At 60.3% G+C, this 57,671-nt stretch carries 42 protein-coding genes, 1 tRNA gene, 1 other RNA gene and 1 pseudogene; 33 read left to right on the top strand and 12 right to left on the bottom strand.

All coding sequences use genetic code 11. The features are described 5' to 3' along the window. Nucleotides 1–64: 64 nt before the first annotated feature. The gene (locus ACEG18_RS08940) at nucleotides 65–532 is read right to left on the bottom strand and encodes a hypothetical protein (RefSeq protein WP_372542394.1); all 468 of its coding nucleotides are present in this window, start codon (nucleotides 530–532) and stop codon (nucleotides 65–67) included. Nucleotides 533–807: 275 nt separating this feature from the next. Between ACEG18_RS08940 and ACEG18_RS08945 the strand changes: the two genes are divergently transcribed. Continuing rightward, nucleotides 808–1,239 carry an Hsp20/alpha crystallin family protein gene (locus ACEG18_RS08945; RefSeq protein WP_099432389.1) on the top strand — a complete coding sequence of 144 codons (432 nt, stop codon included), beginning with the start codon at nucleotides 808–810 and terminating at the stop codon, nucleotides 1,237–1,239. Between the two features lie 81 nt (nucleotides 1,240–1,320). Here the strand turns inward: ACEG18_RS08945 and ACEG18_RS08950 are convergent, their stop codons facing one another. Next, complete coding sequence (locus ACEG18_RS08950) at nucleotides 1,321–2,130, bottom strand: MBL fold metallo-hydrolase (protein WP_372542395.1); 810 nt, start codon at nucleotides 2,128–2,130, stop codon at nucleotides 1,321–1,323. Between the two features lie 48 nt (nucleotides 2,131–2,178). On the opposite strand from ACEG18_RS08950, the gene tilS reads away from it, so the two are divergent. From tilS to ACEG18_RS08975, 5 genes are all read left to right on the top strand, one after another. Further along, nucleotides 2,179–3,720 carry a tRNA lysidine(34) synthetase TilS gene (gene tilS, locus ACEG18_RS08955; protein WP_372542397.1) on the top strand — a complete coding sequence of 514 codons (1,542 nt, stop codon included), beginning with the start codon at nucleotides 2,179–2,181 and terminating at the stop codon, nucleotides 3,718–3,720. A 147-nt stretch (nucleotides 3,721–3,867) separates the two neighbouring features. After that, nucleotides 3,868–4,416, top strand: coding sequence for a hypoxanthine phosphoribosyltransferase (gene hpt / locus ACEG18_RS08960; RefSeq protein WP_117774133.1), 549 nt, complete (start codon nucleotides 3,868–3,870; stop codon nucleotides 4,414–4,416). A 61-nt stretch (nucleotides 4,417–4,477) separates the two neighbouring features. Beyond that, nucleotides 4,478–6,556, top strand: coding sequence for an ATP-dependent zinc metalloprotease FtsH (gene ftsH, locus ACEG18_RS08965; RefSeq protein ID WP_372542399.1), 2,079 nt, complete (start codon nucleotides 4,478–4,480; stop codon nucleotides 6,554–6,556). 169 nt (nucleotides 6,557–6,725) lie between these two features. Next, complete coding sequence (locus ACEG18_RS08970; protein WP_372542401.1) at nucleotides 6,726–7,910, top strand: pyridoxal phosphate-dependent aminotransferase; 1,185 nt, start codon at nucleotides 6,726–6,728, stop codon at nucleotides 7,908–7,910. A gap of 165 nt (nucleotides 7,911–8,075) precedes the next feature. Beyond that, nucleotides 8,076–8,897 carry a phosphatase gene (locus ACEG18_RS08975; protein WP_372542403.1) on the top strand — a complete coding sequence of 274 codons (822 nt, stop codon included), beginning with the start codon at nucleotides 8,076–8,078 and terminating at the stop codon, nucleotides 8,895–8,897. 78 nt (nucleotides 8,898–8,975) lie between these two features. Here ACEG18_RS08975 and rlmD read toward each other — a convergent pair whose 3' ends face one another. Then, nucleotides 8,976–10,190 carry a 23S rRNA (uracil(1939)-C(5))-methyltransferase RlmD gene (rlmD, locus tag ACEG18_RS08980; protein WP_372542405.1) on the bottom strand — a complete coding sequence of 405 codons (1,215 nt, stop codon included), beginning with the start codon at nucleotides 10,188–10,190 and terminating at the stop codon, nucleotides 8,976–8,978. 581 nt (nucleotides 10,191–10,771) lie between these two features. Between rlmD and ACEG18_RS08985 the strand changes: the two genes are divergently transcribed. The 4 genes from ACEG18_RS08985 (at nucleotide 10,772) to ACEG18_RS09000 (ending at nucleotide 15,609) form a co-directional block, all read left to right on the top strand. Next, nucleotides 10,772–11,632 (top strand): transporter substrate-binding domain-containing protein, encoded by an 861-nt coding sequence (locus ACEG18_RS08985; protein WP_117877165.1) that lies wholly within the window; start codon nucleotides 10,772–10,774, stop codon nucleotides 11,630–11,632. Beyond that, nucleotides 11,632–12,285 carry an amino acid ABC transporter permease gene (locus tag ACEG18_RS08990; RefSeq protein WP_099432382.1) on the top strand — a complete coding sequence of 218 codons (654 nt, stop codon included), beginning with the start codon at nucleotides 11,632–11,634 and terminating at the stop codon, nucleotides 12,283–12,285. Before ACEG18_RS08985 ends, ACEG18_RS08990 begins: the two co-directional genes overlap by 1 nt. Before the next feature lie 173 nt (nucleotides 12,286–12,458). Next, the gene (locus ACEG18_RS08995) at nucleotides 12,459–13,223 is read left to right on the top strand and encodes an amino acid ABC transporter ATP-binding protein (RefSeq protein WP_443803743.1); all 765 of its coding nucleotides are present in this window, start codon (nucleotides 12,459–12,461) and stop codon (nucleotides 13,221–13,223) included. A gap of 310 nt (nucleotides 13,224–13,533) precedes the next feature. Beyond that, on the top strand, nucleotides 13,534–15,609 hold the full coding sequence (locus ACEG18_RS09000; RefSeq protein WP_372542407.1) for an elongation factor G: 2,076 nt from the start codon (nucleotides 13,534–13,536) through the stop codon (nucleotides 15,607–15,609). A 129-nt stretch (nucleotides 15,610–15,738) separates the two neighbouring features. On the opposite strand, the gene ACEG18_RS09005 is transcribed toward ACEG18_RS09000, so the two are convergent. Continuing rightward, the gene (locus tag ACEG18_RS09005; protein WP_372542409.1) at nucleotides 15,739–16,722 is read right to left on the bottom strand and encodes a DNA/RNA non-specific endonuclease; all 984 of its coding nucleotides are present in this window, start codon (nucleotides 16,720–16,722) and stop codon (nucleotides 15,739–15,741) included. 382 nt (nucleotides 16,723–17,104) lie between these two features. Then, nucleotides 17,105–17,983: an ATP-dependent sacrificial sulfur transferase LarE gene (gene larE / locus ACEG18_RS09010; protein WP_372542410.1), complete on the bottom strand. Its 879-nt coding sequence runs from the start codon at nucleotides 17,981–17,983 to the stop codon at nucleotides 17,105–17,107. Between the two features lie 173 nt (nucleotides 17,984–18,156). Between larE and ACEG18_RS09015 the strand changes: the two genes are divergently transcribed. Next, nucleotides 18,157–18,807, top strand: coding sequence for an HAD family hydrolase (locus ACEG18_RS09015; RefSeq protein ID WP_372542411.1), 651 nt, complete (start codon nucleotides 18,157–18,159; stop codon nucleotides 18,805–18,807). A gap of 113 nt (nucleotides 18,808–18,920) precedes the next feature. Here the strand turns inward: ACEG18_RS09015 and ACEG18_RS09020 are convergent, their stop codons facing one another. Continuing rightward, the gene (locus tag ACEG18_RS09020) at nucleotides 18,921–20,033 is read right to left on the bottom strand and encodes a LacI family DNA-binding transcriptional regulator (RefSeq protein WP_372542413.1); all 1,113 of its coding nucleotides are present in this window, start codon (nucleotides 20,031–20,033) and stop codon (nucleotides 18,921–18,923) included. Between the two features lie 312 nt (nucleotides 20,034–20,345). Between ACEG18_RS09020 and glmS the strand changes: the two genes are divergently transcribed. Continuing rightward, nucleotides 20,346–22,193 carry a glutamine--fructose-6-phosphate transaminase (isomerizing) gene (gene glmS, locus ACEG18_RS09025; RefSeq protein ID WP_372542414.1) on the top strand — a complete coding sequence of 616 codons (1,848 nt, stop codon included), beginning with the start codon at nucleotides 20,346–20,348 and terminating at the stop codon, nucleotides 22,191–22,193. Between the two features lie 114 nt (nucleotides 22,194–22,307). Here glmS and ACEG18_RS09030 read toward each other — a convergent pair whose 3' ends face one another. After that, entirely contained in the window at nucleotides 22,308–23,009 is a 702-nt protein-coding gene (locus ACEG18_RS09030; protein WP_372542415.1) for a GntR family transcriptional regulator, read from the bottom strand. A gap of 193 nt (nucleotides 23,010–23,202) precedes the next feature. On the opposite strand from ACEG18_RS09030, the gene ACEG18_RS09035 reads away from it, so the two are divergent. The 3 genes from ACEG18_RS09035 to ACEG18_RS09045 all read left to right on the top strand — a co-directional run bounded on the left by ACEG18_RS09035 (nucleotide 23,203) and on the right by ACEG18_RS09045 (nucleotide 26,381). Further along, nucleotides 23,203–24,237 carry a YeiH family protein gene (locus tag ACEG18_RS09035; RefSeq protein WP_372542417.1) on the top strand — a complete coding sequence of 345 codons (1,035 nt, stop codon included), beginning with the start codon at nucleotides 23,203–23,205 and terminating at the stop codon, nucleotides 24,235–24,237. Between the two features lie 266 nt (nucleotides 24,238–24,503). Next, nucleotides 24,504–25,721: a helix-turn-helix domain-containing protein gene (locus ACEG18_RS09040; RefSeq protein ID WP_372542419.1), complete on the top strand. Its 1,218-nt coding sequence runs from the start codon at nucleotides 24,504–24,506 to the stop codon at nucleotides 25,719–25,721. Nucleotides 25,722–25,805: 84 nt separating this feature from the next. Beyond that, on the top strand, nucleotides 25,806–26,381 hold the full coding sequence (locus ACEG18_RS09045) for a hypothetical protein (protein WP_372542421.1): 576 nt from the start codon (nucleotides 25,806–25,808) through the stop codon (nucleotides 26,379–26,381). 128 nt (nucleotides 26,382–26,509) lie between these two features. Here ACEG18_RS09045 and ACEG18_RS09050 read toward each other — a convergent pair whose 3' ends face one another. Further along, a complete protein-coding gene (locus tag ACEG18_RS09050) occupies nucleotides 26,510–27,031 on the bottom strand; it encodes a nitroreductase family protein (protein ID WP_372542423.1) in 522 nt (173 codons plus the stop codon). 294 nt (nucleotides 27,032–27,325) lie between these two features. Between ACEG18_RS09050 and ACEG18_RS09055 the strand changes: the two genes are divergently transcribed. The 4 genes from ACEG18_RS09055 (at nucleotide 27,326) to ACEG18_RS09070 (ending at nucleotide 32,022) form a co-directional block, all read left to right on the top strand. Beyond that, nucleotides 27,326–27,616: a CDP-alcohol phosphatidyltransferase gene (locus ACEG18_RS09055; protein ID WP_372542425.1), complete on the top strand. Its 291-nt coding sequence runs from the start codon at nucleotides 27,326–27,328 to the stop codon at nucleotides 27,614–27,616. Between the two features lie 179 nt (nucleotides 27,617–27,795). Continuing rightward, on the top strand, nucleotides 27,796–28,296 hold the full coding sequence (locus ACEG18_RS09060) for a MarR family winged helix-turn-helix transcriptional regulator (RefSeq protein ID WP_271738282.1): 501 nt from the start codon (nucleotides 27,796–27,798) through the stop codon (nucleotides 28,294–28,296). Beyond that, on the top strand, nucleotides 28,296–30,020 hold the full coding sequence (locus ACEG18_RS09065) for an ABC transporter ATP-binding protein (protein ID WP_372542450.1): 1,725 nt from the start codon (nucleotides 28,296–28,298) through the stop codon (nucleotides 30,018–30,020). The genes ACEG18_RS09060 and ACEG18_RS09065 overlap by 1 nt, the downstream gene beginning before the upstream one ends. Before the next feature lies 1 nt (nucleotide 30,021). Beyond that, nucleotides 30,022–32,022 carry an ABC transporter ATP-binding protein gene (locus tag ACEG18_RS09070; RefSeq protein WP_372542427.1) on the top strand — a complete coding sequence of 667 codons (2,001 nt, stop codon included), beginning with the start codon at nucleotides 30,022–30,024 and terminating at the stop codon, nucleotides 32,020–32,022. Between the two features lie 108 nt (nucleotides 32,023–32,130). On the opposite strand, the gene cysE is transcribed toward ACEG18_RS09070, so the two are convergent. Continuing rightward, complete coding sequence (gene cysE, locus ACEG18_RS09075; protein ID WP_124786624.1) at nucleotides 32,131–32,835, bottom strand: serine O-acetyltransferase; 705 nt, start codon at nucleotides 32,833–32,835, stop codon at nucleotides 32,131–32,133. A 223-nt stretch (nucleotides 32,836–33,058) separates the two neighbouring features. Between cysE and ACEG18_RS09080 the strand changes: the two genes are divergently transcribed. Beyond that, complete coding sequence (locus tag ACEG18_RS09080; RefSeq protein ID WP_117779374.1) at nucleotides 33,059–33,706, top strand: DedA family protein; 648 nt, start codon at nucleotides 33,059–33,061, stop codon at nucleotides 33,704–33,706. Between the two features lie 288 nt (nucleotides 33,707–33,994). After that, on the top strand, nucleotides 33,995–35,047 hold the full coding sequence (locus ACEG18_RS09085) for a branched-chain amino acid aminotransferase (protein WP_035138743.1): 1,053 nt from the start codon (nucleotides 33,995–33,997) through the stop codon (nucleotides 35,045–35,047). Between the two features lie 560 nt (nucleotides 35,048–35,607). Here the strand turns inward: ACEG18_RS09085 and ACEG18_RS09090 are convergent. Then, nucleotides 35,608–36,159, bottom strand: a complete 552-nt coding sequence (locus ACEG18_RS09090) for a LemA family protein (RefSeq protein ID WP_082421874.1) — start codon at nucleotides 36,157–36,159, stop codon at nucleotides 35,608–35,610. 211 nt (nucleotides 36,160–36,370) lie between these two features. Here ACEG18_RS09090 and ACEG18_RS09095 point away from each other — a divergent pair, with 211 nt between their 5' ends. Beyond that, the gene (locus ACEG18_RS09095) at nucleotides 36,371–36,955 is read left to right on the top strand and encodes a TetR/AcrR family transcriptional regulator (RefSeq protein WP_158551589.1); all 585 of its coding nucleotides are present in this window, start codon (nucleotides 36,371–36,373) and stop codon (nucleotides 36,953–36,955) included. Between the two features lie 3 nt (nucleotides 36,956–36,958). On the opposite strand, the gene ACEG18_RS09100 is transcribed toward ACEG18_RS09095, so the two are convergent. Beyond that, a tRNA-Ser gene (locus ACEG18_RS09100) sits at nucleotides 36,959–37,048 on the bottom strand. A gap of 51 nt (nucleotides 37,049–37,099) precedes the next feature. Here ACEG18_RS09100 and tadA point away from each other — a divergent pair. The 3 genes from tadA to ffs all read left to right on the top strand — a co-directional run bounded on the left by tadA (nucleotide 37,100) and on the right by ffs (nucleotide 47,915). Further along, nucleotides 37,100–38,881: a tRNA adenosine(34) deaminase TadA gene (tadA, locus tag ACEG18_RS09105; protein ID WP_372542430.1), complete on the top strand. Its 1,782-nt coding sequence runs from the start codon at nucleotides 37,100–37,102 to the stop codon at nucleotides 38,879–38,881. 786 nt (nucleotides 38,882–39,667) lie between these two features. Further along, nucleotides 39,668–47,725 (top strand): Spy0128 family protein, encoded by an 8,058-nt coding sequence (locus tag ACEG18_RS09110; RefSeq protein WP_372542432.1) that lies wholly within the window; start codon nucleotides 39,668–39,670, stop codon nucleotides 47,723–47,725. A gap of 94 nt (nucleotides 47,726–47,819) precedes the next feature. Further along, nucleotides 47,820–47,915, top strand: an RNA gene (gene ffs / locus ACEG18_RS09115) — signal recognition particle sRNA small type. Nucleotides 47,916–48,261: 346 nt separating this feature from the next. On the opposite strand, the gene ACEG18_RS09120 is transcribed toward ffs, so the two are convergent. Then, a complete protein-coding gene (locus tag ACEG18_RS09120; RefSeq protein WP_372542434.1) occupies nucleotides 48,262–49,311 on the bottom strand; it encodes a hypothetical protein in 1,050 nt (349 codons plus the stop codon). A 213-nt stretch (nucleotides 49,312–49,524) separates the two neighbouring features. Here ACEG18_RS09120 and ACEG18_RS09125 point away from each other — a divergent pair, with 213 nt between their 5' ends. The 8 genes and pseudogenes from ACEG18_RS09125 to ACEG18_RS09160 all read left to right on the top strand — a co-directional run bounded on the left by ACEG18_RS09125 (nucleotide 49,525) and on the right by ACEG18_RS09160 (nucleotide 57,602). Continuing rightward, the gene (locus ACEG18_RS09125) at nucleotides 49,525–51,381 is read left to right on the top strand and encodes an ABC transporter ATP-binding protein (protein ID WP_372542436.1); all 1,857 of its coding nucleotides are present in this window, start codon (nucleotides 49,525–49,527) and stop codon (nucleotides 51,379–51,381) included. Continuing rightward, nucleotides 51,382–53,241, top strand: coding sequence for an ABC transporter ATP-binding protein (locus ACEG18_RS09130; protein WP_372542437.1), 1,860 nt, complete (start codon nucleotides 51,382–51,384; stop codon nucleotides 53,239–53,241). It abuts the gene before it with no gap. Between the two features lie 127 nt (nucleotides 53,242–53,368). Continuing rightward, a complete protein-coding gene (bilS, locus tag ACEG18_RS09135; RefSeq protein ID WP_372542439.1) occupies nucleotides 53,369–53,920 on the top strand; it encodes a flavodoxin family protein BilS in 552 nt (183 codons plus the stop codon). 125 nt (nucleotides 53,921–54,045) lie between these two features. Beyond that, complete coding sequence (locus ACEG18_RS09140) at nucleotides 54,046–54,603, top strand: TetR/AcrR family transcriptional regulator (RefSeq protein WP_372542441.1); 558 nt, start codon at nucleotides 54,046–54,048, stop codon at nucleotides 54,601–54,603. Nucleotides 54,604–54,728: 125 nt separating this feature from the next. Next, nucleotides 54,729–55,391, top strand: a complete 663-nt coding sequence (locus tag ACEG18_RS09145; protein ID WP_372542443.1) for a hypothetical protein — start codon at nucleotides 54,729–54,731, stop codon at nucleotides 55,389–55,391. Between the two features lie 869 nt (nucleotides 55,392–56,260). After that, complete coding sequence (locus ACEG18_RS09150) at nucleotides 56,261–56,818, top strand: signal peptidase I (protein WP_372542445.1); 558 nt, start codon at nucleotides 56,261–56,263, stop codon at nucleotides 56,816–56,818. Between the two features lie 71 nt (nucleotides 56,819–56,889). Beyond that, nucleotides 56,890–56,973: pseudogene (locus tag ACEG18_RS09155) on the top strand (hypothetical protein); the annotation flags it as partial. Then, nucleotides 56,973–57,602 (top strand): hypothetical protein, encoded by a 630-nt coding sequence (locus ACEG18_RS09160; RefSeq protein WP_372542452.1) that lies wholly within the window; start codon nucleotides 56,973–56,975, stop codon nucleotides 57,600–57,602. The pseudogene ACEG18_RS09155 and the gene ACEG18_RS09160, both read left to right, overlap by 1 nt. Nucleotides 57,603–57,671 lie beyond the last annotated feature (69 nt).

Consider the following 57,671-nt stretch of genomic DNA (forward strand, 5'->3'; position numbering starts at 1 on the left):
GCGTTTGCGGGGCGTAATTGACTCACTTACACGAGACGATCTTGTTGTTTTTGGTATTGAGCCTTTATTTAAAGAAAATAAATCGTATAACAAGGGCAACTGCTATGGCCGCAATGATCAAAAGCAGGATTGTCAGTTGATGCTGCTTGCGTCGTTTACTTGACGAAACGAAGATTGATTTTCCCTGTTTTGGCGTTTCGAGATAGCGAGCCGAATGCGTCAAGGTTTGCTTGGGTCGAGGCCCTCTTTGTCGATGAGCGGCGGATGCTTTCATCGGCTCATCACTAGCTACGCTGTTTTTAGATAATGGTGCGTCTTTCAGATATACAGGGTCTCCCGAGGCGACGCCCATATGTTTGCGCCCCGTTTGCGCTTCTTCGAGTGTTTGATATCGGTTTCTTGTCACATATTTGGGCTCTGGGTCATTGATGGGCTCTTGCGAGATGTGGGGACGATGGAATCGAATCGGTTGCGGGCTGGATGCTTCGTCCTGCTCCGGCATAAACGTGTTGTCCTGTTTTTGATCGTCCATGATGCCCTTAGTTCGTCATCAATATCGTGTATGCGCCCATTGTAAGCCAGCCGTCTAGTTTTGATGGGATTGCATACATTATTTAAGCCTTCGTTCAAATTCCGTTTATTAGACAAAACCTTAGTCAACCAGACTTAGATATGCTTATATCAATAGACTCAAAAAACTTTATAGTCGATGTATATATAAGAAGCGGCTGGGCATATATAACAGCGTCAAAAGAAGTCCCAGTCACCTAGAAGATGGCTCGGCAGTCCTTACAAGGAGTGGTAAACATGGCAAGCATGGTTCCTTATCGTTCGGTTTTTGGCGTCCGTCCTTCTGCAAGTTCGCTGTTCGATTTGTTTGATGACATGACCGACCTGGCGAATAGCTCGATTGCCTCCAAGGCGTTCCCCGTTGACGTTGAGGACAAGGGCGATGGCTACGAGGTCAAGGCGTATCTGACCGGTGTCGCCAAGGATGACATCGACGTCGAGCTCAATGAGGGTCGCCTGTCGATCAGTGTGAACGTCGAGGAGAGCGCCGAAAACGAGGGCAAGAACTTCCTCCAGAAGGAGTTCGGCTCGTACAGCGCGACGCGCGGCGTGTATCTGAAGGACGCTTCGAGCGAGGGCCTTTCGGCTAAGTATGCTGACGGCATCCTGACCGTTACGGTTCCCAAGATTGTCGAGAAGAAGAACGTCACGAAGATTTCTATCGACTAACGATGGCTCTGCTTCAATCGAGAGTATGAATTAAGGGGGCTGGGAAGTGATTCCCAGCCCCCTTTTGTTGTCTTGAGTGGGCTATTGAATAGTTGTCGGTTGATACTGACTTGCAGGGCGTATCGAGAGCTTCCGTGGCCCTTGAAGACAGGTGGCTGAGCTGCCGAGTTCATCATCGAGACTCGCATCAAGCGCGTTGGCATAGCTTTTGACGGTAAGACTTGGACGATTATTGTCCTGGCTGATATGCATGGCGATGAGCTGTTCGGTGCGATCGGTAACAAGTTCGCGCGCGGCTTCGGCGGCCTGGTTGTTGGAGAGATGTCCCTTTGTGGACAGGATGCGCTCCTGAAGAAAGCGTGGGTACGGTCCTTCGCGCAACATAGTTACATCGTGGTTGCTTTCGAGCGCGAGAACTCGACAGTCTTTGAGGATGCCTATGGCCTTGCTCGACAACTCTCCGGTGTCGGTGGCAAACCCAATGGAATCATCGAGAGCATTGAATCGATAGCCGACAGGATTGATGACATCGTGCGATGTTGAGTAGGTTTGTACCTGGATGCCGGCAATGGGGAGCGTGTCGCCGGGGTCAAATTCCTCCACGGGCAGGTGCGCGAGGTTTTCTTTGCATGAAAGGGTGTCCCTACTGGCAAAGAGGGGACCATGCCAGTGCTTGCACCATACATCGAGCCCCTTGATATGGTCTCCATGCTCATGAGTGATTACAAGAGCGGCGACGTCGTCTGCCGAGAGGCCAAGCTCCGCCATGCGTTTAAGTGTCTCGCGGCGGGACAGGCCGTTATCGATCATGATGAGCCCCTGAGGCCCCTCGACGAGTGCGCAGTTGCCTTTTGAGCCGCTGCCGAGGATATGAAGGTGCAGGCGAGACATAAGATTCCAAAGGATACAATGGGTGCGGACGAATAGAGGAGGAAGCGAATGCCAACGGTATCTCAGCACTATGGACATCATGCCGCGTCGAGGACGGATAAGAACGTTCTGGCAACGCGGCAGACCGCTGCCCCCGTAGTGCTCATGGTATCAGGCGGTGCGGACTCGACGGCGCTGCTCCTTATGGCTTGCACATCAAAGCTGGATATCCAGGACGGGCGCGGCATCGCTTCCATTGCACGCGAGCGTTTGCACGTGCTGCATGTGAACCATCATCTGCGCGGGGAGGCATCCGATGGCGACGAGGCCTTTGTACGTGATTTGTGCGTGCAATACGGCTTGCCGCTGTGCGTTGAGCATGCCTATTTTGATGACGAATCGGGCAATATCGAGGCTGCGGCCCGCGAGGTGCGCTATGCCGCGGCACGGAGATATGTTCGCGAACTTTGTGCCGAATCGGGCGCACCGCGGACGGCGGCTCGTATCTGTACCGCGCATACCTCGTCGGACCGCGCGGAAACATTTTTGATGAATGCCATTAAAGGGTCGGGTCCCGCGGGTCTATCAAGCATTCCACGCCGTCGGAACATTGTGGTGCGCCCCTTGCTCGACCTCACGCATGATGAGCTCGTGAGCTATCTGCAGGTGCACGGTCAGCCATGGCGGGAAGATGAAAGCAACGAGGACGTTTCGTACCTGCGTAACTATGTGCGCCATCGGGTGATGCCGGTGGTGGCGCAGCGCAACACGAACGTCTGTAAGACGATTGGCGCCGCTTGCGAAATTCTGGGCGACGAAGACGCCTTTCTTTCCCAGCTTTCGGCACAGGCGTTTCGAAGCTGCCTGCGTAAGGAGGCGGCGGGCGCGCTGGTGCTCGATGCCAGGCGCCTTGCTGCGGCCGAGGTGGTAATCGCGCGGCGCATCGTGCGACTGGCGATTAAGCGCATCGATCCGGACGCTCGTCCAGAGATGCGACATGTGGAGCGAGTCCTTTCCTGCGTTGCCGAGGGCGCCGGCTCGGTCACGCTTCCGGCGGGGATTGACGCACGCATTGAGTTTGGCATGCTGGCGTTTAAGGCGCCGGCGGCTCGCGAGGGCCTGGTCGCGGACTGGATTACCATACCCGGCCGTTTGCCGCTGGGCGGGGGACGTATGCTGGTTGCAGAGCCGATGGCCGTTGAGCCGGGATGCGATATCGTGCGCCGCGCCCGTGAGCTTGCGGCTGCCGGGGAAGTGACAGCTTTGGTAGACGCGGCTGCCCTGGGTTTTGCCGACAGCGATAGTGAGCGGATCCTGGCGGGCTCGCGTGGCGAGATCCCTGCCGAGGCGCGATTGGCGCGCCTGTGGGTGGACGGTCCCGCACCGGGAGATGTGATGTGCCCGTTGGGGATGAACGGCCGAAGCAAGAAAGTGTCAGACCTGCTGAACGAGGCTCGTATTCCCGTTTCTGAGCGCGCAGGCGTTCCTGTGGTGAGAACGGCTCCGGGAGGTGCCGTGGTATGGGTCGCCGGAGTTCGCGCGGACGAGCGTTTTAAGTGCACGGCCGCAACGCGCGTGGCATATCTGCTCCGCGTGGTCGATGCGGAATAGCGTCCCACGCCAGCTATTCTGTGCGACGTTGACGGTATTCCCGCGCTGATGGTGCGCGGGCTGGAAAATATACCCCGTGCGCTGCTAGAATGTGTAGTTCGCGTCCATACGGCGGTGTGTGGGCGATAAGCACAAGAAAGGGTTGTCATGGCTTCTCAACATCCGGATATCGAGAAGGTTCTGTTTACGCAGGAGGATATCGACGGTATCGTCTCTCGCCTAGGCGAGCAGATTACGCGCGACTACGCGGGTAAGGATCTGGTGCTGATTGCGGTCCTGCGCGGCGCCGTGGTCTTTATGGGCGACCTGATGCGCAAGATCGAGCTGCCGACCAACATCGATTTCATGGCTGTTTCGAGCTATGGCGACGGTGTGAAGTCTTCGGGCATCGTGCGTATCATTAAAGACCTGGATATCGACATCCGCGGTCGCGACGTGCTGATCGTCGAGGACATTCTGGACTCGGGCCTGACCCTCAAGTATCTGATGAAGAACCTCGAGAGCCGCAAGCCCGCTTCGCTGGAGGTCGCTGCCTTCCTGTGGAAGGACGTTGAGGACCGCACCTCGGCCATCACGCCCAAGTATGTTGGAACCCATTGCCCCGATGCCTTTGTGGTGGGCTACGGCCTCGACTATGCCGAGCGCTATCGTAACCTGCCGTATCTGGGCATTTTGAAACCGGAGGTTTATTCGTAAGATGCCCGACGACCGTAACGACAACAATTCCCAGACTCCCCGGGACCCAAAGATCCCGGGGATGCCCGGAGGCAAGAAGCCCACGCGTACGGGCTGGCTGTATTTTATTTTGGCTTGCGCGCTTCTGGGCTACGCCTTCTTTAACATGGGCTCCGGCTTTGCCAATTCCAGCAATACCGTAAAGCTCGCGACGAGCGAGATGGTCAACGCCATCAAGCAGGATCGCGTCGAAGATTTGACCTATACGGTTCAAGACGGAAGCGTGGCGGGTCATTACTGGAAGACGAAGAAGGACAAGGGCGATACGAGCGAGCTCAAGAGCTTTTCCTCGACCTATGTCGGCTCCGATTCGCTTGCCGAGCTCATGGCGGAGCACCCCGATACCAAGTACATCGTCAACACCAATGACCCCGATTTTTGGGGCGACTTGGCGATGAGCGTGCTTCCGACGATCGTCCTGATCGCCATCATGTTCTACTTTATGCGCCAGATGATGGGCGCCAACAACAGGAACATGCAGTTCGGCAAGACCAACGCCAAGACCAACGAGGCCACGCGCCCCAAGGTCAAGTTCGAGGACGTTGCCGGCGTGGACGAGGCAGTCGAGGAGCTCGAGGAGATCCGTGACTTTTTGAGCGATCCGGACCGCTATCGCAAGCTGGGCGCCAAGATTCCGCGTGGCGTGTTGCTGGTTGGCCCTCCGGGTACCGGTAAGACCCTGCTGGCTAAGGCCGTTGCCGGCGAGGCGGGCGTGCCGTTTTTTAGCATCTCGGGTTCCGACTTTGTCGAGATGTTCGTGGGCGTTGGCGCCAGCCGCGTGCGCGACCTTTTTAAGGAGGCCAAGTCTCAGGCTCCGTCGATCATCTTTATTGACGAGATCGATGCCGTGGGACGTCAGCGCGGAGCCGGCTTGGGCGGCGGTCACGACGAGCGCGAGCAGACGCTCAACCAGCTGCTGGTCGAGATGGACGGTTTTGAGGAGAGCGAGTCGGTCATCCTGATCGCCGCGACCAACCGCCCCGATATTCTGGATCCGGCATTGCTGCGCCCCGGTCGTTTTGACCGTCAGGTTACGGTCGACCGTCCGGATGTGAAGGGCCGCGAGCAGATCTTGCGCGTGCATGCCGAGAACAAGCCGATGGACGAGGACGTAAAGTTTGAGAAGCTCGCCCAGATGACCGTTGGCTTCACCGGCGCCGATCTGGCAAATCTGCTCAACGAGTCTGCGCTGCTGGCTGCCCGCCGCCATCGTTCCGTGATCTCGATGGACGAGGTCGAGGAGTCGATGGAGCGCGTGATTGCCGGTCCGCAGCGCAAGGGTCGTGTGATGACCGAAGCCGAGCGCACCACGATTGCCTACCACGAGAGCGGTCACGCCCTGGTGGGCCACATCCTGGAGCATTCCGATCCGGTTCACAAGATCTCGATCGTCAGCCGCGGCCAGGCGCTGGGATACACACTGCAGCTTCCGCAGGAGGACCACTTCCTCAAGACCAAGAACGAGATGCTCGACGAGCTTGCCGTGTTCTTGGGCGGTCGCGTTGCCGAGGAGCTCATGTGCGACGACATCACGTCGGGCGCGAGCAACGATCTGGAGCGCGCGACCAAGATGGCGCGCGAGATGGTCACGCGTTTGGGCATGAGCGAGGAGCTTGGAACGCAGGTGTTTGGTGAGGCACAGCATCAGGTATTCCTGGGCCGCGATTATGCCGATCACCAGGATTACTCCGAGGAGACGGCGCGCCGCATCGATATTGAGGTTCAACGCATCATGCGCGAGGCCCATCGCCGTGCGGTCGAGATTTTGGATGCCCGCCGCGATCAGCTGGATCTGATGGCCAAGGTGCTGCTTGAGCGCGAGACCGTCGAAGGCGACGCCGTGAACGCCCTGCTCGACAATGAGTGGGATGCCTACCTTGAGCGCGAGGGTGATATCCTGGCGGCCAAGGAGGAGCGCAATGCCAAGGCGGCCGGCGAGCCGACCAAGAAGCGTGCGCCTCGTATGAGCGAGGAGGAGCTCGCGGCAGACGCCGCGGCATTTGCTCAGGCGGCTATGCAGGAAGATGCGGAAGCCGCATCCGATGATGCCGGCGATGACTGTGCCGTCAATGCCGGTGCCGATACCGACGACGACAAATAGTCTTTGTGGCGAAAGCCTCCGCGGGGAAACCTACGGAGGCTTTTTCTTTGTTGATTGGGGACAGACTTAAATGAGCGTTTTCACGCATTTAAGTCTGTCCCCAATCAACATTGCTGCGGCGCTTTGCCCGACTAAAGCGTACAATAGCGCCTATGCGAAAGGGGAACAGATGATCAACGAAACCATGTATGCTCGCGGTGCGGAGAGCTCCATCATCCGTGAGATTTTTAGCTATGGCCTTGAGCGCAAGGCGCAAATCGGCGCGGAAAACGTGTTCGATTTCTCGCTGGGCAACCCGAGCGTTCCTGCTCCCGCTGCCGTCGCGGAGTCCATCAAAAAGGCGCTTGAACTGCCGAGTGACCAGCTGCACGGTTATACGCCCGCTCCGGGCCTGCCGCAGTGCCGTACCGCCGTCGCCGACTCGCTCAACCGTCGCTTTGGCACGAGCTATGAAGGCAAGGACGTCTTTATGACGGTGGGTGCGGCGGCTTCGCTCACCTGCACGCTCAATGCCGTTACGAACCCGGGTGACGAGGTCATTGTTATCGCCCCGTACTTCCCGGAGTATCGCGTGTGGATTGAGAAGGCCGGCTGTACGTGTGTCGAGGCGCTCGCCGATGAAGATACGTTCCAGCTGAGCGTGGATAACGTGCTCAAGGCGATTACCGATAAGACCGCTGCCGTCATTATCGACTCACCCAACAATCCGACCGGTGCCGTATATACACGCGACACGCTGACGCGACTGGCCGATGTTTTGTGCGAGGTCAATGCCAAGCGCGATCCTGAGAACCCGATCATGCTTATCTCGGATGAGCCGTATCGCGAGATTGTCTATGGCGCCGAGGTACCTTGGGTGCCTTCGATCTACGAGCACACCATCGTGTGTTACTCGTATTCCAAGTCGCTTTCGCTACCGGGCGAGCGCGTCGGGTGGATCCTGGTTCCCAATACGAATCCTCAGGCAGCTCGTCTAATGCCCGCCGTTGCCGGTGCCGCCCGTACGCTGGGCTTCGTGTGCGCACCGGCGCTCTTCCAGCGCGTGATTATCGATTGCATCGATGAACCGAGTGACGTTGAGGCCTATGCGCGCAACCGCACCGCGCTTACCGATGCACTGGCGGAGTACGGCTACACCTATGTTGAGCCGGATGGCGCGTTCTACCTGTGGGTGAAAGCGCTGGAGCCCGATGCAAACGCCTTCTGCGAGCGCGCAAAGAAGTATGAGCTGCTCGCGGTGCCTTCGGATAGCTTTGGCATGCCGGGCTGGTTCCGCCTGGGCTACTGTGTGAGCTACGAGACTATCGTCAACTCACTGCCTGCCTGGAAGCAACTGGCCGACGAATATCGTTAAAAGTAAAGCGCTCTGCCTACAATGTTTTACGTGAAACGGGGTTTGGTGTTAAGCCGGACCCCGTTGTCATGGACGTTGTGTCTTTGGGATGGAGTGGTTTTACGACTATCGAAGGCTATGCGTACAATGAATATAAGCGACGGCCGTGCCAGATAAGGAGACCTGATGCCCTACCTGCTTTCTTGTGACATTCATACCCATACGATGTTCTCTGCGCATGCATATTCGACCATTGAGGAGAATGTGTACTGGGCGGCAGAGCGTGGCCTGCAGGTGCTCGGATCTGCCGACCATCTGAGCTCTATGGTTACGGCTTGCCCCAATGACCTGCGCAGTTATCAGTTCTTTATCAACCAGGATATCTGGCCGCGCATTTGGAGCGGCGTGCTGGTGCTGCGTGGTGCCGAGGCCGATATCGTTTCGCTGGACGGAAGCCTGTTTGGCGAGGACACTCCTGTCACACTCGATATCGCCGGCGATTCGTACAGCCGTCAGCATTCACTGTTCGATTTGGTTACGCGTAATTTGGATTATTTGGTTGCAAGCGTGCATAATCCGCAGATTGCTGAGGGCGCGACGCTGGCCCAGACGACCGAGATGTATATCAATGCCTTGGAACACCCCAAGGTGTTCATGCTGGGCCACGCGGGTCGCTCGGGCGTGCCGTTCGATATCGACGAGGTGCTGTTGGCAGCTAAGGCCAAGCACAAGATTATCGAGATCAACAACCATAGTCTTGAACACGGTGTCGACACTGAGCATTGGGCCGTATGCCGCAAGATCGCCGAGCGCTGCGCTGAGCTGGGCGTGGGCATTGGCGTTTCGACCGATGCGCACATTGGCATGGCAATTGGTAGGCTCGATTACGCTCGCAAGATGCTCGACGAGATTCACTTCCCGTTGGATCTGATCGTGACGCGCGATCGCGAGACGCTGCTGCGCGAGATGGCGGCAGCCGGCGTGTGCGACCTGCGCAAGGGGATGTAGCGGAATTTATAAACCAAGCGAAGGGGGCGGCCCAGACGGGTCGCCCCCTTTCTTGTCCCAAAAATCTACTGAGGTTGGTTAGCGGCGTTCGAGGACCGCTACGGTTTCGGTGTGGTCGGTGTGAGGGAACATGTCGACGGGCGTGATCTTGAGCAGGCGATAGCCTCCGTCGAGGAGCTGATGCAGGTCGCGCTCTTGAGTCACGGGGTTGCAGCTGATATAGGTGATGCGGCGCGGCTTAAGTGCGCAGGCAGCTTCGAGGAACTTGGGCGTGGAGCCGGCGCGCGGCGGGTCGATGGAAAGAACGTCGACGCGTTCGTTGTTGTCGGCGGCATCCAGGATGTAATCGGTCGCATCGTCGGCCATAAACCAGGCGCTGCGGGTGAGGCCGTTGAGCTCGGCATTGCGGCGTGCGTCGGCAACGCCCGCCGGGTTGCGCTCCACGCCGAGCAGCATAATGCCGACGCCTCTGTCCTGGGCATCCTTCGCGGCGCACAGACCGATGGTGCCGCTGCCGCAGTAAGCGTCCATAAGAATGTCGCCCTGCTGCGGGTCCATGCCGTCAATCGCGAGCTGATAGAGCAGCTCGGTCTGCTGCGGATTGGTCTGATAGAACGCGGTAGGGGAGATATCGAATTCGCAACCGAGTAGCTGGTCGCGCATGCATTCGGCGCCATAGACGATACGGGTCTCCTCGCCCAAGATGGCATTTCCAGGGCGTCCGTTGATGTTCTGAGCGACGGTGACGATATGCGGATCAAGCGCCGCGACGGCTTCAAAGAACTCCTGCGCATGCGGCAGGTCGCGCTGAGCGGTCACGAGCGTAACCATGACCTGGTCGGTACGCCAGCCGCAGCGAACGACGGCATAGCGAAGCAGCCCCAGATGCTTGTCTTCGTTAAAGGCGGGAATGTGCAGACGTTCGGCCTCGCGAGCGATGCCGTTGAGAATCTGACGAGCGCCCGGCGCCTCGACAGGACACTCGGGTACGGCAACGATCTTGTGCGTGCCGCGCTCAAAGAAGCCGCAGCGGACAGCACCCTCCTTACCAGGAGCAAACGGAGTGGCAGCCTTATGACGAAAACCACGCGGCGCAGGATACTTGCCCGGGTCGCCCAAGGTGACGCCCATACCGCGAATGGGGTCGACGCTAATACCCTCGCGCTCGCAAAGAGCAGCAAAAAGCTCCTCCATAGCAGCCTGCTTAGCTGCCAACTGCTTTTTATAAGGACGATTGAGCGCCGTGCACCCACCGCAAGCTTTCATGATGGAACAAGGAGACTTGGGGTCCACAGCCTTACGCGCAGACGAAACCGAATCATTATGCGGGCGCTTGGAACGAGTCCGAGGCGCTTTGTCCCCGCCTCGGCGAGAGTCAGAACGCTTGGTCTTAGCCCTGTTCTTGGTCGATTTGCTTTTTGCAGCTTTAGAAGACTTGGATTTCGTAGAAGATTTCTCCTTCTTCGATCCCTCAGCCGCCTCCACCAAAGCACGACGAGCCCTACGTTCCGCACGAGATTCTGCCATCAATAACTCCACTAATTCATGAATTAAAGCTGCAAGTATTGTACCGTGCCAAGCCAGCAGACGATATACAAGCGGTTTAATCGTGTCAGCGATAAGTCCAACGACGTTTGCCCGGCGTGGGCGGGGAGCGGCGCGTAATTAAGTTTATCGCGAGTTCCGCACGCAAAGGAAAGCACTTAATGTGCTTTCCGTCTTGCGCAGGACTGTAGAGCAGGAAACTTAATTACGCGCCGCTCCCCGCCCACGCCGGGCAAACCCTCCCTTGTACTCTATCAAGGTAAAGTGTATGATTCTGAACGTTACATGACTCACTTTACCTAACTAAAGTGCCATCGAGGGGGAATACCATGAATACCGATATGTCTCGCCGTCAGTTTGTTGGTCTAGCTGGTTCGCTTGCCACGGTGCTTGGCCTTGGTCTTGTCGGCTGCGGCGGTGGTGCCGGCAAGGGCTCCGCTGCTGGTTCTGCCGCGGCCAAGGATGTGAAGGGCGCTGCGGAGTCCAAGAAGCTCGTGGTGGGCTTTGATAAGTCCTATCCTCCGTATGGCTTTGTGGGCGACGACGGCGAGTACACTGGTTTTGACCTCGACCTTGCCAAGGCCGTTGCCGACAAGCAGGGCTGGGAGGTCAAGTACGAGGCCATCGACTGGGACGCCAAGGATACGCTGCTTAACTCGGGCGCCATCAACTGCATCTGGAACGGCTTTACCATGGAGGGTCGCGAGGACGACTACACGTTCTCCGAGCCGTACATGCTCAACGAGCAGGTGCTCGTGGTCAAGAAGGACGCGGGTATCAAGAGCTGGGACGATCTTGCCGGCAAGACGGTGATTACCCAGACTGATTCCGCTGCGCAGGACGTGCTCGAGGGTGACCAGAAGGATCTGGCGGCGACGTTTGCCACGCTCGATACCATCGGCGAGTACAACACGGCCTTTATGCAGCTCGAGAGCGGTGCGGTCGATGCCGTGGCGTGCGACCTTTCGATTGCCCAGTATCAGCTTGCCGCCAAGCCCGATGCCTATACGCAGCTCGACAAGCCGCTGTCCAGCGAGCACTACGCCGTTGGCTTTAAGAAGGGCGACACCAAGTCTGCCGATGCCGTGACCGAGTCGCTCAAGGCACTCTACGAGGATGGCACGGTCAAGGACCTGTGCGACAAGTATTCAAGCTATGGTCTATCTTTCGATAATTGGGTGCTCAAGTAATGTCTATTCAGGTCATGATGCAGATGCTTGGCCAGGGATTCTTGGTCAGCTTGCAGCTGTTTGTGCTGACGCTGCTCGGGTCGATTCCGCTGGGAATCCCCGTGGCGTTCATGCGCATGAGCAAAATTGCGCCGCTTCGCTGGATCGCGCGCATCTATATTTCGGTGATGCGCGGCACGCCGCTCATGCTACAGATGTTTGCCATCTACTTTGCCCCGTACTACGTGTTCGGCATCTCGCTCACACCCGATTCCAAATGGACGGCGTGCGTTGTGGCATTCATCATCAACTACGCCGGCTACTTTGCCGAGATCTATCGCTCGGGCCTGCAGTCGATTCCGCGTGGTCAATATGAGGCCGCCGAGGTGTTGGGCTACTCGCGTCTGCAGACGTTTTTGTACATTGTGATGCCGCAGGTCGCCAAGCGTATTCTGCCGGCGATGGGCAACGAGATCATCACGCTGGTCAAGGACACGTCGCTGGCGTTTGCCATTGGCGTGGGTGAGATGTTCTCGACCGCCAAGGCGCTGGTTGCCTCGCAGGTGAGCATGGTGCCGTTTGCGATCGCGGCGTTGATCTACTGGGTCTTTAACTTCGTCGTCGAGATGCTGCTGGGCGCTGCCGAAAAGAAGCTGGACTATTATCATGACTAGATCGTTCCGCCGTTCTAACGAACGGCGGACTGCTCGACGCTGCGCGCGTGTCTGACGGCCAATCTGCTTCTCAAGCCGTCGCTTGCGTACAGAAGTACGCGGCGCTCCTCTTTCGAAGCACATTGTCTCGTCATCCACACGCTCGCTGACTTCTCAAACACATGGAGGTTCCCGTGTCCGGAACGGTAATGAATATATCGAACGCGCGTAAGGCGTTTGGCGGCAATGAGGTGCTCAAGGATATCTCACTCGAGGTCAAGCGCGGTGAGGTCGTGGCGATTATCGGACCTTCGGGCGGCGGTAAGTCCACGCTGCTGCGCTGCGCCACGCTGCTCGAGACACTCGACGGAGGCTCGCTCTCGTTTGGCGACCTTGCCGTTGCGACGGATGCGGGTTCGGGCGCGGTCTATGCGAAGGGCGATGTGCCCAAGCAGGCGCGCTCGCGATTCGGCCTGGTGTTCCAAAATTACAACCTGTTCCCGCACTATACGGTGATGAAAAACATCACCGATGCGCCGATTCGCGTGCTTAAGCGTCCGCGCGAGCAGGCGGAAGCACGTGCGCGTGAGCTGATCGCGCAGATGGGGCTTACGGGAAACGAGAACAAGGTGCCATGCGAGCTTTCGGGCGGTCAGCAACAGCGTGTGAGTATTGCCCGCGCCCTGGCGCTCGATCCGGAAATCTTATTCTTTGACGAGCCGACTTCGGCGCTCGATCCCGAGCTAACGGCCGAGGTGCTGCGTGTCATTAAGGACCTGGCGGCGCAGAATATGACGATGGTAATCGTGACCCACGCGATGCAGTTTGCGCGCGATGTTGCCGACCGCGTGGTCTTTATGGACGGCGGCCGTATTGTCGAGGAGGGTCCTGCCGAGCAGGTCATAGACCATCCTCGCGAGCAGCGTACCCGCGAGTTCTTGAGCCGTATCGAGGGGTAGGCTCAGCTATTTACTCAACTTTTAATTGAGGCGAAGTCGCCGCAGGTCTTATGGCCTGCGGCGACATTTTATTTGCATCGGCGGGGTCCAATAATCGCCTCGCATGCGTTCTCCTTCCTCTCGCCGCTTGTATTCATACGTGCGCCGAAAGGTATGCATGGACAGTCGCCCGTGAGGGTAGGGTGGTGGCATAGGACATTTGGAGGGTGAGTCGGCTCGGCTGCCGACCATGCTGCTCCCGGGATGGCACCGACCGCGAACTCTCCCCGTTGGCGTCGCGCATTGCGCGCGGCCCTGCAAGGAGGTCATCATGGGTGCTCCCAAGACCGGTAACGTAAGGAACGTGGTGCTCGTAGGCCAAGGCGGGGTGGGCAAGACTTCACTCGCCGAGGCCATGCTCCACCTTTCCGGTAAGACCGCCCGTCTGGGCGGCCACGACGGCACCAAGCCTACGCTCGACTATGACCCCGAAGAGGTCAAGCGTGCATTTTCCATTTCGACGACCATTGCGCCGATCGACTGGAAGGGTGCGCGCATCAACGTGCTCGATGCCCCGTGCTACCCCGATTTTATCGGCGACGCCTTTGCCGCGATGAGCGTCTGCGAGACGGCTCTGTTTGTGGTCGACGCCGAGGCCGGTCCGCAGCCTACGACGGTTAAGCTTTGGTACGCCGCCGAGGACCTGCGTCTGGCGCGTGCGGTGTTCGTAAACCGCCTGTCGCGCTCCGAGGCCAGCTTTGCGACCACCATGGACCTGCTGCAGGAGCGCTTTGGTACGCGCCTGGGCGCCGTGACCCTTCCCTGGGGCGAGGGCGAGGACTTTGACGGCATCATCGACCTGGTGCGCATGAAGGCGCGCCATTGCAACGGCGCCGAAGCCGTTGAGTCGGAGATCCCCGAGGAGTATCGTACCCAGGCCGAGGAGGCCCATGACCATCTGTGCGAGCTGGTGGCCGAGGCTGACGACGAACTGATGATGAAATACCTGGAAGGCGAGGAGACGCTGACGCAGGAGGAGCTTGAAGGCCTGCTGTCTAAGGCGATCGCCGAGCGCATCTTTGTGCCGGTCTTTGCGGGCGATTGCATTAAGGAGCAGGGCGTCAATTCGCTGATGGACGACATCGCCACGTACTTCCCGGCGCCGACCGACTACGGCGAGATGCCGCTCATCGACGGTGATTCGCTTAAGATTTCGAGTGACGATGACCGTCCGGTGGCGTTTGTGTTTAAGACGCTGGCCGATCCGCAGCAGGGCCGCATCAGCTTTATCAAGGTGCTGACGGGCACGCTTGAGCCGGGTCTTGAGTTGGTCAACGCGCGTACCCGCAAGAGCGATCGTTTGGCTCACCTGTATGTGATGTGCGGCCGCGATATGACCGAGGTTGGCCATGCCTATGCCGGCGACATCATCGTGGCGCCCAAGCTGGCTGCCGAGACGGGCGATACGCTCTCCATTACCGGTAAGGTCGAGGCGGCGGCGTTTAAGTTTCCCAACTCGCAGTACCGCATTGCCATCGAGGCCGAGAATCGCGGCGACGAAGAGAAGCTCTACACGTTTATCGAGAAGGCCTGCAAGGCAGACCCGACCATGAGCATCGACCGCGACGAGGAGACTGGCCAGACCATTATCTCCGCCGTTGGTGAGGCGCAGGTTTCGGTGCTGCTCAACCGTCTGGAGGACCGCACCAAGGTTGCGGCAAAGAGCGTGCCGATCCGCATTCCGTATCGCGAGACCATCCGCCGCACGGCGAGTGCCCAGGGCCGCCACAAGAAGCAGACTGGCGGTGCCGGTCAGTATGGCGACTGCTGGCTGCGCGTGGAGCCGCTCATTGGGCCCGACGGCACGAGCGACGGCTATGAGTTTGTTGACGAGGTCGTGGGTGGTCGCATCCCGCGCTCGCTCATCCCCGCCGTGGACAAGGGCGTCCAGGAGACCATGAAGGACGGTATTATTGCCGGTTACCCGCTTACGGGCATTCGCGTGGCTGTGTACGACGGTTCGTATCACAGCGTCGACTCCAACGAGATGGCGTTCCGCGCGGCGGCTCGCATCGGCCTGCGCAAGGCGTGCGCCGATGCCGACCCGGTGGTGCTGGAGCCCATCGAGGAAATCACGGTGACTATCCCCGAGAGCTACGCCGGCGCCGTGATGGGCGACATCTCGGCATCGCGCGGTCGCGTGACGGGCATGGAGACCGATGAGCGCGGCGATACCGTGGTCATTGCCCAGGCGCCGCTGGCCGAGCTGACGGATTACTCGACGCGTCTGCGCTCTATCACGCGCGGCACGGGCGACTTTACCATGAAGCCCGCCGGCTACGAGCAGGTTCCCTATGACGTTCAGGCCAAGCTGGTCGAGCGCTATGAGGAGGGTCGCGCCAAGTAGCGTGTGGCGTTGCCTGTAACATACGTGCCGATGCAAGGGCCGCTCTGCGTAATCCGGGGCGGCCCTTTTTGATCCCTGGGGGGCGGAGGAAAACGGATCATTTTAGGTTTTGGGGCAGCTTGGTCGGCGCTAGTCTCCGGATGCCTGGTTGCGGCCGGTGGCGTAGTCGATCTGCACGTGCGGCTGCAGGTTGTAGCAGTACACATGGAAGCATAGGGTCTTGCCGTGGTCCTCGACCGATTGCGCCTCAAGTCGCACGCCACGGCAGACAAGTTCCTCTTCGTTGTACATGGGCGTGACGCGGTAGAGCACATGGTTGCCTGTGTCGTGGATGTAGTCGAGGATCTGCTCTTCAAACGGCAGCATGCCCGTTTCGTTGAGATAGCGCGTGCCGGTGAGGAGATTCTTGCGATTGGCGTTTTCGCCGCAGAGCGACCAGGCGATGAGGTGGCAACGGTTGTAGAGGCTTTGACCCGGAATAAAGTCGTAGCGCTGCTGGTGCCATCCGGCGGGGTGGATACGCGAGATATCCCCGCGCTTGCCTTGACCGAGCGACTCGGGACCCACACAGGCGAGCGCTTTGCGGGTGCGGCCCAAGCTGTCGAGCTTAGAGAACTTCTTAAAGCAGCCCTCTTCGGTAGCGCGCTCGTATTCATCGAGCGTGAACGACGGCGTGCCGAGCGGGTGCGTGCTGTCGGCGCGAAGGGCAACGTAGGGGTTGCCGGCGTAGTCGGGAATGCTGCTGAGGTATACGCCGCGGGCGCGGTTAAGATCGGGGTTTTCGACCTCGTCGATGGGGGTGGCGGCGCCATCTTCGGAGGCACCGTCGCCGGTGCCGGTCGCGGCGGAATCGGAGCCAACGCCAGAGTCCTGGCTGTTTTGGGAGTCCGAGGAGCTCGCCGTTCCCGATTCGAGGCGGGCGACCAGGTCCGCCTCGTCGTCGGTGCGGCTGGGGCTCTCGTTTTGCTTTTCGGCAAGAGTTGCCGCCTGCTCATCACTTTGCGGGGACAGCAGCTTGGGTGCCCCGTCGAGCGATCCCGTAAACAGCGCAAACCCCAGCACCACGGCGGTGCCGATGGAAAGTACTTGCTTGTAGGAGGATTTGCGCGGCATTGAGGCTCCTGGATGGACGGTTCGGAATCTACCAGTCTAGCAGGAGCCGGCTGAGGCCGCTCCGCCGAACAAATACTCAAGATTTGGGACAAATGCCGCCGGTTCATTTGCCTCATATGGAGCTGCGGCGGTTGTGAATGTGGGGCTATTCGGCGTTTCCCCAGATAAAACCTGCCAAAATAAACCTGTCCCTTTTTGGAAGATGGCAATTTATGTGGTTCAGGTTGAGCATACGCGAGCGAGCAGGTTCCGGGTGCGGCAAGGTGACGTGAAACAAGCGGGCGCTGACCTTTTGGTCGCGCCCGTGCAGTTGAACGTCAGATTGCCGCACCCGGAACCTGCGCAGCGCCGAGCGGTTACGCCGTTTGTAAAACGGCGTAACCTAAAGATTCATGTTGCCGTGAATGTAGGGGGTGACCTCGGGGGAGATATGGTCGCAGCCCAGCTCGCGCAGCGCGGACTCGATAGCGGCGGGCAGCGGGGTCTTGCCCTTGTCGTCGACGGCGGCACCGCCGAGGGCGGCAATCTTGGCAACATCTGCGGGTGCGGCCTCGATATGCATGCAGCCGCCGACCAAGCGCGCGCGTACCTGTGCCAGATCAAGATCGTGCAGGTAATCCTCGCAGGCGCGAATCAGGGAGACCTTCTCGCGCGTAAGCTCCTCGCCCGTGGGGACGCGCGTGGCAAGACAGGCTCCCGCCGGCAGGCTCCAAACGGGATAGCCCCATGTGCGCAGCAGCTCGCGCTCTTCGTCCTTGGTAAAGCCGACCTCCATAAGCGGCGAGCGCACACCGAGCTCTTCTGCCGCACGCATGCCGGGGCGGTAGTCACCGCGATCGCTTGCATTGCTGCCATCGATGACGGTGGGAAAGCCGAGCGACTTGGCGTGGTTGACGATGGCGGTAAAGCCGGCGTGCTTGCAGTGGTAGCAGCGATTGGCATCGTTGCAGGCTACTTGGGGGAGCTGCAGCTGATCGACCGAAAGATTGAGCACGGGGAGCTTAAAATGCGCCCCTTCATTGGCTTGTCCATCAACGGACCGCTCAAACGAAGCCTGTTCGGGCGTGCCGATGAGCGGCGTGGTGAGATGGACGAGGAGGGTATTGGTAGGCATGATGCGGGCGCATACGGCGGCCAAAAAGCTGCTGTCAACGCCGCCGGAAAACCCGATAGCCACGCGCCCGTATGCCAAAAGCAGCTGCTCGAGCGCCGATAGCTTGTCTTGAAGCTCCTCTGCGGGTGCCGCGGTGTCTAAAATCATGAAACGTTCCTTATCGTTGAGTACTCGATCGAAAACTATAATCCTAATGCGTTACTTGCCATAAGACTTCTATCTGTGTAACGAAAGTGCAATATGGTATATACGTTATATACAAGTTGCCAAATGCGGTAGAGTTGCAGCAACGCGACAGCGAGAGTCGATGGGGGACCGATATGATCAAGGCTGTTATTTTTGACATGGATGGAACGCTGGTTGATACCGAGCGCCTGGGGATTAGGGCCTGGAAGGCAGGCGCCGCCGAACTGGGGCTCGCGATTGATGATGCGCTGATCCATCAGTTTATCGGTCGCACGCTACCCGATGTCATGGACATCCTCGATAAGCATTACGGAAGCCACGAAACCACCGAGGCGGTCTATGTCCGCCACAAGGAGATTCGCGACGAGATGGTCAAGACCGAGCTGGAGCTTAAGGCCGGCGCCGCCGAGTGCCTAGACGAGCTGCTGGCTGCGGGCTATCACGTGGGTCTAGCGACGTCGTCGCGCCTCGTTACGGCCGAGCGCAACCTTAAGATGGTCGGTCTTTTTGACAAGTTTGAAACGGTAACGTGTGGCGAGGACGTCGTGCACGGCAAGCCCGACCCCGAGATGTATCTGCTCGCCTGCGAGCGCGCGGGCTTTGCTCCCGAGGAATGTGCCGTGGTCGAGGATTCGCGCAACGGCTGCGTCTCGGGCATTACGGCCGGATGTCATGTCTTTGCCGTTCCCGATATCGTGCCGCTGCCGCAGGACGTGGTGGATGGCTGCGAGGCCGTGCTCGATACGCTGTTCGATCTGGCGGCGGCGGTCAAGGCCGTGCGCTAGACAATTGCGGCGTTGAAACGAGCAATTGCTCACGTTTGCGCTTAAACAAAAGGGGTCCGGCAATGGTCGGGCCTCTTTTGCTTGAGCGGCGACTTAGCATACTTGCGGTCGTGCTATAGATACGCACCGAGGTTGATGGCCGTGGCGTCGGTCTGGCTGCTTGCCTGGGTGCTGGCGCGTTCCAGCAGGAACGGACGTACCAGTTCTTGGCGGTTGATATCCTCGGCGGCGGTGACTGCGGTGACGGTGCGCGCTGCAGAGCCGACGCGGATATGCTTGGTCTTTGCCGGGGCCTTGTTCTCGATTTGCTCCATCAGCAGTTGGACACCCTTGCGGCCAATCTCGTAGCCCGGGGGCGCTACCGTAGTGAGCGGGACCGATCCGCTCCAAGCGAGCGGGTTGCCATCGCAACCTGCTACGCGTACTTGCCCGGGTACAGAGATGCCCTTGTCGACCAGCGCCGAGATAACGCCCGAGGCCAACACGTCGGTCAGGCCGACGACAAAATCGGGGCGTTCGTTCGCGGGGCGCTCGGCGATCTGGGTGCCGATGCCGTAGCCGTCGGCGGCGGTATTCCATTCGCCGGCGTCGATGACTTCGATCTTGATATCGGGGTGTAGGGCGAGCGCCTTATGAATGCCAAGGACGCGCAGGGTGAGTTGCATAAATGCTGCTCTACCCACAACGGTGATGTGGCGTGCACCGCGGGCGATGGCGAGTTCGGCAATGATGCGCCCCTGGGCCTCGTTATCGGCCGCTACGTAGTAGCCGGGCTCGGAGCAATGGATGTCCAGGTGGACGATCGGCACGGGCATCTTGGCCATGGCGGGGTGCCAATCGGGGGATGCCATGGGCTGAACCATGACGCCGGACATTTGGGTGCCCATAAAGTAACGCAGGTAATGGTCCTGGAGAATGCCGTCGTTATCGGCGTTGGCGATGAGCAGGTCGTAGCCGTGCTTACGGGCCTCGTTGTGGGCGCCGCTGGCGATTTGGAGCGAAAAGCCGTGATCGAGACGGGGGAGCACCAGGCCAAAAGACTTGGTGGCGCCGCCCGCGAGCTGACGAGCGCTTTGGTTGGGCAGGTAGCCAAGGCGATTGATGGTCTCGTTGATGAGCTTGAGGGTCTCGGGGCGTAGCTTTTCGGGGTGGTTGAGCGCGTTGGAAACCGTGCCCAGCGAAACCCCGGCCTCGCGCGCGACGTCGCTGATTTTTACCTTTGCCATAGCGGCCCCTTTGATGCGTTTCAAGTACAAGCCAGATTGTAGCATCCCAAACCTACCAAAAAGGGATAGGTTTATTTTGGCAGGTTTTATCTGGGGAAACGCTGTTGCCAACGCGACCACTACGAAGGGGGCAGGCACCTTTGTGGTGGTTTGGACCGGCTGGACGTGTGTGCATCGGGTGGTATCTAAGTTGAGATACCACATCTGGTATATCAGCTTGCGCCTGCGTGAGTACAATACTCGAACGTTATGCGTCTCAGCGCCCTTTGTGCGTGGACGTCTTGCAGTCACGCGAACGAAGGGATTTATCTTATGTGCGGAATCGTCGGCTACACCGGCTCTGATATTGCAAAGAACATCCTGGTCACGGGCCTCAAGCGTATGGAGTATCGCGGCTATGACTCCTCGGGCGTCGCGCTCGAGGTGGGCGAGGGCGCCGCGGCGCACCTCGACGTCATCCGCCGCGTGGGCAAGGTCGCGGGCCTAGAGAGCGAGCTTTCCAACATCGACAGCGACGCTACCTGCGGTATCGGCCACACCCGTTGGGCCACCCACGGCAAGCCCTCCGTCGTTAACGCTCACCCCCACACCAGCTGCGACGGTCGTATCGCCATCGTCCACAACGGCATCATCGAGAACTTCGCCGAGCTGCGCGAAGAGCTGGAGGGCCGCGGCCATCACTTTAAGAGCGAGACCGATACCGAGGTCTTCGCGCATCTGATCGAAGAGGCTTATGTCGAGACGCACGACCTGATGGCCTCCGTGCGCGAGGCTTGCACCCACGTGGTCGGTGCCTATGGTCTGGCCGCCGTGTGCGCTGACGAGCCCGGCGTGATCGCCGTGGCCCGCAAGGATTCCCCGATCGTAGTCGGCGTGGGCGAAACCGGTTCCTATGTTGCTTCCGATGTCATCGCGCTCATCGACGCCACCCGCGATGTCGTGGTGCTCGAGGACGGTCAGTTTGCCAAGCTCACGCCCGCAGGCGTCGAGTACACCGACGAGGCTGGCAACGTTATCGAGCCCAAGGTCACCCACATCGACTGGGACCTGGACATGGCAGAAAAGGGCGGTTATCCCGACTTTATGCTCAAGGAAATCCACGAGCAGCCGCGCGTCGTGCGCGACACGCTGGTCGGTCGTATGACGCCGGCCGGCGAGCTTGACATCGACGAACTGGGCCTTTCGCTCGAGGAGCTCAACGATATCGATCGCGTCTACGTGATCGCCTGCGGCACCAGCTACCATGCTGGACTCATTGCTAAGAATCTCATTGAGGGCTGGGCTCGCATCCCCACCGAGGTTGAGGCGGCCAGCGAGTTCCGCTATCGCAATCCCATCATCACGCCGACGACGCTTGTCGTGGCCGTGTCCCAGTCGGGCGAGACGGCCGACACCCTTGCCGCCATTCGCGACGCGCGCATCAAGGGCGCCAAGGTCTTCGGCATCACCAACGTGGTGGGCAGCCCCGTGGCGCGTGAGAGCGACGGCGTCATCTACACCAAGGCCAACAAGGAGATCGCGGTCGCCTCGACCAAGAGCTTCATCGGCCAGGTCGTGAGCCTTACGCTGCTGGCTTTGCTGTTGGCGCAGGTTAAGTACCGTCTGACCACAAAGCAGGCGCGCATGCTGTTCCGCGAGCTTTCCGATACGGCCGAGCAGATCCAGTGGATTTTGGATACCCAGACCGAGGCCGTTCATGAGGCCGCCCTGCTGTGCAAGGACGCGCAGTCGGCGCTGTTCGTGGGCCGCGGCATGGGTGCCGCTATTTCCTACGAGGGCGCGCTCAAGCTCAAAGAGGTCAGCTACTTGCACGCCGAGGCCTACGCCGCCGGCGAGATGAAGCACGGCCCCATTGCCCTGATTGACCCGGGTTTCCCTGTCATCGCTGTGGCCACCAAGAGTGCCACCTACGACAAGACCGTGTCGAACCTTATGGAGTGCAAGGCGCGCGGCGCCAAGGTCATCGTCGTTGCCACCGAGGGCGACGAGGAGATCAACAAGATCGCCGACTGCATCATCCGCGTGCCGGTAGTCCGCGACGTGTTCAGCCCCATCACGGCGAGCGTCCCGCTGCAGTTGCTCGCTCGCGAGGTGGCCATCCTGCGAGGTTGCGACGTCGACCAGCCCCGTAACCTGGCCAAGAGCGTCACGGTAGAGTAGTTGGTTCCGCCGTTCTAGCGACTAAGGCCCGGCTCCGCATCAAGACGGAGCCGAGCCTTTTTTGCATTTGACCAGATAAAACCTGCCAAAATGAACCTGTCCCTTTTTGGCAGGTTAGCGGAGCTTGCTGGTCTCGAAGTACTCGGGGAACTGGTCCAGAACCTCGGTTTGGTTGCGGAACATCATGTGCAGGTGCTTGCTGACCAAAAAGCTCGCTTCGATGGGGTCGCGACCGGCGATAGCGCGGCGAATCTGCTTGTGCTCGTTCACGATGTCCTGATTGTCGAGAACTTGCGTGGCGGCGCGCAGCCAGCGGAAGCGCTCCAGGTCGGCATTGGTCTCTTCGAGCCACGACCACACGGTGCTGCGACATGCGATGCTAAAAATCATGTGATGCATGAGGTTGTCGCTCAAAAAGAAGCCGATGCGATCCTCTTCGGCCATGGCCTTTTCCTGCAGCACGATGGCGCGGTCGAGCTGCTCGATGCCGGCCGACGTGGCGCGCGCACAGCACTCCACAATCACCTGCTTTTCCAGATGCTCGCGGATGTAACAAGCACTCTCGGCAAGGGTGAGGTTGATGGGTGAGACGTAGGTGCCGCTTTGGGGCACGGTGCGCACCAGGCCTTCCTGCGCCAAGCGAACCAAAGCCTCGCGCACGGGCGTGCGCCCCATATCCAGGTCGTCGCAAAGTTGCTTGACGCCCAGCTTTTCGCCCGGCTTGTAGTCCAGGTAGACGATTTTGCGTCGAATGGTGCGGTAGGACTGGTCCTGTAGGCTCGTTTCCTGCTCGCCGACGTGCATCGATTCTTCCATAGCGCCTCGCAACTGTTCTATCAAACTCATATGTCAGTTGTTAATTATGCCGCGAATCAGCTCTCCGCGGTGGGTAATTCGGCTGTCGTCCGAGAACTATTGCGGCATCTTAGTCTGTGTTTGCGCAAGGCTGCGCTCAATGTTGCCGTATCATAAGCCGTCGCAAACGTGAAAGAGAAAGAAGGAATCCCATATGCACCTGGCAAATATCGTACGCGAGCGCTGGAAGGGTGTCTTGTTCTGCCTGATCATCGCTATCCCCGCAACGCTGCTCGGCAAACAGATTGAGGTGGTCGGTGGGCCGGTATTCGCCATCCTCTTTGGCATGGTCCTGGCGCTTGTCTTTCCCAAGAATCGTCGCGAACAGCTCGCCGCCGGTGTTACCTATACGTCCAAAAAAGTTTTGCAGTACGCGGTTATCCTGCTTGGCTTTGGCATGAACCTCTCCCAGATTCTGTCCAAGGGCGCCCAGTCGCTGCCGATTATCGTGGCGACGATCTCGACCTCGCTTGTCATCGCCTTTGTGCTCTGCCGCGTCATGAACGTGCCGGGCAAGATCGCGACGCTTGTGGGCGTGGGCTCGTCGATTTGCGGCGGTTCTGCCATCGCCGCGACCGCACCCGTCATCGATGCCGACGATCGCGAGATCGCCCAGGCCATTTCGGTCATCTTCCTGTTTAACGTTATCGCGGCGCTCGTGTTTCCAACGCTCGGCGGCATGCTCGGACTGACCAACGAGGGCTTTGGCCTGTTTGCCGGCACCGCCATCAACGACACCTCGTCAGTAACGGCTGCGGCGAGCGCTTGGGACAGCATGCATCCCGGCGCCAATGTGCTCGAGAGCGCCACGGTGGTTAAGCTCACTAGGACGCTGGCCATTATTCCCATCACGTTGGTCCTCGCATGCTGGCAGATGCATCTGGCGCGCAAGGCCGGCGGCGACGCCAAAAGCACGTTCTCGCTTAAACGCGCGTTTCCCATGTTTGTGCTGTTCTTTGTGCTGGCGAGCGTAATCACCACGGTGCTTCAGCTTCCCGTGTCCATCACGGCGCCCATCAAGGAGCTGTCGAAGTTCTTTATCGTGATGGCCATGGCGGCTATTGGCTTTAATACCGATATCGTCGAGCTGGTCAAAAAGGGCGGCAAGCCCATCGCGCTGGGCTTTTGCTGCTGGATTGGCATTGCGTGCATGAGTCTGGGAATGCAGCACGTGCTGGGAATCTGGTAGAGGAGTAGCTTATTTGCGTGCTGGTTGCTGGTGGGCGCAAGCCTGCGGTGGAGCGATAGGAGCTCTTGCGGGTATGGCTTGTCCGCAGGTTTATAAGTCCCGAAGAGCTCTTATCGCCCCGCCAGGATGGCGATGCGGGGCAACACCTATACTCGCAGGATGTCGCTTTCTGCCCTATAGTGTTTGGTGAACAATATCGTTCAATTTTGAAACACTCGGTCGTGCGACCGTCGGCGGTTGCACGACGCCGCGGACAGGGGCAAATCATGGATAGCGATGCCAAGCTGAACATCTTGACCGAGGCCCTGGCTGCTGCCGGGGCCTCGGCATTGGCAATCGATGCGCATGGGGACGTCGCGATCTCGACCATGAATGACGCGGCGCTTGAGCGGGATGTGGCGGCTTTTGTTGCCGAACGCCTCGACCGTATAGGAGACGGCGCGCGTCTTGTTATGGGGCGTGCGGGTACGCGCCTGAGCCTGACTGTTCGCCCCGCCGACAAAGAGGGCGGGGGCCTTTGGGTCGTCGTGGTCCGCGAGGTGCGCGGCGCCGCGGCACATGCGGGCATCGAGTGGCTCAATGCCGACGAAGTTGAGGCCCGCTACGAATCGAGCGCGTACGGCATCGTTGAGGGGGCAGCTTCGGTGGCTGCGCCGGTCGCCGAGAGCTATGCGCGCGGTGTGCCCCTCATGCTCGAGGGCGAGCTGGGAGCGGGTCAGGTCGAGATTGCCATGCGTCTCTATCTGGACGGTCCTTTTGTCGACCAGCCCTTTGTTGCCGTTGCGCTCGATGAGCTTACCGAGCGCGGTTGGCGCCACGTGCTCAAAAGCGCCGAATCGCCGCTGTTCCAAACGGGGCTGACCCTTTGCATTGCGGGCTGGAATGCGGTTGGCCCCCAGCGCCTTCGCGAGCTCGTTTCCACGATGGCCGACACCGCGTTGGCGACGCGCTGCCATGTGGTGCTGACGGCGAATGACATGCCGGGTGGCAGCGAAAGTGATCAAGCCGCCTTTGTGACCGAGCGCTTCGCCTGTGCGGTGAGCGTGGCGCCGGCAATCGCCGAGCAGGGAGCCGCGTCGACGAAGGTTGCGCGCTATTTGGAATATCTCGCTGATGCATTTGGGACGGCAACGCCCACGCTGTCTGCCGCGGCGACGAAGGCGCTCGATGCTTACCGCTGGCCGCGCAATTATCTGCAGCTCCGCGAGGTCTCGGAACGACTGTATATATTGGTGGGGGCGGGCACGGTGGATCGCGCTGTGGCGGAGGAAGTGCTCGCCCAAGAGGACGTGATTAAGACCGCAACCTTTGGCGCCCCGACACTCGAAAGCGACCTGTATATCCTGCGACCGTTGATCGATACCGAGCGAGATATCGCGCATCTGGTTGTAGACCATCTCCATGGCAACCGAACCCGTGCGGCGGAGGTGCTGGGCATAAGCCGAACAACGCTGTGGCGCTTGCTGAAGGACGATGACCGTTGAGCGAGGCGCCCGTGACCGCGCGCGACGCGTGTGCTACAGTCCAAAGCGTTATTGTTTCGATTTGGTTACGGCGTGCGGGGGCGTATGGCTGAGACTACAAAACCGAGCCGCAGAAGGCGGAGTGCCGCGCCGGTCAACCGACGCACGACATCGGTGACGTGGGGCAAACACGCCTCGGGGTTTGATGGCTCGTTCAAGCGCACTAAATACGGCTATCCTTCGGCAAGCGCTCGCTTGGCCATGCAGGCAGAGTCCTCGTTGTGGGGCCGCAAACGCGTGGTGGGCTCAAAGCTCAAGCACGACGGAACGCTCGGTTACATCAGCCGCGGGGCGGCTCGTCGCAGCGGACTCAATCCGGCTGGTTGGCATCGTTATGTTCCGATCGTGGCCGTCGTTGCAGTGATCGTCATCGCACTCGCTGCGCTTGGCTACGCCGGCGGCGGCGCCAACTTGGACGCAGTGTTTAAATCGCCCGAGCTTGCGCATGCAGGCACAGAAGTTGTCGAGGGCGCTCAGACCCAGACGGGCGTCGCGCCCCAACGCGGTATCGTTGCGGCAGCCTCCACCATCGTCGACGCTCAAAAGGACGAGGGTGAACAGGGCGACGGCGCCGAAACGACCCACACGAACGAAACGACGACAACTCCATCGGCAAGATAAGTTGCGAGCGGGACAGCAAATTTGGGATTGGGCCTTTTAGCTACTCAAGTGCCAGATGTCACCAGTGGTGCACCCGATGTCAGTCACCAACAGCGAGCGACCGCCGTTCGGTAGAACGGCGGACCTTCCTACTTTACGTACACCACGTTGTCGCGGCGCGGCTTTGCCTCGGGTAGCGTGTCCTCGGCATAGCCCAGAATGCAGTGACCGACGCCGCGCAGGCTGCCGTCGGCGGGCAGGCCCCAGCTGGCCAGCAGCTCCAAGCCCTCGGGCGAGTCAAAGACCTCATGCGCGCGGTGAATCCAGCACGAATCGACACCCAGTGCATAGGCGGCGTTGAGCAAATTGCCCATGGCGAGCGAGCCGTCTTCCAGATGCGTGGGCACGCTGCGGTCGACCAGTACCACCACAACGGTCTTGGCGCCATAGAAGGGGTCACTGTTGCCGCCCATGACCTGGGCGTTGAGCTGTGAGAGACGCTCGACGGTCGCGGGGTCGGTGACGGCGACAAACGTCACCGGTTGGCGGCCCATGCCGCTCGGTGCATATTGGCCAGCTTCGATAATACGTGCAAGCTTTTCGGCCTCGACGGGACGATCGCTGTATTTGCGGCAGCTGCGGCGGTGGATGAGTGCTTCGATAGTCTCCATGGTGTCTCCTTGCGGTGGCGTTGCAGATGCCCCGTTCATACCCGTCGGGCTCAAACGATAGACGGTCAATTGCCCGGCCAAAAGGGTAGATTCCAATTGGGAAAGTAGGTTTGCATAAAAGTACCTTCAGAATGTGACAAACAAATGGGATGGTTAAACGTTTTATCCCGTCTACCCTGCGGTTTTTTACCACTTGCCTAAATGACGAACGCATAACCTCTGATAAAGGTTTTACTAAAGGAGTACCAACGTTTATCAATGCGCCGTGGTGGCGCCGGGCCAGGAGGTAACATCATGTTCCAGGCTGGAGATGTCGTCGAGACCGACTTCGAAGGATTTCTGAAGCTGCTGCGTTCCAAGACGCGCGCTTTTGTGAAGATTGACGATCACGAGTACTACATCACGCACACCGATGGCTATTGGCGTGTTCAGGATTGCGAGGCCCTCAACGACAAGGGCCACTTTACTGACTGCTCCGAGCTGGTCAACACGGTCTGCGAGGTCGTCGAGCTGCCGTGGATTGCCGGCAAGAGCCTGCATGACAGCTTCTCGGGCGCTACGGTCTATGAGGCCGTCGCTGCGTAACAGCCAACAATCGATATTCTCTCGCAACCGCCGGCGCCGCCCCCGCGCCGGCGGTCTTTTTTGTCGATATGCTTATGTAGGGACGACCATAAACAACGAGCTTATTGACGATAGTCAAAACTCGGACTAATGTAGAGATATAAATTGGTCAAAACTCGGACTATCGAATGGTGGGAGAGATGAATAGTGCAGTTAGCCTGGTCGATTTCGACCGGATGCTCAACGGGCTTGACCGTGTCTATTCGGAGTTCGCGCGCGCCTGCGGTCTTTCGGACTGCGCCTACTGGATGCTCGTCGACACGAGTGCGGCGGGCGGAAGCGTTGCCGTGAGTCGGCTGACGAGTGAATGGTTCTACAGCAAACAGACCATCAATTCGGCGATTAAGACGCTTAGGGCGCGAGGGCTTGCGACGTTGGAGTTTGCCGAGGGCAGTCGTAAGAACAAGGTTGTGCGACTGACCGAAGAAGGCGTGCGGTTTGCCAAGCGCTACGCGTTGCCGGCGCAAAAAGCCGAGCAACAGGCATTCGAGGCGCTCGAGCTGTGGGAGCAGCGCGAGATTATGCGCTTGGTCGGTAAGTTCTCCCATGTTCTTAACGAAGAGTGCGAGGCATTTAAACGGCAAGTGGCCGCCGAGAACGAGGCTGACGATAAGGGCGAGGGGGACACATGCGACTCTTAATGAGGTTTATGAGGCCGTACCGCGGTCTGATTGCGGTGACGCTGTTTGCGGTGCTGATAGATAACGTCGGTACGCTGTTGGTTCCCACGATGCTGGCGAACATGGTCAACACCGGTATTACCACGGGCGATGTCGACTATATTTTACGCAACGGCCTGTATATGCTTATCGCGACCGGCATGGCCAGCGGCGGCACGGTGTTGGGCTGCTATCTTTCGGCGCGCCTGGCCGCCAACGTAGCCTGCGATATCCGCAATGCCGTGTACGACAAGTCGCTCGAACTCGCGGCCAGCGACTTTGAGCGCTTTGGCACGGGTTCGATGATCACGCGCTCGCTCAACGACATCAACGTGATTCAGCAAGCGATCCTGCAGACGATTCAGTTGGTGCTGCCGGTGCCGTTCTTGGCCGTGGCAGGCATCATTTTTGCTTGGTTCATCGATCCCGCCATGGGCACGCTGCTGGGCGTGGTGGTTGCGATCGTGCTGGTGGCGGCGGTCTTTACGGTGGCTAACGCCGCGCCGATTTTTATGCGCCTGCAGAGCTTTATCGACCGCATGAACGTGGTGCTGCGCGAGAACATCGTGGGCGTGCGCGTCATCCGCGCATTTAACAAGGAGCGCCACGAGGAGCAGCGCCTGGACGAGGTGTTTAGCGATTACGCGGCCAACGCCATCAAGGTCAACCACCTGTTTGTGGGTCTCGACAGTTCCAGCTTCTTTTTGATGAACATCGCCGAGGTGGCGGTGCTGTGGGTGGGCGGCAACCGCGTGGGCGTCCACGCCATGCAAATCGGTAGCATCTCGGCCGTGCTGGAGTACGCGATCCTGATCCTGTTCTTTGTGATGATGGCGCAGATGGTGATTCTGACGCTCCCGCGCGCCGCCGCATGCCTGAACCGTGCACAGCAGGTGCTCGAAATCAAGCCGAGCATTGTAGACGGCAAGGCTACGCTGGGCGACGGGGCGCCTGAGTCCGCAGATGGGGCCGACGTGGTGGCTGTGTTCGACCACATGTCGTTCCGTTTTGACGATGCCGACGAGGACACCCTGTGCAACCTGAGTTTTACCTGCCGCCGCGGACAGACGACCGCGATCGTGGGCTCAACGGGCTCGGGCAAGTCAACGGTGGCCAAGCTCTTGTTGCGTTTCCACGATGCCACGAAGGGCACCATTCGCCTGAACGGCGTCGATCTGCGCGACCTTTCGCAAGGTGAGATTCGCGGGCATATCGCTTACGTGCCGCAGAAGGCGTGGCTGTTCTCGGGTACGGTGGCGAGCAACCTGCGCTTTGGTAACGAGGGTGCGACCGAGGCTGACATGCTCCATGCGCTGGAGGTTGCCCAGAGCACCTTTGTGCTCGACCAGCCCCAGGGGCTCGATACGCCGGTGGCCCAGGGCGGCACGAACTTCTCGGGTGGTCAGCGCCAGCGCCTGGCGATTGCCCGCGCACTCATGAAGCATGCCGATCTGTATATCTTCGACGACAGTTTTTCGGCTCTGGACTTTAAGACCGATGCGGCACTGCGCCATGCGCTGCAGGACGAGACGCGCGATGCCGCGGTGCTCATCATCGCCCAGCGCATCTCGACGATCTTGCATGCCGACCAGATCGTGGTGCTCAAGGATGGCGAGGTCGTGGGCTTGGGCGCGCACGACGAGTTGATGGAAACCTGCGAGGTATACCGCGCCATCGCGGAATCACAGATGAAGGGAGGTGAGTAGCATGACCGAGGAGCTCAAAAAACAGGGCATCGTCGATGATGCCGCGGTTGAGGAGACAGTTGAGGAGACGGGCGCCATGCCCGGCCTGGACGAAGCCGCCAAGGCGGCGGAGCGCGAGGCTCGCCGCCAGGCGCTCTACGAGGAAAACGAGCGCGCCGAGGACGAGCGCGCCCGCGCCGAGGCGGAGCGCATGCGCGACGTTGACGACGAGGACGAGGACGAGACGCCCCGCGACACCTGGGCGACGGTGCGCCGCCTGTGGAGCGAGGCCGCCGGCGACCATTGGCGCTTTTATATCGTGTTCGCGAGCATCGTGTTCTATGTCATCTTTAACACCGCGGCGCCGGCTTACAGCGCCCGCGTGATCGATGAACTGTGGGGGCACATGAAGCTGGCGTTTGCCAACAACACTACCTTCAGCATTACCTGGGAGAACTGCGGCAGGACCATCTTCATCTACTTTATGATTTGGACCGCCGCCGCCTCGTTCTACGCACTCCAGAGCTTTTTGATGTCGAGCGTTGCCGAGCGCCTCAACCTGCGCCTACGCAACCGCATCGCGCAAAAGCTCAACCGTCTGCCGCTTGCCTACTTTGATGCGCATCGTCCCGGCGAGGTCGTCAGCCGTGCGACCAACGACTTGGACAAGATGTCCGAGAGTATGCAGCGCGGATTGCTTCAGCTGCTTGTGTCGATCGGCACCGTGGTGGGCGCCGTGAGCGTGATGTTCGTGTTTAGCGTGCCGCTCACGCTCGTCTTTTTGTTCTTTATGGCGCTGTCGCTGCTGATGACCAAAGTGGTCTCGCGTCGCACACATGACGTGACCGGCGAGCGCCAGGAGTGGGTGTCCAAAATCACGAGCGCGGTTGAGGAAGGCTATTCGGGCCGTTTGGTGATTCGCGCGTTTAACCGCGAGCGTCAGAGTTCTGCCGAAGTGCATGAGGCCTCGAGGGAGCTAGCGCGCGTGAGTACCAAGGCCGACTTTATGATCAATGCCGTCGGCCCTGCGGTGCGCTTTATCGGCCGTTTGGCGCAGATCGTGATCGCGCTGGTGGGCTGCAGCATGCTGGTTGCCGGTCACATGACCGTCGGCGTGTTCCAGGCGTTCTTTCAGTTTATCTACGAGGCGTCCGAACCCATGACGCAGCTGTCGTTTACCTTTAACTCGCTGCAGAGCGCGCTGGCGAGTGCGGAGCGCGTGTTCGACCTGCTCGATGAGCCCGAGATGGAAGCCGGTCCGCTGCCGGACGAGGCCGCCAAGCTGCCGGGTCGCGTAGAGGGCCGCGTCTCCTTTGAGCACGTGCGCTTTGGTTATTCGCCCGACAAGCCGCTTATGCGCGACGTGTCGTTTACCGCCGAGCCGGGCCAAAAGATCGCGGTGGTGGGAACCACGGGCGCAGGCAAGACGACGCTCATCAACCTGCTCATGCGCTTCTACGAGATTGACGGCGGGCGTATTACGCTCGACGGCGTGGATACGAGCCGCATGGACCGCGGCGAGCTACGGCAGCAGTTTGGCATGGTGCTGCAGGACGCCTGGCTGTTCGATGGCACGATTGCCGAAAACATCGCCTACGGCTGCCCCGAGGCAACGCGCGACGAAATTGTGGCCGCCGCTCGTGCCGCGCAGGTCGACTTCTTTGTGCGCACTATGCCGCAGGGCTACGACACGCGCGTGGCCAACGATGCCGAGAGCATTAGCCAGGGCCAGCGTCAGCTGCTGACCATCGCACGCGTGCTGCTCAACAACCCGGCGATTCTCATCCTGGACGAGGCGACCTCAAGCGTGGACACGCGTACCGAGCTTGCCATCGGCCGTGCCATGGACGCGCTTATGCGCGGGCGCACGAGCTTTGTGATCGCGCATCGCCTGTCGACGATCGTGGACGCCGACCTGATCTTGGTCATGGATCACGGCAACATTATCGAGCAGGGCACGCATAAGGAGCTGCTGGCTGCCGAGGGTGCCTACGCCGACCTCTATCTGAGCCAGTTCGCATAATGTGACAAAGGGACAGTCTCTTTGCCACATCACAAATAAGGCGCGCCGGGGGTGAATCCTCTGGCGCGCCTTTGCGTTGGCGTCAATGTTGTCGGTGGTCGTCCGCCTCTAGCGTTCGTCCACGAGCTTGGCGACGAGGGCTTTGAGCTCGGCCACCTCTCGCTCGAGTTCTTTGACGCGGCGGGCGTTCTCGGTGATGCCTTGGCGGTTGAGGGCACTCTGCTCGGCAGCGTCATCGGGCATGTACTCGCGATGCTGCTTGGCGTCGAAGCTCTCCTCGAACACGCGGCAGCCGTTGCGCTTGATGATGCGTCCCGGCACGCCCACGACGGTGCAGTTGTCGGGCACGTCCTTGACGACGACCGAGTTGCCGCCGATCTTGACGTTGTTGCCGATGCGGATGTTGCCGAGCACCTTGGCGCCCGTGCCCACGGTGACGTTATCGCCGAGCGTTGGGTGGCGTTTGCCGGTCTCGTTGCCGGTGCCGCCGAGCGTAACGCCCTGGTAGAGCACGCAGTTGTCGCCCACAATGGTGGTCTCGCCGATGACGACGCCCATGGCATGGTCGATAAAGAAATGCTTGCCGATCTGTGCCGCGGGATGAATCTCGACGCCGGTGATGTGGCGGGTGATTTGCGAGAGCACGCGGGCGAGCGAGCGATGACCGTGCTCCCAGAGCCAGTGCTCGGGCACGTGGTTCCACTTGGCGTGCAGGCCAGGATAGGAAAGGAAGATGACCAGACCGTTTTGTGCAGCGGGGTCTTGCGCCTGGACGGTCTTGATATCCTCGCGAATGGTATTGATAAAGCTCACCGGCCGCCCTCCCTTAGCGCCATGGCAATGCGATTCAATAAAGTATAGCGATTTGCTAGGGATTAGGAAGGACAATCTTGGCGCCATTGCGCTACAGATGTCAGTTATGCAAACTTGCTGGTAATGGAGTCATGCTTTTGTGGGGTTGCGCACGAGGGGGCACCGCAACCGTATACTGGTCAACTTGGACGTATCCGCGCCCACAACTGAGAGGTTTTACTTCATGGGTTTCATCAATTTTATCGCCGAGCTGCTTAAGGACCCGCGCACCGCGATCGCCAGCTGGATCGCCGCCGGCCCGCTTATGGCCTACGGCTGCGTGTTCCTGATCATCTTCATTGAGACAGGCGTGGTGTTCTTCCCGTTCCTTCCCGGCGATTCGCTGCTGTTTGCCTCGGGCTTCTTTGCCCACAACGGCGGCTTTAACATCGTGGCGCTTCTGGCCACCGCATGGGCGGCTGCCATTTTGGGTGATCAGTGCAACTTTATGATCGGTCACTTCTTTGGCAAAAAGATCATTGCCTCGGGCAAGGTCAAGGCCATGACGCCCGAGCGCATCAAAAAGTCCGAGGACTTCTTGGACAAGTGGGGCCACCTGGCCATCTTCCTCGGTCGCTTCTTTCCGTTTATCCGCACCTTTGTGCCCTTCATCGCTGGCATGGGCGGCATGCACTGGCGCAACTTTGTCATCTTTAACGTGCTGGGCGGCATTACCTGGTCGACGGTCTTTACGCTGCTGGGCTACTTCTTTGGCGGCATTCCCTTTGTGCAGGAGCACTTTGAGCTGCTAATCGTTGGCATCGTTGCCGTGTCGATTATCCCGACCGTGGTCGGTCTGGTTAAGGCTAAGCTGGGCAAAAAGAACGCTTAGCTCGAGCCGGCGCGCAAACCGTGCAGTTGAGGCCCGTCACCGCTTACGGTGGCGGGCCTTTTTTCTTCGGTCAAATGAAAATACTTTAGTTAGTTAAAGAAAAACGTTTTATCCAACGCATGTGGGGAGTACAATCTCGTGCATGCGAATCGACGTGCCATCGGCTTTGATGCCGTTCGCGTGTCCCGTCCGGCTCTACGCTCCGGGCGTGCGACGTTGCGACGCGGTCGGCCCCGGTCCTTGCGTGCGGGTTCGCGAGTATGCAACTGTGTATGTAAGGAGCGACATATGACTGTCGAGAAGAAGGATATCGATTGGGGTAGCCTCGGCTTTGGCTACATGAAGACCGATTACAGCTACGAGGCTCATTGGAAGGATGGCGAGTGGGACGAGGGCGGCCTGACTACCGACCACACCCTGCATGTCTCCGAGTGCGGTGGCATCTTCCATTACTGCCAGGAGGTCTTTGAGGGCCTGAAGGCCTACACCGCCGAGGACGGCAGCATCGTCTGCTTCCGTCCCGACATGAACGCCGAGCGTATGTACAACTCTGCGCAGCGCCTCGAGATGCCCCCGTTCCCCAAGGACAAGTTCGTTGAGGCCGTCAAGCAGGTCGTTTCTGCCAACGCCGCCTGGGTTCCGCCCTTCGGTTCCGGCGCGACCCTGTACGTGCGTCCGTTTATGATCGGCTCCGGTGACGTGATCGGCGTGGCTCCCGCTCCTGAGTACACGTTCCGCATTCTCGTGACCCCGGTCGGTCCGTACTTTAAGGGTGGCCTTAAGCCCGTCAAGCTGCGCGTTTCCGAGTATGACCGTGCGGCACCGCACGGCACCGGCAACATCAAGGCCGGCCTCAACTACGCCATGTCCCTCAAACCCACGATGGAGGCCCATCGCGAGGGCTATGCCGAGAACCTGTATCTCGACTCCGAGTCCCGCACCTATGTCGAGGAGACCGGTGGCGCTAACGTCCTGTTCGTGAAGGAGGACGGCACGCTTGTCGTCCCGCAGTCGCACACTGACTCCATCCTGCCCTCCATCACCCGTCGCTCGCTCGTTCAGGTTGCTCAGGACCTGGGCATGACCGTTGACCAGCGTCCCGTCGAGTGGGCCGAGGTCAAGGCCGGTACCTTTGTCGAGTGCGGCCTGTGCGGCACCGCTGCCGTCATCTCCCCGGTCGGCGAGATCGACAACAAGGTTTACGGTGCCGACGAGACCGTGACCTTCCCGGCTGGCTACACCGAGATCGGCCCCGTGATGAAGAAGCTCCGCGAGACCCTGACTGGTATCCAGTCCGGTGCTGTCGAGGATAAGCACAACTGGGTTTACACCGTCGCGTAAGCTGTCTTAGCTGTCCGGCCCGAGGGCGACCTTCCCTTTCGGCGCGTCCTCGGACATGAAAGAACCCCCGCTGCGCACTACGTGCGGCGGGGGTTCTTTCGTCCTGTGGAGTGCGCCGGAAAGGAAGGTCGCCCTCGGGCCTGTGTCACCCTGGCGCTGCCGTACGGGCAATGATTAATCTGAACAAAGATGGTGCGCGGCCTTTTAGGCTGCGCATTTGTTTTGGTTCGCGCCATGTGGGGGTGGTGGCGACGTGCATTTTTGCGAGTATTCTGCAATCGAAGGCCCCTGCATACCGACCTCGGGCAAAAAATCGGGATTTCTCGATGTTTTCTACGAATGATGGGCGGGGTTATGGGCTGACAGCGTTTGATTTGCAGGGATATTTGCGCTCTTTGGCATTTATCGCGGCGCCCGAAGCCCTTGGTTATGTTGAATACTCCTAAAAATGCACGGCGCCTAGAGGGGGACCTTCGCGAAAAAGGAAACCGCCCCGTCGAAGTATGCATTCGACGGGGCGGTTTATGCATTTGGCCGATTAAAGATGCGCTGTCAAACTACTAGAACTTGACGGTCGGGGCCTGGCGGGCTGCTTCGGCGGCCTCGAAGCCCTGGCGCTCCTTAAACTGGAAGATGCCGGCAAAGATGACAGCCGGGAACGTCTGGATGGCGTTGTTGTAGCTGAGCACGCAGTCGTTGTAGCTCTGGCGTGCATAGCTAATCTTGTTCTCGGTATCCTCGAGCGATGCCTGCAGCTGCGTAAAGTTGGTGTTTGCCTTCAGATCGGGGTAGGCCTCGGCTACGGCGAAGAGCTGGCGCAGCGCACCGGTCAGCACGTTGTCGGCTTCCATCTTGGCCTCGGGCGTGGTGGCCTTGACGGCGGTGTTACGCGCACTGATCACGGCGGAGAGCGTCTCTTGCTCGTGCTTGGCGTAGCCCTTGACGGTCTCGACCAGGTTGGGGATCAGGTCGTTGCGGCGCTGCAGTTGCGTATCGATGTTCTGCCAGGCGTTATCGATGCGGTTACGCTTGGTGACCATGTTGTTGTAGATGCCGGCGATGGCGCAGACAATCACAATGACAACAACGATGCCGATGATGACGGTAATCATGATGTCTCCGTTTCGAAAGGCCGCGGCGGCATGCGCCAGCTGCCGTTGGTATAACGCTACTAGTATACCCGCAACGTTTTGCCGTGCCGAACTTTCCGGTAAGCGTTATGTTTTCGGTGGGGTTGGCGCCGGGGCAAAGCGCGCGAGGTACAGGTGTAAGATATGCGACAGATTGATGAGTGTTGTCTTTGCCCTGAGGATGGCGATACCAGTGGACCTTCGCATCAAGAAAACCTACCGCGCCCTGTTCGATGCCTTTACCGAGCTTCTCGAGGAGCATCGTTTTGAGGACCTGACGGTTGCCATGCTGTGCGACCGCGCCATGATTCGCCGCACGACGTTCTATAAGCACTTTCGCGACAAGAACGATTACTTTGCCTTTTATATCGATGAGCTCATGTCGGGCTTGCCGCAAAAACAGCCCGATGAGGCCGGCGCAGTGTCTGCCGAGGACGTGCGCGCGCTTCGGCACGCGATTTTGGACGATGCCATGGATTTGATTCTGGCGCACGAGCAGCTCATGGATAACATTTTGGCAAGCAGCATGTCGGGCATGTTGACCAACGTTATTTGCGACCGTATTGCCCGCTCCATCCGCGAGCGTGTGATGAACGTGCTTGCCGAGGATGCCCTGGCCCCCGTGTCACTCGAGACGACGTCTGAGTTTGTCGCCGGCGGTATTATTCGACTTTTCACGATATGGTGGGAATCGGGCCACGATCTTGAGCGTCGACCCGAGATGGCCGACGTGGTCGATGCGCTGTTTGAGCGGACCATGACGCCGGTGCATCACTAAAAGTGGCGGAGAGAGGGGGATTCGAACCCCCGGAACGCTCTCGCGCTCAACGGTTTTCAAGACCGCCGCATTCAACCGCTCTGCCATCTCTCCGTGAGTCGTAATGATAGCATCGTTTTGAATTTGCAACAGGGAAGGCGAACGATGACGATCACCGAAATCGACGAGAAGTTCATGCGCGAGGCGCTGGCGGAGGCTCGCGCCGCCGCGGCGGTGGGCGAGGTACCGATTGGTGCCGTGGTGGTGCGCGCGGGCGAGATTGTCGCGCGGGCGCATAATCGTCGCGAGCTCGACCAGGACCCTTCGGCTCATGCAGAGTTCGCGGCCCTGTGCGCTGCCGCTCGGTCGCTCGGTCGCTGGCGCCTTTCCGACTGTACGGTCTATGTGACGTTGGAACCCTGCTGCATGTGCGCAGGCCTTATGGTTAACGCGCGCGTGGGGCGCTGCGTGTATGGCGCGAGCAACGCCAAGGCGGGCGCGTTGGGATCCCTATACGATTTGAATGCCGACTCGCGCCTGAATCATCGGTTTAGCGTGACGGCTGGCGTGCTGGCAGACGAGTGTCGTGAGGTGTTGAGCGGCTATTTTAGTGGGTTGCGTGGCACCGATGGTACTGGCTGCGGTTGTGGGGCCGATCTTGAGGCGCATGCCGCTCATGCCGAGGCGCTCGCGTGTGCCGAAGATATCGTCGTTGAGGCGGTCGATTTTGGTGCCGCGTGCCGCCGGCCCCGCCGTGTGCTGTTGGCGATTGATTCCTTTAAGGGCAGCGTGTCGAGTGCGCAGGCGGAGGCGGCGGTTGCCGAAGGCGTGCGCCGCGTTTGGCCCGATGCCCAAGTGGCCACGTTGCCGCTGGCAGATGGTGGCGAGGGAACGCTCGACGCCGTTGCCGCCTGCGGTGGCGAGCTTGTGACCTGCGAGGTTGCAGGTCCCTTGGGCGAGCGTGTGCCTGCCCGGATGCTGGTTGATGTCGAGCATGAGTCAGCTGTTATTGAGATGGCCGAAGCCGCGGGCATCGGGTACTCGCCTTGCACGGAGTCGTCGGCGCTGGCTGCTACAACCTATGGCGTGGGCGGGCTGATGCTCCGTGCGGTTCGTGCCGGGGCAAAGACTATCTATATTGGCTTGGGCGGCAGCGCCACCAACGACGGTGGCGCCGGTATGCTGCAGGCGCTGGGCGCGCGCCTTGTCGATGAGCACGGCCGCGATATCGCTCCCGGTCTCGCGGGTCTCGAACACGTGGTGAGTATCGATTTGGCGCCAGCGCTTCGGGCGCTGAACGGCGCGCGTGTCGTGGTGCTTTCCGATGTCGAGAATCCGCTTGTGGGACGCCGAGGCGCCCTAGCGGTGTTCGGTGGGCAGAAGGGCCTACCGACGGATGATGCCGAGGCGCTGAGCAGGTGCGACAGCTGGATGGTCGACTACGGTCGCCTGCTCGATGCGGCGATTGCCGAGGCACGGGCTCAGGGGTTACTGCGCGTGCCCGAGGGTGCGCGGACATTTGGCTCGGTGCTCGGCGTGCCCGGCGCGGGCGCTGCCGGTGGCTTGGGCGCGGCGTTGCTGGCGCTCTGTGCGGAGCTGCGTTCGGGCGTGGAGACGGTGCTCGATCTCGTGGGATTTGACGAGCGCGTGCGCGATGTCGACCTGGTCATAACGGGTGAGGGCAATATGGACGAGCAGTCCGCCGCCGGTAAGGCGCCAGTGGGTGTGGCTCGTCGCGCGAAGCGATATGGCAAGCCGGTGGCCGCCGTCGTTGGCGGTCGCGCCGTCAACCTGGATGCGGTGTATGGGCAGGGCATCGACCTTGTACTGCCGATCTGTCGCAAGCCCATGCCCCTCGACCAGGCGCTCGGTGTGCAAGAGGCCACAACCAACCTCATCTGCGCCGGCGAGGCAGCCGCCCAAGCCTACGACCTCGCCCGCCTCTAAAACCCATCCCCTCGATAAGTTGCGGTGAAATACGGAGTGTTTTTGCCTTTAAGGCGCCAATTCAGTCCGTATTCCACCGCAACTTCGTGAATGGTCATCCGAGGCTGGCCGCCTTGGGCCTTGGGTCGGACCGTTTGCCACGAAATGCGGCCATCTACTACGTTTGACCGAGCTACCTCGACCATCCCGGATTTTGTGAAATTAAAACCGCAGGTAGACGACTTGCCGATTTTTGAAAAAGCTGCCTATGGTTGACCTCTGTGACCAAAACGTAGTAGATAGGCCCTTTCCGTGGCGCAGCGCCAGATCAGTCTTTTTGGGGCTAGAAAAACACCCGTAAAGGCATGTGAATCTGAACAATTCAATCCTGCGCCTTGTGGCGCTCGATGGTGTTGTCTGGGGATCGGAGGCTATGCACTTCAGGTGTTGACGCCGCCATTTATGTGCCATTAGTAGATTGCTCTTCGTTCAGTTGTTTGCCAATTAATTACCATTTCGGGCGAAGACGTGGATTATCTCCATGATGGGCCTCTTTGGGCATAATGTTGTCTTTGAACTGTCCTAATCAATAGATCGCTCTTGGGAAGAGAGGGCGACACCAGAGGGGGAGAAGGGAATTGGAGAGGAAAGTTTTCGGCGGGGGGGCAGAGAGTCGCTGCTCTCTGCCTTGCGCTGGTTCTCGGCTTCGGATGTTTATCCGTTGGCGCGACGGCCGGTGTCGCATATGCGGCCACAGCATCGCGGGCTGCGTATACTGCGGAGGAGTTTGAGATTACCCAGGACGGCGTGACCTTCTCGTGCGAGACCACGAATGAAGGCACGGCGGAAATCAAAGGTATTGTTGCCGACGACAGTGTGACCGCAGTGAGTGTGCCCGGCTCCATCGAGCATGGTGGCCAGACCTACAAAGTCACCGAATTCCGTTTCTCGTCTGATATCGTGGCCGAGAACGTTGAGCAGCTGACGCTCCCCGACACGCTCGAAAAAATGTCCGGAGGAGGGTTCTATTTCAGGAAGTTCGCAAAGCTCAAGGAGCTCCATATCCCTGGCTCTATCAAGAACTTCGATTGCCCGCTGCAAAACTCCGGCTCGCTCGAAAAGCTCTATTTCGATGAGGGCGTCGAGGAGATTAGCGCCAACATGATGGTCTATGGCTGCAGCAGCCTTTCGGAGATCGATCTCCCCTCCACCCTCAAAATGATTTCTGGCTCGGGCGCCTTCGAGGGGGCTACGGCCCTCACGGGCATCGAGTTTCCAAAAGATGTCGCCTTCTCCGACACCATAACGGGCGTGTTCGAAGGCTGCACGTCTCTGACAAGCGTGTCGCTGCCCGCTTCGGTTACCAAGATCCCCTCGCACATGTTTGACGGATGCACCTCTCTAACGTCCGTCACCGCGGTGAGTGAAATCGAATCCATCGGGGATGGGGCGTTTCAGGATTGCTCGAGTTTGACCGGCATCGATTTCCCGGGCACATTGAAGAGCATCGGATACTCTGCTTTCCAGGGGTGTGCCAACTTGGTGAGCGTGCCCGACCTGAGCAAAGTGACAAAGATGGGCAGCGCGGCTTTTCGCGAGTGCGGAAACCTGCGGGCGTCCGTGGACCTGTCCTCGCTTCAGAGCGTTCCGGGCTATGCGTTCTGCTATACGCCGGTTAAGATCGTGGGGCTTTGCGACAGCCTGAAGAGTATCGGTGACTGGGCCTTTATCTGGAGCAACGTCGCCGTCCAGCTCCCCAGGACACTTGAGACAATTGGCAACTACGCCTTCTATGACGGCACGTTGCCGGAGCAGGTTTCCATTCCAGATTCCGTGACTTCCGTTGGCACGGCAGCCTTCTCGCGCGTAGATGGCGTGAAGGATGTGACGATCGGGCGCGGCCTCACCAAAATACCCCGGGACATGTTTGACGGCAGCACGGTTCAAAAGATCACGATCGAAAACAGCAGGGACGACATCACCGGCTCGGAGAACCTTCCGAGTTCTGGCGTCGATATCGTCTACACGCGCGAGTCCATCGGTGACGGCGTCGGCGATACCGTGAGCGATGACAGCATCAAGACCCTTCAGGATCTGGTCAACGAGGCCCCCTATGGCAAGGAAACCGTCATCACCCTGAAAAAGCACGTGAAGCTCGGCTCCACGCTCACGATTCCTGCCGGGAAGATGATTAAGATCACGTCGGATGAGCCCCATACCATCTTGGCAACAAAGAATAGCGGCGTCACCGTACTGGTCAATGTTGCCGAGAGGGCATCCCTCGAGCTGTCGGGGAAGGTGTCCCTGAGTGGTCGCTACAACAAGGGCGCCATTATTTCTAGCAAGGGAGCAGTTGTGCTCTCTGACGAGGCCGTTGTGTGCGACGGTACCACGAGCGGGGATAGCGCGGGCGCCGTCGACGTGTCGGGAGAAAATGCCTCGCTTACCATGACGGGCGGCGTCATCGAGCAGTGCGAGCTGCGCCATTCGTATTGTGGTGCCGTTCGCGCGTCCAGCGGTGCTCATGTAGTTATGAGGGGTGGCGTTATCCGTAACAACGGAGTCGTTACCGGGGCCACCAATTGCTTTTGGCTTACATCTTCTGGCGTCATTTTGTGGGGCAACGCTCGCTTTGACATGAGCGGAGGCCGCATCGAGGGCAACAACGGTTATCGAGGCAGTGCGGTGCTTGCGTACGGCCAGGGTAAGGGCGAAAACCAAAGAGCCAAGTTCACGATGACTGGTGGTCAGATTTCCGGCAACAGGAGCAGTAGGCTGGAGGCGGCCTACGATCCTTCCGGAGCAGTTCATATTGAGGGCAACGCCGAGTTCACCATGACGGGTGGAAAGATTGAGAACAACGTTGCGCCTGGCAAAGGCAAAGGCGGCGGAGTGTGTGTGGTCGACCCGGGCTGTCAGAATAGCGAAAAGGGGAATACTGCTTTCATCATGCAGGGCGGGTCCATATCTGGCAACTCCGCTTCCGCCGGTGGAGGTGTCTATACCTATTCGAATGACGTCACGCTCAGCGCGGGCAAGATCGAGGGTAATACTGCTTGGAGCATGGGCGGCGGCGTGTATAGCGAAGGCAACGAGTATCTTGGCTATAGTACGCTCCATATCGAAAACGCTCTCGTTGTTGATAACCATGCGGATAAACAGGGCGGCGGCATGTGGTTCTGCCCTACCGGAGATGCCAAGGTCTACGTCCGGGACGGCGGCCTGATCGCCAAGAACACGGCCGATGAGGCGGGAGACGACTTCGTCTTCACCGGCGCCAAAGACGCCAAATACAAACTGACCTTGGCCAACCGCGCTCCGGGCGGCGGAAAGGTCAGCTGGTACAGAGACGGTGGACTGTTTAACCCCGAGGGCACCACTGCGGAAACAAACCCCGAAATCCCGCGATTCTCGCCCGATGGTGACAACGGCGAGCCCCTGTCCTTTACCGACGCCACGCCGAACGTCGCGCTTAAATCTGTGATGAGCGAGGATGTGTATAACCTCGGCGGCGGCCAGACGTCGCTGACGATCTCTGGCAATACGGCGCCGTTGGGAGGCGGCATCGGCGCCAACGGCGGTGTTGTCATCGGCAAGTCCGAGAGCATTAACATTCCAGTCGAAAAGGTCTGGGAGAACCCTAGGATTCCCCATCCTAATAAGGTCAAAGTAAATCTCAAGAACGGCGATACCGTCATCGATTCGATCACCCTGAGCGAGTCCAACGACTGGAAGGGCGTCTTCTCCAACCTGCCGCAGCGTGATGCTTCCGGCTCCGTGATCGCCTACACCGTGGCCGAGGACGCCGTCGATGGCTACAGCTCCAAGGTCTCCGGCGACGCCGAGCACGGCTTCACCTTCACCAACACCGTGAAGACGGGCGAGCTCGACGTCTCCAAGGCCGTCGCGGCGCGCGAGGGCCTGGCGGTCGACGCGGACAAGACATTTGAGTTTGCGGTCGAGGCCACCGATGCCGCGGGCCACGGCCTGTCCGGCGCCTACGGTGACGCGACGTTCGAGGACGGCAAGGCGACCCTCAAGCTCAAGGACGGCCAGACGGCGAGGATCACGGGGCTGCCCGCGGGAACCGCCTACACGGTGACCGAACGTGCCGCCGATGGCTACAAGGCCGCGGTGAACGGGGCCGAGGGATCAAAGGCCGATGGCTCCATCGCGGCAGGCCAGGTCTCCTCCGCCGCCTTCACCAACACCTTCGACCCCGCCCCCGCCACGGCGTCCGTCCCCGAGCTCACCAAGGTGCTCGCGGGCGGCCGCAAGCCCGGCCTCCGGGAGGGGGAGTTCGCCTTTGAGCTCTCCCTCGCCGACGGCGCGGGCAACGTGCTCGAGGGCTACCCGATCGAGGCGAAGAATGACAAGGACGGCAAGGTTTCCTTTGGCGAGCTCAGCTTCGCCAATCCGGGTGCCTACCACGCGACCGTGACCGAGAAGGCGAGCGGCGATGCCCTGATCGAGGACGACGCGCACGCCTACACCTTCGACGTCACGGTGACTCAGGCCGGCGCCGGCCTTAAGGCCGAGATCTCCAACGAGCGGGGCAAGAAGACCTTCACCAACACCGTGAAGACGGGCGAGCTCGACGTCTCCAAGGCCGTCGCGGCGCGCGAGGGCCTGGCGGTCGACGCGGACAAGACATTTGAGTTTGCGGTCGAGGCCACCGATGCCGCGGGCCACGGCCTGTCCGGCGCCTACGGTGACGCGACGTTCGAGGACGGCAAGGCGACCCTCAAGCTCAAGGACGGCCAGACGGCGAGGATCACGGGGCTGCCCGCGGGAACCGCCTACACGGTGACCGAACGTGCCGCCGATGGCTACAAGGCCGCGGTGAACGGGGCCGAGGGATCAAAGGCCGATGGCTCCATCGCGGCAGGCCAGGTCTCCTCCGCCGCCTTCACCAACACCTTCGACCCCGCCCCCGCCACGGCGTCCGTCCCCGAGCTCACCAAGGTGCTCGCGGGCGGCCGCAAGCCCGGCCTCCGGGAGGGGGAGTTCGCCTTTGAGCTCTCCCTCGCCGACGGCGCGGGCAACGTGCTCGAGGGCTACCCGATCGAGGCGAAGAATGACAAGGACGGCAAGGTTTCCTTTGGCGAGCTCAGCTTCGCCAATCCGGGTGCCTACCACGCGACCGTGACCGAGAAGGCGAGCGGCGATGCCCTGATCGAGGACGACGCGCACGCCTACACCTTCGACGTCACGGTGACTCAGGCCGGCGCCGGCCTTAAGGCCGAGATCTCCAACGAGCGGGGCAAGAAGACTTTCACCAACACCTTCATGCCGCACGACAACACCAAGACCGTCACCAAGGCGGACGCCTCGGGCGCCAAGGTCGATGTGGACGGCAAGCCGGTGGGCGTGGGCGATACCCTCACCTATACCATCGGCTGGGCCAACAACAGCGTCGACGACAGGGGCGCCGCGCAGGCGGCCGACGTGACGGTGACCGATGTCCTGCCCAAGGGCGTTAACTATGTTGAGGGTTCTGCCGACGGTGCCGCCTACGACGCCGCGGCGCGCACCCTTACCTGGTCGCTCGGCGAGCAGGCTGCGGGCGCCACGGGCACGCTCAGCTTTGACGTGAAGGTCTCCGCTGAAGCCGCCGTGGTCGACGGCATCTCCAACACCGCCACGGTCAAGGTGGGGGAGAACGAATCCCAGACCAACGCGACCCACAACAGCGTGTCCCGTGAGGGCAGCCTCACCGTCAAGAAGACGGTCGTCGGCGGCGACAGCCAGCGCGAGTTCGGCTTCACGGTCGCGCTGGCCGACGGGGACGGCGAGCCCGTCTCCGGCACCTTCGGCAAGGGCGAGCACGCCGTGACTTTCGCGGGCGGCAAGGCGACCTTCACGCTCAAGGACGGCGAGGAGAAGACCATCGCCGGCCTGCCCGTGGGCGCGCGCTACACCGTGACCGAGGACGCCGCCGAGGGCTACACGACCGCGGTCAACGGGGCCGACGGCTCCAAGGCCGAGGGCGCCGTGACCGAGGACGGCGCGACCGTCGCATTCACCAACACGTACGGAACGGCTACCGAGGGCAGGGACATCTCCACCGCGGGACTCTTCACCAAGACACTCGAGGGCCGCGACTGGGCGGAGGGCGACAGCTTCCAGTTCACGCTTGCGGGCGAGGACGGCGCCCCCATGCCCGAGGGCTCTGCCGACGGCTCCAAGACCGTCAGCGTGACGGCCGCCTCCGGCACCAAGGCGGGCGATAGGGTCGCCTTCGACTTCGGCCCCATCCACTACACGCTCGACGACATCAAGGACGCCGGGTTCGCCGAGGTCGGCGGCAAGCGCGTGCGCGCCAAGACCTTCACCTACACGGTGCGCGAGGTCAGGCCCGATGACGGCTCCGCCATCGCCGGCGTGGACTACGACGGCCACGTCGCCACGATGACGGTGACCGTGACCGACGACGGCTCCGGCAACCTCACGGCTACGACGCCCGCGATCGCGCAGGCGAGCGGCGGCGACTTCGTCAACACCTACACGACCGAGCTCGACTACTCGGCCCGCGCGGGCGTGCGCCTGTCCAAGACGCTCTCCGGCCGTGCCATGGAGGCGGGGCAGTTCGCCTTCACCGTGACCGCGGACGCCGAGACGGCCGCCAAGCTCGGCCTCAAGACCGGCAAGGACGCCTACGCCGTGGCCGCGGCCGATGACGGGAAGGCCGACCTGGTCGACCTCATCGGCGGTGCCGCGGAGGGCGACGTGAAGTTCACCGACGCCGACGCGGGCAAGACCTACAGCTTCACCGTCACCGAGACCAAGCTCGGCGGCGAGGGCTACACCAACGACACCGCGCCGCGCACGGTGACCATCGCGCCCGGCTACGACGCCGCGACGGGCAAGCTCACGGTCATGACCACGGTTGCCAAGGACGGTTTCGAGGTCGCCCGCAGCGAGGTCTCAACGGCAGATGACGCCACGGAGACGCCTGCGTCCGTGACGGTCGCGTTCGGGAACTCTTATGAGGCCACCGGAACGCTTGGCGGCGAGGGCAACGTGTCAATTAACGCAACCAAGACGCTGACGGGTCGCGCCGCGGCGGCGGGCGAGTTCTCGTTCTCCGTCCGCGATGCCCGGGGCAACGTGGTCGCGACCGCGTCCAACCGGGCCTCCGGCGACGGCGAGGCCGCGGGACTCGCGTTCTCGCCCATCTCCTACACCACCGACGCTCTCGAGCAGATGGTGGCGGACGGCACTGCCACCAGGGCCGCCGACGGCTCCTGGGTCATTCCCTATACCGTTTCCGAGGACGGAACGAACCAGCTGCCCGCGGGCGTGACGGCGGCCGCGTCGAGCTTCGGCATTGCGGTCAAGGTGACCGATAACGGCAAGGGCGGGCTGGATGTGGCCGTGACCTACCCCGAGGGCTCCGATGGCACGCTGTCGTTTGTGAACGGCTATAGCGCCGGCGAGGCGACGGTCGACATCGTGGGCACCAAGACGCTGGCGCTCGGCCAGGCTGGACTCGGCCTGGCGCAGGCCGACATCGCGGGCAAGTACACCTTTAAGATTGAGCCGCTGGACGGCGCGCCCGCACTGGTCGACGCCTCCGGCAAGACGGTGACCGAGGCGACCAACGACGCCGCCGGCAATATCGTGCTGGGCCACGTCACGTTTAAGCAGCCGAGCGACCTCGATGACGTCGAGATCGACGGCGACGGCCTGCGTACCAAGACGTTTGCCTACCGGGTGGGCGAGTCCGGTTCGGTCGACGGCGTGGTCAACGACGCGACGGCGACCAGGACCTTCACGGTCAGAGTGGTCGAGGACACCAACGCGGGCACGCTCGCCGCGGAGGTCCTGCCCGCAGAGGGCACGCCCGAGGGTAAGGGCGCATTCGAGTTCACCAACACCTACGGCGTGAACCCGACGCCGAGCTCCGTCACCGACCAGATCAAGGTGAGCAAGAAGCTCAAGGGCCGTGACCTGGCCGAGGGTGAGTTCGAGTTCCAGTTGGTCGAGATTGCCGCCGACGGCAGTGAGAGCGTCGCGGCAACGGGCAAGAACGCCGCCGACGGCACGGTCGCGCTCAGCCCCGTCACCTATACCGCGCCCGGCACGCACAGCTACGAGCTGCGCGAAGTCGCCGGCACGGCGGGCGGCGTGACGTACGACAGGGCGACGTACCGCGCGCGCACGACGGTCACCGATGCCGGCAACGGCACGCTCGCCGTCAGGCACGAGCTTGTGGATGCCGAGGGCAATGCCGCGGGCGACACCTCGGCGACCTTCACCAACGGCTACGAGGCCGCGCCCGTCACCCTCAAGCTGGGCGCCGCCAAGGTGCTCAAGGGCGCCGAGCTCAAGGCGGGTCAGTTTAGCTTTGAGCTCAAGAGCCGGGACGGCAAGGTCATGTCGACCGCCAGGAACGCCGCGGACGGCAGCGTCACGTTCGATGCGCTGACGTTCAAGCAGGCCGGCACCTACACCTTCACGGTGAGCGAGGTCGACGACGGCCAGGCGCACGTGACCTACGACAAGGCGGTGCACAAGATCGTCGTCACGGTGGGCGACGAGGCGGCAGACGGCACCAAGACGGGCTACCTGTCGGCGAAGGTCTCCTACGAGGGCGACGCCAACGTGCCGCCGGTCTTCACCAACAGCTACGCCGAGAATCCCGGGACCCCCGGCACCCCCGAGAACCCCGGCACGCCGGGCGGCGGCTCAGACGGCGGTTCAGATAACGGCTCCGGCAGCGGCTCTAGCGGCGACGGCTCCAAGGGCGGCATGCCCGACACCGGCGACCGCGGCCTGCCGGCGGCCGTGCTCGCGGTCATGGGCGGCACCGGCGCGCTGGCCGTCGCGGGCGGTGCGGTCCTGTACCGCAGACGCCGCTAGCGATATGGACGAGTGGGGCGAATCCATCCGACGGGTTCGCCCCACTTGCCGTGGCGGGCGGGAGCAGGTAAGATATACCGAGCGCCTAGCGCGTTCGATGGGTTCGGATGACGACATGTTCCGAATCTGGTCAGGTCCGGAAGGAAGCAGCCATAAGGAGCCTCTGTCGGGCATCCGAATCCATCGAGCGCACGGGCGCTTTTTGGTGCCGCGACATGGCCCGGCCGGCGACGAGGTATTTGGTGTCTCGCTGGTCCTCGGCTGCGCCTGCGGGATCGCTCGACTACCAAACACCTCGCCGCCGGCCGGGCCCCGTCGTCCAAAAATCACCCGTAAAGGCGCGTTTATCTAATTTAATCTATCCCTTGCGGAATGCGGCTTGCTGGTGTTGTCTGGGCATTGATGGCTGCGTGGTTCAAGAGACGGCGCATTACCATCTGTTTTTCAAGTAAAGAGGCCCGTTTCCCTGGGTTGGGGAAACGGGCCTCTTTTTGTCTCTTGGCTTGTGGATTGGCGAAGACAATAGCCGCTGGCAGCTATTTTGGGTTCCTGATGCGGCGTGTGGCCGTGGCGGTTATTCCGAGGCCTGCGGCGGCGACTGCTGCGAGTGTGATTGCGCTCGGCGCTGTGTCGCCTGTGTTTGCGAGCTTGCCGGTGGTCGTATTTGCTTGCTTCCCGCTGCTCGAGTTCGCCTGCTTGGTGGAGCTTGGCGAGGTGTCTTTACTGGTCGCGGACGAGCCGGTGGGCTGTGTCGCCTCGGCGGGTTGCGCTGAGCCGGAGGGAGGCACTGTCTCGGTCGGTTTCGTTATCTCGGGCGAGGTGGCCTTGTCTGCCGCGGCTTTCGCCTCTTCGTATGCCTTGCAGGCGTCGTCATAGGCCACTTGTGCCTTTTCCAAATCGCCGAGGAGCGCATTTCGCTTGGCTATGTCCTCGTCGATATGGGCTTTGACATTCTCCGCATCACTTTCAAGGTTATTAATCACTCTTTCCTGGCTCTCGAGCCTATGCCGAACTTGGTCAAGCTCCTCTTCACAAAACTCTTCTTGCCGTTTTGCCGCCATGATCTCCGAACGCAACTGCTTAATAGTTTCGCTAATAGCTTTGCTAGGCTCCTCGTCGCCGAGGTCCTTAAGTACCTTATCTAATTTTGCCTGAAGGCCGCTTGTCCGGTTACGGGCTTCATCGTATCTGGCTTGGGCTGCATCGACGTTCGCTTGCATGGCGGGAAGGGGTCCCCTCAATTTGGCGGCTTCCGCCACCAGCTTGTCGTAGATCTCTTGAAGAGCGGCAATGTCATCATCGATTTCCGCAAGTTTCTCGGGACTTGCGGCGTCTTTTGCGGCCTCGAGGTTTTTGAGCGCTTCCTGCATGGCTGCATACGCTTTTTCTTTTGCGGCGGCCGCGTCTTCTGTCTGCGGGGCGCCCGAATTGCCGTTGGCGGCGCTCGTCTGCGAAACGGCCGCACCGGTGGGGGAACTGGTTTCTGCCGCGATCGCCGTTGCGGGGGCGATTCCCGCGACAAGTGCCGCGGAAAGGGCGATGCCCACAGTTGCTCGTCTTGCTCTTCTTGCGAGAATGTCGTTCATCTCGGCACCTCATTTCAAGGGTCGGCGACTAACTTGGTAGCACTAATGTAAGTATACCAAGCGGTTGGCGCGCCGCTGGCCGGGCATGCACGCCTCTCCGCTTCTTTGGAAACCGAATCCCATTAGAAATGACGAGTTGTTTACGCTTCTTTTGGGGTGGCGGTACTATCATGGTTCGAATTGAATGTGGATGATGATAGGGAGCGCCTATACATGATTGAGCTGCTCAGGCGTTTTGGCGGTAAGTTTCGCCGCTATATGGTGATTGGTCCTGCGTGCAAGCTGATCGAAGTGATCTTTGACCTGCTTACGCCACTGGTGATTGCCCAGATGATCGATAAGGGCATCGGCGCACACGATGTCAACGCCGTCGTCCGTTACGGCGCGGTGCTCGCCGCCATGGCTGTGATCGGCATCTCGTTTACGCTCGTCTGCCAAAAGATGGCGGCGCTCACCTCGCAGGGCATGGGCACCGATATCCGCGGTGCGCTCTACCAGCACATCAACAAGTTGAGCTATGCCGAACTCGACCGCTTTGGCACGCCGTCGCTCATCACCCGCATCACCAACGACGTCAACCAGGTGCAGCTCGCTGTGGCGCTGGGCGTACGCATGCTCATCCGCTGGCCCTTCTTGGCGGTGGGCTCTATGTGCGCGGCCCTTGCCATCGACCTTAAGCTCGGCATCATCTTTTTGATCTGCACGCCCGCTATCGGCCTGGTGTTTTGGTTTGTCATGGCGCGCTGCATCCCGTACTACAAGCAGCTGCAGGCAAAGCTCGACCGCATTGCGCTTATCTGTCGCGAAGGCCTTTCAGGCGCTCGCGTGGTTCGCGCCTTCGTGCGCGAGGACCACGAGCGCGAGCGCTTTGCCCAAGCTGCCGATGACCAGGCCAATACTGCCATCGCGGTGGGCAAGCTCTCGTCGATTCTCAACCCCGTCACGTTTCTTGTGATGAACCTGGGCGTGTGCGCCATCCTGTGGGTGGGCGGCATCCAGGTCAACGTGGGCGAGCTTACGCAGGGCCAGGTCATGGCGTTTGTGAACTACATGACGCAGACCCTGACCTCCATCGTGTACGTCGCCAACCTGGTCGTGGTCTTTACCAAGGCGAGCGCCAGCGCGTCGCGTATCAACGAGGTGCTCAATTGCGTGCCGAGCATCACCGACGAGGACAACCAGCCGGTTGCGCTGCCCGAGCCGAGCGACCTGGCGGGTGACGCTGTTCCGGTCTCCGCGCTGAGCTTTGACCATGCGAGTTTTTCGTTTGGCGCGGGCGCGGCAAATGCCGTGAGTGATGTGACCTTGGAGCTCCCGCTGGGCAAAACGCTCGGCATTATCGGCGGTACGGGCAGCGGTAAGTCCACGCTCGTCTCGCTTATCCCGCGCCTGTACGATGCGGGCACCGGCAGTGTGAGCGTGATGGGTGCCGACGTGCGCACTTGGCCGCTCGACCAGCTGCGCCATGTGGTCGCGACCGTTCCGCAGCGAGCGTCGCTGGTGAGCGGCACCATCCGCAGCAACCTGACCTGGCGTGACGAGGCGGCGATCGACGAGGAGCTCTGGGCGGCACTCGACATGGCGCAGGCGAGTGAGTTCGTGCGCAACAAGCCGCAGGGGCTCGATGCCCCGGTCGAGGCGGGCGGCAAGAACTTTAGCGGTGGCCAGCGCCAGCGCCTGACCATCGCGCGCGCCCTGGTGGGCTCGCCACAGGTCCTGATCATGGACGACTCCGCCTCGGCGCTCGACTTTAAGACCGACGCGGCGCTTCGCCGCGCCATCCGCGAGCGCAGCGTGCGCGGTGCCGCCGAGGGCGGGCTGCCGCTCACGACCGTCATTGTGAGCCAGCGCGTCTCAACCGTGCGCGACGCCGACATGATCTGCGTGCTCGATCACGGCTCGGTCGCGGGCCTGGGCACGCACGATGAGCTCTACGCGACCTGTCAGCTCTATCGCGAGATCTGTCAGTCGCAGCTTCGCCGTGAGGAGCTCGAGGGTCAGCAGGGGAGTATGGCGCCCGCGTCCACTCTGACCGCCCCTGCGCCTACTTGCTCAAAGGAGGGCTGCTAAATGAATCCGTATACTTCTTCCGGTTCGGTCGCCACGATGACCGCTAACGTGTCCGGCAACGATAACCTCAACGACCTGGGCGACGGCCCGCGCCAACCCGGTGATCCCGAGCGCTATCCCGTGGGCGCGGTGACGCGCCGCCTGCTGGGCTATGTTCGCCCGCACCGTATTTCGTTTACGGCGTCGTTTGTGAGCGCCGCCATCTCGGTGATTCTGCAGCTCTACACGCCCATCCTCATTGGTGAGGGCATCGACCTGATCGTCGCCACCGGGCAGGTGGACTTCGATGCGCTGCTGCCGCTCGTTACCAAACTCGCGATTGTCGTGATAGGTGCTGCGGCCTTCCAGTGGCTGCAGGGCTACTGCGTCAACCGCCTGTCCTACGAAACGGTGCGCGACATGCGCGTGGAGGCGAGCGACAAACTCAGCCGCATGCCGCTTAGCTTTATCGACAGCCATGCCCACGGCGACCTTATGAGCCGCGTGGTCAACGACGTCGACCAGGTGGGCGACGGTCTGCTGCAGGGCTTCACGCAGCTCTTCACCGGTGTTATTACCATCGTGGGCACGCTCGCGTTTATGCTCTCCATTAACCTGACCATGACGCTCGTGGTGGTACTCGTCACGCCGCTTTCCATTTTTGCAGCCGGTGCTATTGCCAAGCTTTCCAACAAAAGCTTTACGGCACAGCAGCGTATTCAGGGTCAACTGGGCGGTCATATCGAGGAGTATGTGGGCGAGCAAAAGCTTGTCGACGCCTTTGCCTATGGTCCCAACGCGCAGCTGCGCTTCGATGCCCTCAATGCCGAGCTCTACACCGCGGGCGAGCGCGCGCAGTTTATGGGTTCGCTCTCCAACCCCGGTACGCGTTTTATCAACAACATCATCTATGCCGTGGTCGCCGTTATCGGCTGCGTGGGCGTGGTCACGGGCGTGCCTGCGGCGCTCACGGTGGGCGGCGTGCAGATTTTCCTGTCCTACGCCAACCAGTACACCAAGCCGTTCAACGAGGTCACCAACGTCATTACGCAGATCCAGACCGCGTACGCCTCGGCGCGCCGCATGTTTGCGCTGCTCGATGCGCGCGAGCAGGAGCCCGACGCGTCGGACGCCGTAGAGCTTGCCGCCCCGCAGGGCGAGGTCGCCTTTGAGCATGTGGACTTTAGCTACGTGCCCGACCGCAAGCTGCTGCAGGACATCTGCATCGAGGCTAAGCCCGGCATGCGCTTTGCCCTCGTCGGCCCCACGGGCTGTGGCAAGACAACGCTCATCAATTTGCTGCTGCGTTTTTACGATATCGATGCCGGTCGCATCGCGGTCGATGGCCGTTCCTCGCGTGACTACACGCGCGCAAGCCTGCGCCGTGCCTTTGGCATGGTGCTGCAGGATACGTGGCTGTTCGAGGGCACGGTGGCGGAAAACATCGCTTACGGCTGTCCCGACGCCACGCGCGAGCAGGTTATCGAGGCCGCCAAGCGCGCGCACGCGCACAAGTTTATCGTGCAGCTGCCAGGCGGCTACGACACGGTGATCGGCGAGGACGGCGGCACGTTTAGCCAGGGTCAAAAACAGCTGCTGTGCATCGCGCGCGTCATGCTCACCGACCCGGCGATTTTGCTGCTGGACGAGGCGACCTCGAGCATCGATACCCGCACCGAGCTGCAGGTGCAGGCGGCGTTCGACGAGCTCATGGCCGGTCGCACGAGCTTTGTCGTGGCGCACCGCCTGAGCACCATCCGCAACGCCGACTGCATTCTGGTGATGCGCGACGGCCAGATTATCGAGCGCGGCACGCACGATGAGCTGCTGGCGGCAGACGGCTTCTATGCCGAGCTCTACCGCAGCCAGTTCGCCCAGTGAGCAAGCCCGTGGGGCAAATTAATCAATCGACAGACGGTGGTTTACATCTGTCACGTTAGTACTAAGATATTCATCTAATAAATTGCATTAGTGGCTTTAGTTTTGGGGGAAACGAGGCAACGTGACTATGACGTGCTCTTTGGTGGTTAACAGCAAGAGCGGTAATACCAGGATGGTTTCGGGTGCGATCAAGCGCGCTCTGCAGGCTGCGGGCGTTGAGTTTGTCCATGCCGCGGCGTTGAGTGACGATGCGGATGCAGATCAGGTTGCGCTCGAGGCGCAGGGCGCCTGCGCGGCCGACACGGTGCTCGTCGGTTTTTGGTGCGACAAGGGCGCGTGCACGCCTTCGGTCGCGGCGTTGCTCTCCGCCTTGCACGGTAAGCGCGTCTTCCTGTTTGGTACCTGCGGCTTTGGCGCCGACCAGAGCTATTACCAGCAGATTATCGACCGCGTAACTTCCAATTTGGCTGGGGATGCCGAGCTTGCGGGTTGGGCGATGTGCCAGGGCAAGATGGGCCCCGCGGTCAAGCAGCGCTACGAGGCCATGCTCGAGCAAGATCCCGACAACGCCCGATTTAAGATGCTGCTCGACAACTGGGTTGCCGCAAAGGATCACCCCACCAAGGAGGATCTGGACAACATGGCTGCAGCCGCCAAAAAGGTCGTGCTGGGGGAGTAGCTTGCTGCTCGTGGTGTCGAGCGCTCCATAATACAAGTGTGAAAGCCTCGAGATTCTCGAGGCTTTTTCTTGACTGGCGACCGCGCCGTGGCAATATGAACAGTGTTCATATTGGAGGTGAGGGCATGAATAACACAGCGACGTCTAAGGAGGAAATCCTGAAGACGAGCCGTAAGCTCATTCAGGAAAACGGTTGGACCGGCGTCAACATTCGCTCAGTTGCTGCGGCATGCGGCGTGTCGGTCGGATGCATCTACAACTACTTTGATTCCAAAACAACGCTCGTGGGTGCGACCGTGGCAAGCGTGTGGGGCGACATTTTCCATCACCCCGATGACGAGGCCGTTCTGGACGACACGCTCGCGTGCATTCGCTGGATGTATCGCCAGATGGAGTACGGCTGCCAAACGTATCCGGGCTTCTTTACGCACCATTCGCTGGGATTCATGCAGCAGGATGCTGCCGACGGTAAGCGCCGCATGCATCATGCCTGGCAGCACATTCTCGATCAGCTTTGCGTGGTGCTCAAGCGTGATTCTCGGGTGCGCCCGGACGCCTTTACCGATCAGTTTTCTGCCGAGCAATTTGCCGAGGTCCTGTTCTCGCTCATGCTCTCTGCCGTGATTCGGCAAGACTTTGATCCGAGCGCCGTGCTCGAGATCACGCGTCGAACCCTCTACTAACGGTCCCCGCGTAAGGCGGGGATTTTTACGGCAAGAAGGTGAACAGCGTTCATGTTAAGGAAGTGATGTCCGGCACCAGGAAGCCAAACCGTACTTTGTGATCATTCTTTTAAGGAGGCATATATATGCGCGCTATCTTCGAAACGTTGTTTGACATCGTGTACTTGGTGACGGTCATCACCATCGGTGTCCGCATGATTCGCGGCAGCAAAGGCAATCGCCAGTTCCAGTTGTTTGGCTGGATGGCGGTCGTTTTGGGCGCCGGTGATTCGTTCCACCTGGTCCCTCGCGCGCTGGCGCTCTGCACGACGGGCTTTGACGCTTATGCCGTGCAGCTGGGTCTGGGCAAGTGGATCACCTCGATTACCATGACCGTCTTTTACGTACTGCTTTACTACGTGTGGCGCGAACGCTATCAGGTCAAGAACCACGGCGGAACGACCGCGGCAATCTTTGCGCTAGTCGCCATGCGCGTCGCGCTCTGCATGTTGCCGCAAAACCAGTGGCTCACCAACCAGACCCCACTCGAGTGGGGCATCTTGCGCAACATCCCGTTTGCCATCATGGGGCTGATGGTCATCGTGCTGTTCTATCGAAGTGCGAAGGAAAATGGCGACGAGGCCTTTCGCTGGATGTGGCTCACCATTGTGCTGAGCTTTGGCTTCTACATTCCCGTGGTCTTGTGGGCCGAGGTTATTCCGGCTATCGGCATGCTCATGATCCCCAAGACCTGCGCGTACGTCTGGACCGTGCTGATCGGCTACAACGCCATGAAGAAGGAGTGCTAGGTCCATCTTCTAAATGCTTCGCCCGCCCGGCGGCGGAATATAAGGTTTCCTGCTCTACAGTCCTGCTCGCACGGAGAGCACATTAAGTGCTCTCCGGCTCGTGCGGAACTCGCGATAAACCTTATATTCCGCCGCCGGGCGGGCGCCCCTTTATTGATGGAAGGCCTAATAAGCGGATATTTCATGCCCGGATGTATTCAGAGCGGGACGGGCTTTCCGGATGGGCGGGGTCTTGGAAAGTGTGTCCCGGAATTCGCCTTTGGAATGGGATGCAGTTTCCGGTTGAGGGGCTCAGCGGAAAATGCATCCCAGTATTCGGCTGAGAAATGGGACACGGTTTCCGGTTGAAGCCTTGGCGGAAAATGTGACCCGGAATTTGTGATCGGAGTGGGACGCGCTTTCCCATCGGTGTCACAAGCGGAAACCGCATCCCACTCCGGACCTGAAGATCGGGACACGCCTTCCAGAAGGTATGGGCTGCGAACTACACTGGGCTGCCTTAAACCCGCAAGGGGGGGGGTTAAAAATAAATGAGACTTAGGGCAGTATGTTTTAATGTCGGGGGGGGGGCGCATTCTTTTAGATATTCAAAAAAACAGACCCCCTATGAAGAAGATGCGTAGGGGGTTAGTAGTAGATATTGGATATGGCAGTCCGGTATGGGGATAAATGACCGCTTACGCCTAAATTGGTAGCGTTTGGCGCTGAGAGCTTGATAAAAATGCAGGACATCGCTAACGTTTTTGTTACGAAAAGAATTCAAATTGGCTTTATTTCGAACTCACTTTTTAGTGCCTTGCGGTGCCCGAGGAAAGCGACTGACCCTTCAGGGGATCGAATAAGGCTTCGATGGGGATGAATTAATCATTATGGCGGCGCGCGGAATCAAACGTTTTATTGCACTGCTTAGCAGTCTGGCGCTTGCGCTTGTCATAGCCCTTGCCGTTGTTTCTTTTGCTCCCCGCGCATTTGGATACACGCCTTTCGCAGTGCTTTCGGGCTCTATGGAGCCCGAGCTTCCCGTCGGCTCCATGGTGTTTGTTCGCCAGGTCGAGCCATCGGATATTACCGTGGGCGACAATGCAACCTTTTACCGATCGGACGGCGCCGTGGTGACGCACCAGGTGTACGAGATCGACCCTGTGGCGCAGACGATCAGCACGCAGGGAATCGCAAACAAAAATGCAGACGGAAGCATCATGCACGACGCCGAGCAGACGCCTTTTTCACGCGTGATCGGCGTCGTTTCTTTTTGTGTCCCTTACCTGGGCTTCGTTAACGCATATTGCACGACGATGCCCGGTTTGCTTGTTGTGGCGGCCGTTCTGGCGCTGCTGGTCGCGGCGTCGATTGTGCTCGATCGGATGGTTCCCGACGAGCCTGCGGGCAAGCATGCCCGCGCGCATGCGGGGGAGCGGCGTTCATAGCGGCAGGGGAGAGGTGTCGGCAACGGCAAGGGCCGTTGCCGGGGAAGACGATTCTCGAAAGGAAGAGAACTATGGAGAACAAGAAGAAAAAGCGCTACGGCATCGTTGCCGCCTTGCTGCTGCTGGTGCTGGCCGCCGGCGTGGGCACCTATGCATGGCTGACAGCCACGCAGACGCTGAACAACGTGTTTACGGTGGGCGCATCAACATTCCCGAAAAGAAGCCCGATCCCGACCAGCCCGATAAGCCTGGCACCGATGATAATACCGACAAAGTCTATCTGTTCGAGACCAAGTGGAAAGACAGCTCCAAGATTGTTCCCGGCTCCAGCACCGATAAGAACCCGAACGTTGGTATCGCGAGGGGCTCAGACGACGCCTACGTGTTCATCTACGTGAAGAACGCCATGGTCAAGGAGGGCACCACTGCCGAGAACACCCCGTACTTCGCCCTCAACGACAACTGGAAGCCGGTTGATGGACAGGTGACCTCCTCTGCCGACGGCCAGTACCTGAGCGGTCTGTTCATGTACGCCAAGGGTGCTACCGATGACAAACCTGTTGCCCTCTCCGCCAAGAGCGCTACTGAGGACGTCTACACCGGCGAGCTCTTTAGCAAGGTTGTGTTCCCGGGCACCCTGGAGGGCTCCATGGTCGCCACGAACCCCACGATGAAGGTTTCCGCCTACATCTTCGGAGCCGACCAGACGGACGGCAACACCAGCGCTGCTGACAACGCCGTCACTCAGGCCAAGACTTGGGCTAATACCATTAAGAACCAGTAGTAGCCCCACCTCCACCGAGATCCCGACCCGCTCCCCATCCCCATTTTCGGGTCGGGATCTCGGTCCCCC

The sequence above is a fragment of the Collinsella aerofaciens genome, from assembly GCF_041537385.1.
Classification (GTDB): Bacteria; Actinomycetota; Coriobacteriia; order Coriobacteriales; family Coriobacteriaceae; genus Collinsella; species Collinsella aerofaciens_BV.

What these genes read in the sequence shown, in the direction of transcription:
- ACEG18_RS08940 (WP_372542394.1), bottom strand. Translation starts at nt 532, where the DNA reads ATGGACGATCAAAAACAGGACAACACGTTTATGCCGGAGCAGGACGAA.
- ACEG18_RS08945 (WP_099432389.1), top strand. Translation starts at nt 808, where the DNA reads ATGGCAAGCATGGTTCCTTATCGTTCGGTTTTTGGCGTCCGTCCTTCT.
- ACEG18_RS08950 (WP_372542395.1), bottom strand. Translation starts at nt 2,130, where the DNA reads ATGTCTCGCCTGCACCTTCATATCCTCGGCAGCGGCTCAAAAGGCAAC.
- tilS (WP_372542397.1), top strand. Translation starts at nt 2,179, where the DNA reads ATGCCAACGGTATCTCAGCACTATGGACATCATGCCGCGTCGAGGACG.
- hpt (WP_117774133.1), top strand. Translation starts at nt 3,868, where the DNA reads ATGGCTTCTCAACATCCGGATATCGAGAAGGTTCTGTTTACGCAGGAG.
- ftsH (WP_372542399.1), top strand. Translation starts at nt 4,478, where the DNA reads ATGCCCGGAGGCAAGAAGCCCACGCGTACGGGCTGGCTGTATTTTATT.
- ACEG18_RS08970 (WP_372542401.1), top strand. Translation starts at nt 6,726, where the DNA reads ATGATCAACGAAACCATGTATGCTCGCGGTGCGGAGAGCTCCATCATC.
- ACEG18_RS08975 (WP_372542403.1), top strand. Translation starts at nt 8,076, where the DNA reads ATGCCCTACCTGCTTTCTTGTGACATTCATACCCATACGATGTTCTCT.
- ACEG18_RS08985 (WP_117877165.1), top strand. Translation starts at nt 10,772, where the DNA reads ATGAATACCGATATGTCTCGCCGTCAGTTTGTTGGTCTAGCTGGTTCG.
- ACEG18_RS08990 (WP_099432382.1), top strand. Translation starts at nt 11,632, where the DNA reads ATGTCTATTCAGGTCATGATGCAGATGCTTGGCCAGGGATTCTTGGTC.
- ACEG18_RS09000 (WP_372542407.1), top strand. Translation starts at nt 13,534, where the DNA reads ATGGGTGCTCCCAAGACCGGTAACGTAAGGAACGTGGTGCTCGTAGGC.
- ACEG18_RS09005 (WP_372542409.1), bottom strand. Translation starts at nt 16,722, where the DNA reads ATGCCGCGCAAATCCTCCTACAAGCAAGTACTTTCCATCGGCACCGCC.
- larE (WP_372542410.1), bottom strand. Translation starts at nt 17,983, where the DNA reads ATGATTTTAGACACCGCGGCACCCGCAGAGGAGCTTCAAGACAAGCTA.
- ACEG18_RS09015 (WP_372542411.1), top strand. Translation starts at nt 18,157, where the DNA reads ATGATCAAGGCTGTTATTTTTGACATGGATGGAACGCTGGTTGATACC.
- ACEG18_RS09020 (WP_372542413.1), bottom strand. Translation starts at nt 20,033, where the DNA reads ATGGCAAAGGTAAAAATCAGCGACGTCGCGCGCGAGGCCGGGGTTTCG.
- glmS (WP_372542414.1), top strand. Translation starts at nt 20,346, where the DNA reads ATGTGCGGAATCGTCGGCTACACCGGCTCTGATATTGCAAAGAACATC.
- ACEG18_RS09030 (WP_372542415.1), bottom strand. Translation starts at nt 23,009, where the DNA reads ATGGAAGAATCGATGCACGTCGGCGAGCAGGAAACGAGCCTACAGGAC.
- ACEG18_RS09035 (WP_372542417.1), top strand. Translation starts at nt 23,203, where the DNA reads ATGCACCTGGCAAATATCGTACGCGAGCGCTGGAAGGGTGTCTTGTTC.
- ACEG18_RS09040 (WP_372542419.1), top strand. Translation starts at nt 24,504, where the DNA reads ATGGATAGCGATGCCAAGCTGAACATCTTGACCGAGGCCCTGGCTGCT.
- ACEG18_RS09045 (WP_372542421.1), top strand. Translation starts at nt 25,806, where the DNA reads ATGGCTGAGACTACAAAACCGAGCCGCAGAAGGCGGAGTGCCGCGCCG.
- ACEG18_RS09050 (WP_372542423.1), bottom strand. Translation starts at nt 27,031, where the DNA reads ATGGAGACTATCGAAGCACTCATCCACCGCCGCAGCTGCCGCAAATAC.
- ACEG18_RS09055 (WP_372542425.1), top strand. Translation starts at nt 27,326, where the DNA reads ATGTTCCAGGCTGGAGATGTCGTCGAGACCGACTTCGAAGGATTTCTG.
- ACEG18_RS09060 (WP_271738282.1), top strand. Translation starts at nt 27,796, where the DNA reads ATGAATAGTGCAGTTAGCCTGGTCGATTTCGACCGGATGCTCAACGGG.
- ACEG18_RS09065 (WP_372542450.1), top strand. Translation starts at nt 28,296, where the DNA reads ATGAGGTTTATGAGGCCGTACCGCGGTCTGATTGCGGTGACGCTGTTT.
- ACEG18_RS09070 (WP_372542427.1), top strand. Translation starts at nt 30,022, where the DNA reads ATGACCGAGGAGCTCAAAAAACAGGGCATCGTCGATGATGCCGCGGTT.
- ACEG18_RS09080 (WP_117779374.1), top strand. Translation starts at nt 33,059, where the DNA reads ATGGGTTTCATCAATTTTATCGCCGAGCTGCTTAAGGACCCGCGCACC.
- ACEG18_RS09085 (WP_035138743.1), top strand. Translation starts at nt 33,995, where the DNA reads ATGACTGTCGAGAAGAAGGATATCGATTGGGGTAGCCTCGGCTTTGGC.
- ACEG18_RS09090 (WP_082421874.1), bottom strand. Translation starts at nt 36,159, where the DNA reads ATGATTACCGTCATCATCGGCATCGTTGTTGTCATTGTGATTGTCTGC.
- tadA (WP_372542430.1), top strand. Translation starts at nt 37,100, where the DNA reads ATGACGATCACCGAAATCGACGAGAAGTTCATGCGCGAGGCGCTGGCG.
- ACEG18_RS09120 (WP_372542434.1), bottom strand. Translation starts at nt 49,311, where the DNA reads ATGAACGACATTCTCGCAAGAAGAGCAAGACGAGCAACTGTGGGCATC.
- ACEG18_RS09125 (WP_372542436.1), top strand. Translation starts at nt 49,525, where the DNA reads ATGATTGAGCTGCTCAGGCGTTTTGGCGGTAAGTTTCGCCGCTATATG.
- ACEG18_RS09130 (WP_372542437.1), top strand. Translation starts at nt 51,382, where the DNA reads ATGAATCCGTATACTTCTTCCGGTTCGGTCGCCACGATGACCGCTAAC.
- bilS (WP_372542439.1), top strand. Translation starts at nt 53,369, where the DNA reads ATGACGTGCTCTTTGGTGGTTAACAGCAAGAGCGGTAATACCAGGATG.
- ACEG18_RS09140 (WP_372542441.1), top strand. Translation starts at nt 54,046, where the DNA reads ATGAATAACACAGCGACGTCTAAGGAGGAAATCCTGAAGACGAGCCGT.
- ACEG18_RS09145 (WP_372542443.1), top strand. Translation starts at nt 54,729, where the DNA reads ATGCGCGCTATCTTCGAAACGTTGTTTGACATCGTGTACTTGGTGACG.
- ACEG18_RS09150 (WP_372542445.1), top strand. Translation starts at nt 56,261, where the DNA reads ATGGCGGCGCGCGGAATCAAACGTTTTATTGCACTGCTTAGCAGTCTG.
- ACEG18_RS09160 (WP_372542452.1), top strand. Translation starts at nt 56,973, where the DNA reads ATGGCTGACAGCCACGCAGACGCTGAACAACGTGTTTACGGTGGGCGC.